Genomic DNA, 56,179 nt, shown 5'->3' with positions numbered 1-56,179 from the left:
GCAACACGCCGATTATCGACGGCAGCCTGTTCCAGGGGCTGCGCGCGCTGGCGGCCAACATTGCCATTGAAATGCCGGAGGCGGTTTCCGGCAGCAGCCATTACCGCGTGCTGTTCCTGACTGCGCTGGTGCTGTTTGTCTTCACCTTCGTGTTCAACACGCTGGCGGAGGCGGTGCGCCTGCGGTTGCGTAAGCGTTACACGCCGAATCAGGAGGCGCCATGAAGAGCTGGGTGAAGAGTGGGTCGCCGTGGGTGTGGCTGACCGCCGGTTCGGTGGCCGTCAGCCTGTTGGCGCTGATCGGCATTCTGCTACTGCTGGCCGGGCAGGGGATGCGCTATTTCTGGCCGAGCCCGGTTTATCAGTTCGAACTGAATCAGAACGGCGCTGGGCCGGTGACGGTGATCGGTGAGTTGTACCAGCAACAAAGCATTTCCCGGCGCCAACTGGCCGAGGCGGGCGTCACGCCGCCGGGCGAGGCGCAGAACGTCGAACGTTATCTGATTAAGGTCGGCAACCGCGAACGCGAGGGGCAGGATTTCCGCACCTTGCTGGCCAGCGATATCCGCAGCCAAAGCACGCCGCGCAGCCTGCTGGTGCTGGAACGCGACAGCCACGGCACCGCTTACGGCTATCTGGCGGGGCTGCTGGAAGACGGGCAACCACTGACCGGCCGCAATCTGGGGCAGGCGTTGCAGCAGCGCCTGCCGCAAATCGCCGCGCTCTCGCGCCAGGCGCACGACATTCAATTCCGCGACATGGCGCGCATCAATCAGCAGTTTGACGCGCTGCGGCTGCGGGAAAAGCGCCTGCAGCGCGACGATAAGCTGGACGCCCGCGCACAGGACGCCATCAAGGCCGAACGGCTGGAGCTGCAGCGGCAGTATCAGCTGTTGTCCGAACGTCTGGCGGGGCTGAACCGCGATCGCCAGCGCGACGCGTTGCTGCTGCGCGACATGCACGGGCAGACGTTGACCATTCCGCTCAGCCAGGTGCGCGATGCCTGGTACCCGAACGCCATGAGCACCACCGAGAAGCTGACGCACTGGGGCGAGCAGGTGAAGAAGTTTCTCACCGACAGCCCGCGTGAGGCGAATACCGAAGGCGGGGTGTTCCCGGCCATTTTCGGTACGGTGTTGATGGTGATCCTGATGTCGATCGTGGTGATGCCGTTTGGCGTGATCGCGGCGCTGTATCTGCACGAATATGCCGGCAACAATCTGCTGACGCGGGTGATCCGCATCGCGGTGGTCAATCTGGCCGGCGTGCCCTCGATCGTCTACGGCGTCTTCGGCCTCGGCTTCTTCGTTTATATGATCGGCGGCACGCTCGATCAGCTGTTCTATCCTGAATCTTTACCCAACCCGACCTTCGGCACGCCCGGCGTGCTGTGGGCGGCGCTGACGCTGGCGCTGCTGACGTTGCCGGTGGTGATCGTCGCCACCGAGGAAGGGCTGTCGCGCATTCCCGCCTCGCTGCGGCAGGGCTCGATGGCGCTGGGCGCCAGCCGGGCCGAGACGCTGTGGCGCATCGTGCTGCCGATGGCGGCGCCGGCGATGATGACCGGCCTGATCCTGGCGGTGGCGCGCGCCGCCGGGGAGACCGCGCCGCTGATGCTGGTGGGGGTCGTGAAATCGGTGCCGGTGCTACCGGTGGACGAGATTTTCCCGTATCTGCACCTGGAGCGGAAGTTCATGCATTTGAGCTTCCAGATCTACGATATGGCATTCCAGAGCCCGAGCGTGGAGGCGGCGCGGCCGCTGGTGTTCGCCACCGCCTTCTTGCTGGTGACGATCGTGGTGAGTTTGAATCTGGCGGCGATGGGCATCCGCCATTCGTTGAGGGAGCGGTACCGAGCATGGTCGCAGTAACAATGACGCTATTTTTGGGGAGTGCGTAATGGGTTTGATGACGCCAGGCAGTTTGCCCCGGCTGGATGTCCAGCATCTCGACGATGAACAGACCGCACTGGCGGTCAACGGCCTGAACCTGTTTTATGGTGACAAACAGGTGCTGCACGATATTTCGCTGCGTATCCCGAAACATCGGGTGACGGCCCTGATCGGCCCTTCGGGCTGCGGCAAATCGACGCTGCTGCGCTGTTTCAATCGCATGAACGATCTGGTGGACAACTGCCGCATTGAGGGCGATCTGCAGCTGAACGGCGCGGCGATCTCCGGCGCGCAGATCGACGTGGCGGCGCTGCGGCGGCGGGTGGGCATGGTGTTCCAACGGCCGAACCCGTTCCCGAAATCGATCTATGAAAACGTGGTGTACGGCCTGCGGCTGCAGGGCGTGCGCGACCGGCGCTTGCTGGATGAAGCGGTGGAGCGTTCACTGCGCGCCGCCGCGTTGTGGCATGAGGTAAAAGACCGGCTGCGCGAAAATGCGTTCCGCTTGTCCAGCGGCCAGCAGCAGCGCCTGGTGATCGCGCGCGCCATCGCCATCGAGCCGGAAGTATTGCTGCTCGACGAGCCGACCTCGGCGCTCGATCCGATCTCCACGCTGACCATCGAAGAGCTGATTTCCGCGCTGAAACAGCGCTATAGCGTGGTGCTGGTGACGCACAACATGCAGCAAGCGGCGCGCGTCTCCGACTACACCGCCTTTATTCATCAGGGGCGGCTGGTGGAATACAACGACACCGACGCCATTTTCACGTCGCCGCGCCAGCGCCGCACCGAGGATTATATTACCGGGCGGTATGGGTGAGGCCGTTTGGGCTATGAACAAACGAAAGGCTGCACAACCGTGCAGCCTTTTGTCTATCAGGGGCGTCAGTAATTTTTACGAATGCGGATCGCTTCTTCTACCCACTCAGCCAAATTGTCTTTTATATGGTTATAGACATTGGTGCTGGTCGAATAAGGCGGATCATAGGCTTTGGCGATTGTGGAAAGCTTTGCGTCACCCAGCTTGATGTGATCCAACGGGTTTTTACCTTTCGTGGTTTGGTCGCCGGCGCTGTCTTTCAAATTATGTATATACACCACCAGCACGCCCATGCCTTTTTTCCAAGCCTCGCATATTTCGAAATTAATCCATTTGCGATCAGCGGTATCTTTACCGGCGAGAATCACGGCGCAGCTGCGATTGTCCAACTGGCCCTTGATCCAAGCGGCGATGGCGGCGTCACCGCCTTTTTTCACTTCCTCCCAATCGTTATCCGTGGCTGGCCGGTTACCTTCCAGCGAGCCCATTTCGCGTACCTGAGAAGCGCGCCAGTTGTCCGGCTCATAATGGAAACTGTAAAAACATTTTCTGGTCATCGGGGGTTATCCTTAGTAATGATATCGATAAGCGCCAACAGGCTTTTTTTCTTCTCCGCCAGGCTGCCCGGTTCGTTAAGCTGATCCAGCAGATTCATGGCGGCGGGGTTGCGGTAGTAGAGGGTTTCTTTCATCTCCTCCTTGATTTTTCGGTAGATCTCGGCAGATGCGCTGCCGGTACAACCGATAGGAATGCAGACGCAGCCTTGTTCCGTGGCGATCTGGAACTCTTTCAATAAACCGTCGGCCAGCACGTATTCGCCTTCGGCGTTGCGTTTGTTGCCGAACAAAAAGATTGCGATGCCGCTGAGCGAAATCATGTTCTGACGGTATTCGTGCCAAAGTGCCGGTAGGGTAATGCCGCCGCTGGCGAATTGGGGGAAAGGACGCAGCACCAGCTGGCTTTCGCTGATTTTTCCTTGGCTGTCGTAAATGGCTTCCAATGCGCCGTTGATCACCGCTGTGCCTACGCCCCAGCCGAAACCGTTGACGATGCGATACTGTTTGTGGATAAGCAGGCGCGCCAGGCGATGTATGAACTGGATGGACTCTTCACGGGTATAGGGCTGGTAGTTGTCGGCGCTGCCGGAGATAAACACCGTGCTTTTCTTGAACTGCGTTTCGATGGCATACAGCAGGTCAGTGATTTGCCGATAGTCATCCACCAACAGCGTTTGAATGCCGTAACGGCGCAGATCGTTAATCATCAAGCCTTGTTTGCGGCTGTTGTAATCGCAAGAAGCCTGATCCTCGCTGCCGCTGTCGCCGAGCTGGACGCGCCGCATGATGCAGTAGTGGTTTCTCTGCCCTTCGCCGTACTGTGCGTAAAGGCGGCTCAATACATATTGCAGGTTGGGGTCTTCAAAGCTGAAGCCGATAAACAGGAAGGTTTTGGCAGTCAGCTCCGCCATCAGCATGTTGATAAAAGGAAGGTGTGTACGGGAGTAAGTTTCGTATTGTTCGCGAGTGATAATCGCCTGGTTGGGATTTCTATAGTCACCATGCATTTTATATAAAACAACATCACGTTTATGAATGTTATTGGTCAGGCTTTCCGGCGTGGTTTTGACGTCGCAGACGCGATTATAACGGGCATAGGTTTTTTCAATCAGGTCGTCGTAATTAGTGGTCCAAAGTGACGCTATCGGTAATCTGGCGATAATCCGGTGGTTTTCTGTTTCTTCCGCCTGTTCAGCGAATTCTGTAATTATTTTCTGATTTATCTTATGTCTGTTGCCTTTTTCATTGAGGTGATATTGCGCCAGAGAAATAAGATCGCTCTCTTTTTCGATATCCAGCTCCAGTTCATAAGCGATATCGCCGATAAGCTCTTTCCAGCTAACGAAACCGGCGGGGATGGACAGTCCGGCGCCGGCAAACAGCGCAGCGCTGCCGGCTTTGATATCATTAACGTAATCTCGAATAAACAGTTCTATATCACGGTTAAACATGAGGCTATTCCCGATATTGTTTTTCTTTATTGGTTAGTTAATAACTATGTTTTTTATGAATTAATTATGCGAATAGAACGACCAAGATAAAATGGCGAGTTAACTTTGTAAACTCTGCTTGTTTGTTATTGTCGATATTGAATATGTTATTTTAATATTGAATTTATTTGCTTTTATTATTTGTTTTTTTAATTTTAATATTAATTAAATGCACTCTGGGTAATAAGACGCGGTAGTCGTGGCATATCTGCATTTTTTGTCACATTGTGACTTCGATTAAATAGAAGTGATTCTCATTATCGTTGATTTGCGGCGTAAATTGTATATACTTCGCTAAGGTATGTAAGTTAACGTAAATGGATGTGTTTAAATGTGTGCATGGAAGCTGAGGATTTGGCCTGTGCTCTTGGCGTTTTGCAGTTCTGCGTGGTGCGCGGAAATCACCAGCCCTGCTGACCGCGACAGCATTACCCAACAGCAGAAAACGTTGCTGGAGCAGGCGCAGCAGCAACGCGAGGCGCTGCAACATAACGTTGAACTGCCGGCGTTACCGCTGCCTGAGCCGGCCGCCGCAGGGGCGGTTTGCCAACCGGTGCGGCAGATCGTTTTTCAGGGCGCCGAACATCTTTCCTGGTCGGTAAAAGAAAGCCTGGTCCGCCCGTATCAGGGGCGCTGCCTGACGCTGGAGCACATCAACCGTCTGGTGCGCGAAACCACCAATGCTTATCTGCAACGCGGCTATGTCACTTCGCAGGCCTGGCTGCAGGAGCAGGATATCTCCCGTGGCGTGTTGGTCGTCAGCGCCAGCGAAGGGCGAATCGAGTCCATCACGCAGAATGGCGAGCAGACGCCGGCGCTGAAGATGGCATTTCCCGGCCTGGTCGGCGACGTATTGAATCTGCGCGATATCGAGCAGGGCATGGAGCAGCTCAACCGGCTGGCTTCGCAGCAGGTGACCATCGATATTCAACCTGGCGAGCAACCCGGCTTTTCCAACGTGGTTTTGCTGCGTGGCGCCACGCGCGCGCCGGTCTCTTTCTCTTTCGGCGCCGATAACAGCGGCCAGAAAAGCACCGGCACCGGGCAGATGAATGCCGGCGTGGTGCTGGACAACCCGCTGCGCCTGGCCGACCAGTGGTCGCTCTCCGCAGCGCGCAATAACGATTTCAGCCCGCATCATCGCAGCCGCAGCCTGAACGGCAGCGTCACCTTACCCTATGGCTATTGGCTGTTCAGCTACCAGTACGCCTGGAACGATTTTTTCCAGCAGGTGCCGTTCAACGGCGCCGCTTACCGCTATCAGGGCAACAACCAGACCCAGCGTTTGGGCGCCAACCGCACGTTGCTGCGGGATGGCAAACGTAAGCTGGCCGTCGATATCGGGCTGGCGCGGCGCACCACGGAAAACAAGCTGGCGGGGGAACGGTTGGGCGTCAGCAGCCCGACGCTCAGCATCGCCAGCCTGGGCCTTAATTACAGTGCGGTCACGGGCGGCGGCTATATGACGCTGAACCCGACGGTAAGCCGCGGGCTGCGCATGCTGGGGGCTACCGTCGACGATCCTGAGCGCAACGGGGCGCCGCGCAGCGAGTTCCGCAAGCTTGGCCTCAGCGCCAGCTATTTCTATCCGCTCGCGCCTTCTCTCTACTACCTGACCTCGGCCTACGCACAAACCAGCGCCGACAACCTGTATGCCGGCGAGCGCATTTCCATCGGCGGGCAATACTCGGTGCGCGGCTTCAAGGAGCAGTACCTGACCGGTAATCGCGGTGCGTACTGGCGCAATGAACTCAACTGGCAATGGCGGACGTTGCCGGGGCTGGGGGCGCTCTCTTTGACCGGTGCGTTAGACGCCGGCTGGCTGCAGGGGCGCGCCGGGCAGATAGACGGCGGTAGCGTCGTCGGTGCGGCGCTGGGCGCCACGCTAAGCGGCCGCTGGTTCAATCAGGCGGTCACCGTCGGTAAACCGTTGACGCACCCAGACAGCCTGCAACCGGATCGTTGGGTGGCCTACTGGCAAGCCACCGTCACGTTATAACGCCAGCACACAGCAGGAGCGCCTCGGCGTTCAAAACAACATCCTTTCGAAGGAATGAATATGGATAAGCTCAACCCTCCGTTGGCGCGGGGCGCCAGCTATTTGCTGATCTACCTGACGGCTTTCCAGCCGTTGCACCCGGCGTTTGCCGCCGGCATTACCGCCGCCAACGGCAATACGCAGGTGGTTATCAAGCCGGGCGACGTGCCGGTGGTGAATATTGCCACGCCGAACGGTGCAGGCATTTCGCACAACACCTATAAAGATTTCAACGTTGGGCCACAGGGCGCCGTGTTGAATAACGCCACGCACGGCGGCAAAACGCAGCTGGGCGTGGAAATCTACAGCGCGCAGGGCAACACCTACCTGAAGGGAAAACCGGCGGAGTTGATCATTAATGAGGTGATCGGCGGCAGTCGTTCTGAGCTACAGGGCAAGCTTGAGGTGTTCGGCAACAAGGCCAATGTGATGATCGCCAACCCGAATGGCATCACCTGCGACGGCTGCGGCTTTATCAACGCGCCGGGCGTGACGTTAACCACCGGTAAACCGCAGTTCGACAAGCAGGGCGCGCTGGAAGCGCTGGAGGTGAAAAAAGGCGGCGTCACCATCGGCGGTAAAGGGCTGGACGGCAGCGGCGCCGACTATGTCGATATCATCAGCCGTGCCACCGAGCTGAACGGCAAAATCAACGCGCAAAATCTGTCGCTGACCCAGGGCGCCAACCGCATCAGCTTCAAGGACGGCAGTATCAAACCGATCGCCGGTGAAGGCGCAAAACCTGTGCTGGCGGTGGATACCAAAGCGCTGGGCGGCATGTACGCCAACAAAATCCGCCTGGTGGCCAACGAGGATGGGGTGGGGGTGAACCTGAAAGACCTCACCAGCAAACAGCGGGATATTACGCTGAGCGTTAACGGTAACCTGGTGCTTAACGGCACCACGCACAGCAAGGGTGACCTCAATGTTAGCGCCAAGGGATTGCACATTACGCGGGGTGCTGTCGTGCAGGCGGACGGCAACGCCACGCTGGCAGCAACGACGCTGGTGAATGACGGGCAAACCAGCACCAGTGGCGATATGCGTATCTTTGGCGACCATATCCGCAACGCCGGGGAAAATGCCAAGCTGCACGCCAATAAAAATATGTGGATCCAAAAGGATGCGCAGGGCAACAAGGCTAAATCCGTCGAGAACCGTTCGGCGAAAATCCTGACCAACAACGGCGATTTGGTGATACGCACGGAGAGTTTGAACAATGTGAGGCAAGAGGTTCAAGCCGTTTGGAAAAGTACTCCCGGTAACTCCAAAGCGTTCAATAAATCCTTGGTGGGAAGTTATTACGACTCGCGGCAAGGTGTTGACGCTATTGTGCTGTTGGAACCTGAACTGAAGGACTTTGGCATCGGCAGTTGGTTTGGCGAAATTAACCTGTCGAAAGGCGACAAGGTTAATGTGGGGAAAGACGAGTATCTCCTGGTGAAATCACAGGCGCCGGGAGTGATAAATTCAGGCAACAACGCTTATATCAACGCGACAACGCTATGGAACGATCAGTCGAATATCAGCGCGGCCAAAGATCTGATCCTGACGGGGAATGATTTTACCGTAAAGAGCATTCAACTCGGTCAGAAAGATCGGTACTGGCGCCTGGGAACGAACACGTTTGGCGTTGGGGAGTTTGCCCGTGACGAAGATGCGCCTCCCGGAGATTGGGATCTGCTGTATGTTACGGAAAAAGCCCCTTATACCAAGCAGCAGGAGCTTGTTGTCTGGCAAGCAAAGGGGCAGCAACAATCATCGATTATCGCTGGCAATAATCTCACTGCGGATTTTAAAAATAAGATAGAAATCAGTACGCCGACGCCTCATGAAAATCAGCTGAATGAAGTGGTCACCTCCGGCAGACCTGAGTCGCTTAAGGCGCGGAATGTTCTGCTGCATGCCAAAAACATCGTCGGTACTGATGCGATTCGTGCCGACGGCAATATCACCGCGATTGCCGAAGATCGGATTGTTCTTGGGCAAGGCATTTTGGCCGCCGGAAAAGAGCTGTCTCTGACGGCAGTCAACGCTATCGACGCGTGGCAAAGTGAGCTGAAAGGGCAGGACGTCACGTTAAACGCCAAAAACGGTGAGATAAAAATACATTCCAGCGAGAAACCTCATTACTTCCGCCCTGACGGTTCTCGCTGGTTGGGCAGCCTTGAGGCTTCACGCGATTTGTCTCTCACGGCTGGCAGCACCATTACGTTGCTGAATACGCTGTTGGCGCCACAAAGCCGAAATATCGCCATGACGGCTAACGGCAGCATTGCAATCGTCAAAAACAGCGCGTTGTTGGAGGGGCCGCTATTGGGGGGGCCGGTTTCTCCGGCTAAGCGGCAAGAATATTTCAACCAGCTGTTGGCCAGTGGCCAAATGAGGGCAACGGGTTCGGTGCTGCTCAATAGCGGTGGCTATCTGGCGCTACGCGGCGCCAAGATTAATGCGGACAAGGACGTTACGCTGTTAGCCGCCCATAACGCCGATCTTAACTACCGTGAACTTGACGGCCGATTCAATACGCTTTTCCCTGTGTCCCGCACGCCTGAACTGGGTAGCCGGGTACACGCCGGCGGCAATTTACTGATTAACTCAGCCCGCGACATCGGCACCCAGGGCGGCGCGCTGTCCGCCAACGGCAACATCACGCTGTTGGCCGGGCAGAACCTATGGTTGTCGAACCTGGCCTATTCCGCCATTGATGCCGCCAACGACAACAACAAAGACGAGCGCCATGTGGTCACCGCCCTCAGCGCCGGGAAAAACCTGACCGCATCGGCGAACAACCAACTGCTGACTTACGGTGCCAGGCTGACTTCCGGCGCCAACATGACGCTGACCTCCGGCGGCGATATGCGCTTCGAGGCGGTGCAAAACCACACGTATCGCGAGGGCGGCAACGAGTTCACCGAAACCCGTGCCCAGCAAGGTACTGAGCTGAATGTCGGCGGCCTGATGACGGTGATTTCCGGCGGCAGCATTCTGTTCCAGGCGACCAAGCTGGTGGTTAAAGGATTAGGGGCGAACTGGAAATCACCGGTGGCGGTGACGGATTGGGGAAGTCGGATTGCGGCGGCGGAGCAGGCGGTGAATGCAGCGCAGCAACGTATCAACGATGCGGACAGTCGCAAAAGCCAGGCTCAAGGCCAACTTGCCATACTGCAAAATGCTTACAACGCGGCTGTAGCCGAAAGAGCTGAAGCCCAACGGCGATGGGATAACCCACCCAAGTTCCCATGTTGCGGATATACCGACGAACAGCACAATATTGAGTCGGAGATAGCGGCAAGATTGGTGAACGCAAAGCACGCAGTGCAACAGGCCAAGATTGCACTGGACTCGGCCAACAACACTATTAACCAGGCTGGCTCGCAGACAGTGCAGGCAACGCGCGAACGGGATGAGTCGCAGCAACGTCTCGTCGCCCTGCGCCAGGAAGCCCAAAGCAAAGGCATTGACGAAGCCAAACAAAAGGCCCAGGTCGACGCCCACAACCAGGCTGAAGCCATGCGCGCCGGCAATATGGATATCGCCGCCAAGGGTGGCTATCTCTACGCTCAGGCGATGGAGGAGTCCAGCCACTACGAGAAAACCGAGAAAAAACGCAAATGGTGGGGCAAGAAAACCGAGGTTAAGCAGACCCGCCATGACGTAACCAACAAGGTTACCGAGTTTACCGCCGCCGGCAATATCACGCTGATGAGCCGCGACGACAGCACCTATGAAGCCAGCAAAATCGCCGCCGGGCAAAACGCGCGCCTGACCAGCACGCATGGCCAGGTTAACTTCCGCGCGGTGAAAAACACCTCTTTCGAACAGACCGTCAGCAATTCGAAAGGCTTCTTTATCAAGCAGGCCAATAAAGGGTACGAAGACAATAAGTGGGTGCTGCCGAGCATTCATACCGGTGGTGCCTTGACCGTGGAAGCCGCCAAGGGCGTCAGCGCCGACGTGAAGGTGAAAAACGGGCAGGCGCTGCAAAGCGCCATCGACGCCCTGGGCAATACGCCGGGCACCACCTGGGTCAAAGATCTGAACAAGCGCAACGACGTGCAGTGGAGCAAGGTCAAAGACGCTTACGACAGCTGGGATTACAAGAGCCAGCACCTGAACCCGGCGGTGGCGGCGGTGATCGCCATTGCGGCCGCGGCGGTGACCGCAGGCAGTTCACTGGCGGCCACGGCGGCCTCCAGCGTTTCCGGCGCCGTGGGCGGCGGGGTGGTAACCAGCGGCGCGGTCACGGCCGGGATGTCTTCTCTGGCCTCCCAGGCGGCGGTCGCGCTGGTTGAGAATCAAGGCAACCTGTCGAAAACCCTGCAGGCGCTGGGCAGCAATGAAAACGTCAGGGCGACCGCCACGGCGATGGCGATCGGCGGCGCGCTCAACGGCTTCGACAGCGCGATGGGCTGGAGCAAGGATGCGGCGGGCAAACCGCTCAATCCAAATAACGTCAAACTGCCGCAGCTGAGCAACGGCGACTGGAGCAAAGTGGCGCAGCGGGTGGCCGGGCAATCGGTCATCAGCTCCAGCCTGAATACCGCCATCAATGGCGGCAGCTTCAAAGACAACCTGACCAATGCGCTGCTGGCGAACATCGGCAGCCAGGTGCAGGCCGAGGGCGCCAACCTGATTGGGGATAACGGTCAGGTTCTTGATATACCGGGCCGGGCCGTAAGCCATGCCGTTCTGGCGGGCATCAGCGCGGAAATCGGCAAGGGGAATGCCAAAGGCGCGGCGGCAGGGGCGCTGGCGGCGGAGCTGGCCGGGGTGATCATCAATGATAATCTGGTCAGAAGTGAAGGCTGGCAAGAGCGTCAGGCTCAAATCAGCCGCGTAGCGGGCGCCTTTGCAGGGGCCATCGTAACCGCCAAAGCCGCAGGTGCCACCAGCGGTGCAAATGCGGGTGAGTTTGTCGAGCGTTTCAATCGACAGCTGCACCAGGAAGAACTCAACGCCATTAAAGCGTTGGCTAAGGGCGACAAGGAAAAAGAAGCGCGTCTGATGGCCGCATCCTGCCGAAAAGTCGCCTGCACCACGCAGGAAGCGCTAAACTCAGATGAGCGCAAGCAGTTTGAAGCCCTGATGAATAAGTATCCGTCAACGCGGGATGAAGACGGCCTTATTGCCAACTACTGGGTACAAAAAGAGCGCCAGCGTTTCGGCAACTATCCGGCGTTTGCCGGTTATGACAGCGAAAAGTTATTCACGTATGATTTGGGCGACCAGATAACCGACGGCCAGCTGTTTGCTCGCAACCAGCAGATAGAACAAATCAGCAAGTTGACCGGTTGGTCGCCGGACTGGGTGAATGCCTCGGTGATGGCGGTTTCTATCGCCAGTACGTTTGCCGGTATGGGTAAAGCGAACGTCGGCAACCAGTATCTGTCATCCAAACTGGTAGGGCCAACCAGTGCCTGGAAAGGGTATCTGGTCAATGAGAAGACGGTTCAGCAGGCAGCAACGTTCAGGCAGCAGGTATTGGATGCCAGGGCACCGTTCTCACAAAAGATCAGGAAAGGTGGGAATGCCGCCGTAGCGCAAATTGATATCCCCGGTATGCCAAAGACACTTGCGGCGCACAGTGGGATCGATAAAGCAGAGAATAGTTTTATAGGAAAAGGTAGCGGCAATTTTAAATTTAAAACCATCAATAGCGGGGATGGTAAACCAATACCAAGAAATACAGACTCGGAATACAAAATTCTGGACAACCTGGCTGATAAGTTGGGTGGCAATGTGTCTATCAAAGGTAAAGTCACTATTTTCACTGAACGTGCTGCCTGTGAGAGCTGCTTGGGTGTTGTGGACCAATTTCAGAAAAAATACCCAGGGATTAAAGTGGATGTCCTTGATAATAACGATGTAATGCTAATTCCTAGGAGGTTGAAATAATGGATGATGAGCGTATGACTTACGGTGAAATAAGAGAAATGGTACTGGGGTGTTTCTATGATTGCTGTAGAAACATTCTTGACATTAACCAAAAAACGGGTGAAAAATCATCTTATGATGGTTTAGAAATTGGGTATGCAGCCTATCAATATGAAAATACTCCTTTTTCGCCAATAGAAAAGTTAATGTTCAAGGTTTTTCTCCTAATTTTAATGGCCGGAAGAGAACCGGGAGAGGTGGAAAATAACATTCGGAGTGTTATTAAACAGATTATAAATGAATATCCTCTGGGTGTTTTGACTGAAGATATCTCTGAAAAAGAAAAAAGCGATTTGCTTTATGATATGGAGTTGCTTGGATTGCTTGATAAGCCCGAGTAACCTTCCAGCTCCTAACAGTTTGAGACTAAGCACGTTTTTCTCATGCGGGGGGCTAGCCAAGGTAAAAAGTACCACTATAGATCAAGATTGACGGAAATCTAACGCCCATACGAACGGCTCTTCGGAGCCGTTTTCTCTTGATGTTGTATTCCATATAAACGCCGATAGGACGCGGCGGGCAAACCGCTCAATCCACGCAACGTCAAACTGCCGCAGCTGAGCAACGGGGACTGGAGCAAGGTGGCGCAGCGGGTGGCCGGGCAATCGGTCATCAACTCCAGCCTGAATACCGCCATCAATGGCGGCAGCTTCAAGGACAACCTGACCAATGCGCTGCTGGCGAACATCGGCAGCCAGGTGCAGGCCGAGGGCGCCAACCTGATTGGGGATAACGGTCAGGTTCTTGATATACCGGGCCGGGCCGTAAGCCATGCCGTTCTGGCGGGCATCAGCGCGGAAATCGGCAAGGGGAATGCCAAAGGCGCGGCGGCAGGGGCGCTGGCGGCGGAGCTGGCCGGGGTGATCATCAATGATAATCTGGTCAGAAGTGAAGGCTGGCAAGAGCGTCAGGCTCAAATCAGCCGCGTAGCGGGCGCCTTTGCAGGGGCCATCGTAACCGCCAAAGCCGCAGGTGCCACCAGCGGTGCAAATGCGGGTGAGTTTGTCGAGCGTTTCAATCGACAGCTGCACCAGGAAGAACTCAACGCCATTAAAGCGTTGGCTAAGGGCGACAAGGAAAAAGAAGCGCGTCTGATGGCCGCATCCTGCCGAAAAGTCGCCTGCACCACGCAGGAAGCGCTAAACTCAGATGAGCGCAAGCAGTTTGAAGCCCTGATGAATCAGTACCCGTCAACGCGGGATGAAGACGGCCTCATTGCCAACTACTGGGTACAAAAAGAGCGTCAGCGCTTCGGCAACTATCCGGCGTTTGCCGGCTATGACAGCGAAAAGTTATTCACGTATGATTTGGGAGATCAGATAACCGACGGCCAGCTGTTTGCACGCAACCAGCAGATAGAACAAATCAGCAAGTTGACCGGTTGGTCGCCGGACTGGGTGAATGCCTCGGTGATGGCGGTCTCTATCGCCAGTACGTTTGCCGGTATGGGTAAAGCAAACGTCGGCAACCAATACCTGTCATCCAAACTGGTAGGGCCAACCAGCGCCTGGAAAGGGTATCTGGTCAATGAGAAGACCGTTCAGCAGGCTGCTACATTCAAAAACCAGGTTACAGAACTGAGGGCCGGTTTGACATCAGCCCCGAAACGCAGTGGTAACGTTGCAGTGGCCAGTATTGATATATCTGGAATGCCAAAGACACTTGCAAGCCATAATCTCATAGACGTTGCAGGTAAGGGTTTTGTTGGGATGGGAAAAGAAAATTTTAAATATGAGACTATTCTTACTGATGATGGTAGACATGTAGCAAGAAATATAGACTCCGAATATAAAATATTGGATAACTTAGCCGATAGATTGGGTAAAAACTATTCCGCCAATGGCTCTGTTACTATTTTCACCGAAAAGCCTGCCTGCGAAAGCTGTTTAGGCGTTGTTAAGCAGTTCGAAAGTAGATATCCAGGGGTGAAAATTGACGTTTTGGACAATAATGGTGTGCGTTTGATTCCAGGAAGAGGTAAATAACAATGAATGTGATGAGTTATGATGAAATAAGGAGTAGCTTTGCCTATTCAAGTTACGCTTATTGCAGAAATATACTTAACCTACTGAAACGTGATGGTAATCATTCTGTTTGTGCTACATCTGATCAGGCGTTTGCGTATGAGTCATTAGAAGGTTCGTTTGAAGAACCAATAGAATGCCTCATGCTTGAGCTAGTGACGCTCATCTTTATGGCTGGTAGATGTAGTGATCAAACAGTAAAGTTCCACACAGATATCATATTAAAAATATTATCGGAAAATGATTTATTCGAAATGCTTAAGGATGTAACTGAAGATGAAAAAAACGAAATTTTAAACGATCTTCGATTGCTTGGCTTGATCGATAAGCCTGAATAAAAGGATGCTCGTGTGGATTGATGTGTTTTGTCTATCGTCTGGATCCATGACAGCGGCTATGAAGATTGGATCTAACCCACACACAGAAACGGCTCTTCGGAGCCGTTTTCTCTTGATGTTGTATCCCATATAAACGCCGATAGGTCGCGGCGGGCAAACCGCTTAACCCGAACAACGTCAAACTGCCGCAGCTGAGCAACGGCGGCTGGAGCAAGGTGGCGCAGCGGGTGGCCGGGCAATCGGTCATCAGCTCCAGCCTGAATACCGCCATCAATGGCGGCAGCTTCAAAGACAACTTGACCAATGCGCTGCTGGCGAACATCGGCAGCCAGGTTCAGGCCGAGGGCGCCAACCTGATTGGGGATAACGGTCAGGTTCTCGATAAAAACAGTTGATGGACATCAATATGCACGTATAGGTGATCGTCTTTACTCTCAACATGCCGTTGACCGAATGTAAGCAACAAGCTTAGGCTCTTCGGCAGGAACCATTGGACCTGGAAAAACCGTTTCGTCCAATATAGTTGAGTATGTAATTAAAATAGGTGTTACTGAAACAAGCATATCTAATGATATTCAAAGGACAATTTATCGGGCTGGTGACATTGGTGTGGTTACTGAAAACCATGGTAACATAATAATCACAATCCTTCGCAGGAGTGAAAAATGAGTGGGTGGATTTATCCCGATGTAATTAAAAAGCTTAGTTTTTCCTGTGTGGCCTTTTTAGAAGGAAAACTACCTGTGGCTGAAATTCAATCAGAAATAAATAACGCAGGTGACAGTATTGTAGCGATAGAGGAAAAATGGTTACGACAGATGCTACTTGATGCGGAAAGCGACATTGAGCTTTTAATCTTCACTATTGACAATGAAAAATTGACAGCAGCTGTCAAACCTATCGTGCAGAATATTATCAAGGCAATAAGTTAGGACATGGATTAACCCCCTATTTCCGCAACATGCTATGCATCATAAAATAGGCACCTGATACCGTTTATGAAGGCTGTTGACCCACGTATGGAAACGGCTCTTCGGAGCCGTTTTCTGTTTTTAACGTCCCCGCCCCGAAACCCGCAACACTACCCCCACCAGCAGCAACGCAGCTCCCGAGGCATAGAGCGGGAACCAACGCGTCCACCAGAGTGAGGAAAACAGCGGGGTGCTATTGGGATCTGCGGAGGCGTAGCCGCTATAGGTATTCAGGCCGGCGGCGATGGCGAGCATCGCCAGGCCGATAAAAAGCAGCAGGTTTGAGACGGTTGTCATGGCATTTTTCCTTTGTAGAGGCAGAGGGTAATTCTTACTATTAATTATTGTTCGATTAATTATCTCGGGAAATATTATTTATTTTCGTATTCATCAGGCTATTTCCTGACGATAAAATAATATGCCTTAATACTAGCCGCTTATTTCCCAATAAAAAACCCGCCTGGGCGGGTTTTCTCTTTTTTCTCGCAAATTGTCACTTCACCAGCGGCTTATCATTGGGCGTTTTGAACTTCGCCAAGTATTGCGGCTGGAAGATGCACATGCGCAGCACGGTGCGGTATTCGCCGTTGACGAAGAACTCGTCGATCAGTTCGCCTTCCACGTTGAAGCCCAGCTTGCTGTAGATGTGGATCGCCTTCGGGTTCTCCTTATCGACGATCAGGTACAGCTTGTACAGGTTCAGCACCGAGAAACCGTAGTCCATCGCCAGACGGGCGGCGGTGCTGGCGTAGCCTTTGCCCTGGTGGGCAGGATCGATGATGATCTGGAACTCAGCGCGGCGGTGGATGTGATCGATCTCCACCAGCTCTACCAGGCCGACCTTGGCGCCTTCGTGCTCGATGATAAAGCGGCGCTCGCTCTGATCGTGGATGTGTTTGTCGTAGAGATCGGAAAGCTCGACAAAGGCTTCGTAGGGTTCTTCAAACCAATAGCGCATGACGCTGGCGTTGTTGTCCATCTGGTGGACGAACGACAGATCGTCCCGTTCCAATGGGCGTAACCTGACGCTGGCAGTGCTGGACATGTGGGCTCCTCTGTGCCGTGAAATTGTGCAAAGTATAACTTCACAGAATGGATGAAGGCGAAAAAAAACGGCGCCGCGTGGGCGCCGTTTAGGCAAGGTTCAGGCTGCGCGCATCAGTCGGCGGCGTGACCCTGCTCAGGCAGGCGTTCGCCGTCCAGCCAGGCGGCGCCATCGCGCATCGCCAGGCGACCGTCGACGAACCAGCTCACCACCAGCGGATAGATCGTGTGTTCCTGGGTTTGCACCCGTTCAACCACGTCATCCTCTCCGTCGTCAGCGAAAATCGGCACCTTGGCCTGTAAAATCACCGGGCCGCCGTCGAGCTGTTCGGTCACGAAGTGCACCGAGGTGCCGTGTTCGCTGTCGCCGTTGTCGATGGCCTGACGGTGGGTATGCAGACCCGGGTATTTCGGCAGCAGGGAAGGGTGGATGTTCAGCATGCGGCCGGCATAACGCTGCACGAACTGCGGGCTGAGGATGCGCATGTAGCCGGCCAGCACCACCAGATCGGGCTGGTGCTGGTCGATGGCGTCCGCCAACGCGGCGTCGAACGCCGTGCGATCGGCGTAGGCCTTGGCATCCAGCGCCTGGGCGGCGATGCCCGCCGCTTCGGCGCGTTGCAGGCCATAAGCCTGCGCCTTGTTGCTGAACACCGCCACGATTTCGGCGGCGATGCGGCCTTGCTGGCAGGCGTCAATCAGCGCCTGGAGATTGCTCCCCTGGCCGGAGACCAACACCACGATCTTTTTCATCAGTTGATGACCACTTGTTGTTCGTCGGAAGAGGCGGTCAGTTTACCGATTTTCCACGCTTTTTCACCTGCCGCGGTCAGCAGCGCGATGGCCGCTTCCACTTCGGCTTCCGGCAGGGCGATGACCATGCCTACGCCGCAGTTGAAGGTGCGGTACATTTCATGACGGCTGACGTTGCCGGCCTGCTGCAGCCAGGTGAACACTGCCGGCCACTGCCAGCTGGTTTCGTCGATCACCGCCTGCATGCCTTCCGGCAGCACGCGCGGAATGTTTTCCCAAAAGCCGCCGCCGGTGAGGTGAGCGATGGCGTGTACGTCCGCCTTCTCGATCAGCTCCAGCACGGACTTCACGTAAATTTTGGTCGGCGCCAGCAGGTGGTCGGCCAGCGGCTTGCCTTCCAGCTGAGTGGCGGTCGGATCGGTGTTGCTCACTTCCAGGATTTTGCGCACCAGCGAGTAGCCGTTGGAGTGTGGGCCGGAAGCGCCCAGGGCAATCAGCGCGTCGCCGGACTGCACTTTGCTGCCGTCGATGATCTCGGATTTTTCGACCACGCCGACGCAGAAACCGGCCACGTCGTAGTCTTCGCCGTGGTACATGCCCGGCATTTCAGCGGTTTCGCCGCCCACCAGCGCACAGCCAGACTGTTTGCAGCCCTCGGCGATGCCGGTGATCACGCTGGCCGCGGTGTCCACGTCCAGCTTGCCGGTCGCGTAGTAGTCGAGGAAGAACAGTGGCTCGGCGCCCTGAACCACCAGATCGTTGACGCACATCGCCACCAGATCGATGCCGATGGTGTCGTGGCGTTTCAGATCCATCGCCAGACGCAGCTTGGTGCCCACGCCGTCGGTACCGGAAACCAGCACCGGCTCGCGGTATTTCTGCGGCAACGCACACAGGGCGCCAAACCCGCCCAGACCGCCCATCACTTCCGGGCGACGGGTCTGTTTAACTACACCTTTGATGCGATCTACCAATGCGTTGCCTGCATCGATATCGACACCTGCGTCTTTATAGCTGAGAGAGGTTTTGTCGGTCACTGCGCGATTCCCCACGACGATTTGCGGTTTGAAAACTGTGCTTCCGATGTTGATTCCGGAATAAGGCGCGGCAATTCTAACAGCGCAGGCAAACGTTTGCGAGCGGCTTGTGAACCGGCTCCGCTTTTTCGTCATCTATACTGATATTCAAACTTTTGTTGATCCCGATCGGGCTATTGTGGGTGGCGCGGCGAAAAAAAGGAGGTATAATCCCGCGATTTTTTTGGCCGCAACCACCTTAATAGGAGAAAAATGATGAAGATCGTTGAGGTGAAACACCCGCTGGTAAAACACAAGCTTGGCCTGATGCGTGAAAATGACATCAGCACCAAACGCTTCCGTGAGCTGGCCTCAGAAGTGGGTAGTTTACTGACCTATGAAGCGACCGCCGATCTGGAGACGGAAAAAGTCACCATCGAAGGCTGGTGCGGGCCAGTTGAAGTGGATCAGATCAAAGGGAAAAAGATTACCGTAGTGCCAATCCTGCGCGCAGGTCTGGGCATGATGGAAGGGGTGCTGGAGCACGTGCCGAGCGCGCGCATTAGCGTGGTGGGCGTATACCGCGACGAAGAAACCCTGGAGCCGGTGCCGTACTTCCAGAAGCTGGTTTCCAACATCGAAGAGCGCATGGCGTTGGTCGTCGACCCGATGCTGGCCACCGGCGGTTCGATGATCGCCACTATCGATCTGCTGAAGAAAGCCGGCTGCCACAGCATCAAGGTGCTGGTCCTGGTCGCAGCGCCGGAAGGCATCGCCGCGCTGGAGAAAGCGCATCCGGACGTTGAGCTGTACACCGCCTCCATCGATCAGTGTCTGAACGACAAGGGCTACATCGTGCCTGGCCTGGGCGATGCGGGCGACAAGATATTTGGTACTAAGTAAACATTTGAGCCGACTTAACGAGTCGGCTTTTTTTTGACTAAAACCTATAAAACCAATAAACCGAGGAAAAGCACACATGACCCGTCGCGCCATCGGCGTCAGCGAGCGCCCGCCGCTGCTCCAGACCATTCCGCTCAGCTTCCAGCACCTGTTCGCCATGTTCGGCGCCACCGTGCTGGTGCCTATCCTGTTCAAGATCAACCCGGCGACCGTGCTGTTGTTCAACGGCATCGGCACGCTGCTGTATCTGTTCATCTGTAAAGGCAAGATCCCGGCCTACCTCGGCTCCAGCTTCGCGTTTATCTCGCCGGTGCTGCTGCTGTTGCCGCTCGGTTACGAAGTGGCGTTGGGCGGTTTCATCATGTGCGGCGTGCTGTTCTGCCTGGTGGCGCTGATCGTGAAAAAGGCCGGCACCGGCTGGCTGGACGTGATGTTCCCGCCGGCGGCGATGGGGGCGATCGTCGCCGTCATCGGGCTGGAGCTGGCGGGCGTAGCGGCCAACATGGCGGGGCTGCTGCCGGCGGAAGGCACCAGCGCCGACTCGACCACCATCACCATTTCGCTGGTGACGCTGGCGGTCACGGTGCTCGGTTCAGTGCTGTTCCGCGGCTTCCTGGCGATTATCCCGATCCTGATCGGCGTGCTGGTGGGCTATGCGCTGTCGTTCTTCATGGGCGTGGTGGATTTGACCCCGATCCGCGAGGCGCACTGGTTCGCGCTGCCGACCTTCTACACCCCGCGCTTTGAGTGGTTCGCCATCTTCACCATTCTGCCGGCGGCGCTGGTGGTGATCGCCGAGCACGTCGGCCACCTGGTGGTGACCGCCAACATCGTGAAAAAAGACCTGATCCGCGATCCGGGCCTGCACCGCTCGATGTTCGCAAACGGCATCTCGACGGTGTTCTCCGGCTTCTTCGGCTCCACGCCGAACACCACCTATGGCGAGAACATCGGCGTGATGGCCATCACCAAGGTCTACAGCACCTGGGTGATCGGCGGCGCGGCGGTGCTGGCGATCCTGTTGTCCTGCATCGGTAAGCTGGCGGCGGCGATCCAGGCGGTGCCGGTGCCGGTGATGGGCGGCGTTTCCCTGCTGCTGTACGGTGTGATCGGCGCTTCGGGCATTCGCGTGCTGATCGAGTCCAAAGTGGATTACAACAAAGCGCAAAACCTGATTTTAACCTCGGTGATCCTGATCATCGGCGTGAGCGGCGCCAAGGTGCACATCGGCGCGGCGGAGCTGAAAGGCATGGCGCTGGCGACCATCGTGGGGATCGGCCTGAGCCTGCTGTTCAAGGTCATCAGCTTGTTCCGCAAGGAAGAAGAGGTGCTTGACGCGCCGGACGAATCGGCGGAGCAGAAGTAACGAAAAGGGCAGCCCAGGGGCTGCCCTTTTGACTTATGGCATTCGCCTTAGCTGCGAATTTTGCGGTACACGAACAGCACCACGATGGCGCCGATAACCGCCACCACGAAGCTGCCGAAGTTGAAGCCGTCAACCTTGCCGTAGCCGAAGAAGGTGCTGATATAGCCGCCGACCACGGCGCCGATGATCCCCAGCACGACGGTCAGAATAAAGCCGCCGCCGTCTTTGCCGGGCATGATCCACTTAGCCAAAATACCGGCGATCAGGCCGAAGATAATCCAGGAAATAATCCCCATTTACTGCTCCTTTCTTTGGTGGCTGAGAATAGCTTACTGCTGGGTGGCCGGCTGAGTATTGCCGTTCACCGCCGCATCGGTCTCTTGTTTCAACTCTTGCGCTTTGTTTTCGGCGCTGTTCTTGATGGCTTCGGTCTTCGCCTTGGCCTGCTCGGTCAGATCGTTGGCGCCGTTGATGGCGTCGTTTTTGATGGCCTTGGCCTGATCCACCAACTGCTGGCTCTGTTTACCTGCGTCGTCTTTGATCGCGGCGGCTTTGGCCTTGGCGTCGTTGGTGATGGCGTCCGCCTGCTTGGCGGCGTCTTCTTTAATCGCCGAAGCTTTGTCTTTCAGCTGATCCGCCTGAGTGGCGGCCTCTTTTTTGATTTCATCCGCCGTCGCTTTCGCTTTGTCCGTCAGATCGTCCGCTTTTTTCTGGGCGGCGTCTTTCATCTGCTCGGCGCTGTCTTTGGCTTTATCCAGGTTGGCGTCAACCTTGGACGAGTCATCACAGCCGGCAACCAACAACCCGATAAAGGAGGCCAACAGCACTTTATTCCATACTTTCATCGTCTATATCCTTGCAGAAACCTTGTTGATGGTGATTGCATTTAGCCTACCTATACTAGGTCAGATTTTACTTAAATTACAAATTTAACCTGCGCAGGCATGGAGTTAGGGAATGATATCGGATAATTCTTGCCTCGACGGGTGCCGCAGCCGATCAAGCGGCGCTTAGGCATTGTTCACTATTGCGGCATAAGATCCTGCCGGTTCAACAGCGCCCGTTTTCTGTGTTAAACTGCCCACGTTTTTCTGCCAGTTTTGGTTGAGGTGCTTCTCTGAATACGCCGGCACAGCTTTCACTGCCACTTTATCTTCCCGATGATGAAACTTTCGCCAGTTTTTATCCGGGCGAGAACCCATCCCTATTAGCCGCGATCCAATCCGCCGTCCGTCAGGAACATGGCAGCTATATCTATTTCTGGTCGCGTGAAGGCGGCGGGCGCAGCCATCTGCTGCATGCGGCCTGCGCCGAGCTTTCGCAGAAAGGCGAAGCGGTGGGCTATGTGCCGCTCGACAAGCGCGCTTACTTCGTGCCTGAAGTGTTGGACGGCATGGAGCAGCTGGCGCTGGTCTGCATCGACAATATCGAATGCATCGCCGGCGACGAAGAGTGGGAGATGGCGATCTTCAACCTCTACAACCGCATCCTGGAAACCGGCCGCACCCGGTTGTTCATCACCGGGGATCGCCCGCCGCGTCAGCTGAACCTGCGTTTGCCGGATCTGGCTTCGCGCCTGGACTGGGGGCAGATCTACAAGCTGCAGCCGCTGTCGGACGAAGAGAAACTGCTGGCGCTGCAGCTGCGCGGCAAACTGCGCGGCTTCGAGCTGCCGGAAGACGTGGGCCGCTTCCTGTTGAAACGGCTGGATCGCGAGATGCGCACGCTGTTTATGACTCTCGATCAGCTCGATCGCGCCTCGATCACCGCCCAGCGCAAGCTGACCATCCCGTTCGTTAAAGAGATCCTGGGGCTGTAATAGCCTGAGTAAAAGAAAGGGCGCGACAGTCCGCGCCCGAATTCGAATCTATAAAATCTCCAGCACCTGCTCCGGCGGCCGGCCGATGCGCGCCTTGCTGCCTTTCACCACGATCGGGCGTTCGATCAGTTTCGGGTTCGCCGTCATCGCCGCCAGCAGCTGCTCTTCGCTCAAGCTGTCGTCCGCCAGCTTCAATTCCTTGTACAGATCTTCTTTCTTGCGCATCAGATCGCGCGCCGATGTGAAGCCCAGTTCTTTCAACAGTTTTTTCAGCTCATCGGCCGACGGGGGCGTTTCAAGATACAGCACCACCTTGGGCTCGACACCGTGCTGCTCCAGCAGCGCCAGGGTTTCACGGCTCTTGGAGCAGCGCGGGTTGTGGTAAATCGTGACGTTTTTCATGGCGTTCATTCCTTGTTGAATCAGCTGCGCTGGTATTGGCGGAAGCGCTGTTGCAGTTGGCGCAGCTGGTCGATGCGCGCATCGTAGCGCGCCTGTTTCAGGCTGCCGAGTTTTTGCAGCGAACTGGCATTGCTGAGCAGGCCGATAGCCTGATCGAGCCGGCCGTTCAGCGCCAGGCTTTCGGCACGGGCCGACAGCTCTTCATCGCGCAGCCCTTGTGCGGCGCTGGCCTGCGCCAGCAGATCCCAGCCGTTCGGATCGTCCGGATGGGCAAAGGTGTAGCGGTTCAGGATCTTCGACGCCTGCGCCGGCTGGTTGCCTTCGACATAGGCGTTGGCCAGGTTGAGCTGCAGCACCGGATTGTTGCTTTGGGCGGCGTTGGCCGCCTGCAGGCGGGCGATGGCCTGCGGCGCGCGTTTCTGGCCGAGATCGATGTCGGTCATCAGGTCGATCAGCCAGACGTTTTTCGCATCCTGCGCCAGCATCGGTTGAATGATATTGCGCGCGTCGTCGTATTTTTTCGCTTCATAGAACAGGATGGCGCGGCCGTATTTGGCGGCCGCCTGTTCGCGCACGTTGCCCTTGCTGAGCGAGCCGAGCAGTTCTTCGTTCAGGCCATAGCCTTCCGAACTGTACATGCCCAGTGCGCGCACTTTGGCCATCAGGTAATCCTGCGAGGACTGCACGATGTGTTTCGGCATCTGGTTGGCGCGGTTGCGTGCGTCGGAGAGGCGGCTGTCCGGCAACGGGTGCGTTAGCAGCATTTCCGGCGGTTTGGAGGCGTAGCGCGACTGATCCGAGAGTTTCTGCAGGAAGTCGGGCATCGCTTCCGGATCGAAACCGGCGCGCTGCAGCACCTGAATGCCGATGCGATCGGCTTCCTGTTCGTTCGATTGGGTAAAGCTGATCATGCCTTGCTGGGTGCCGGCCATGGTGCCGCTCAGCGCCGCCATGCCCATGGTCGGGTTGGCCATCGCCAGCAGGATGGAACCAAGCGCGCCCACCCAGGTCAACGGGGCGTTGCGCTGCTGATCTTCCATGGCGCGCGCCAGGTGGCGCTGGGTGACGTGCGAGATTTCGTGCGCTAGCACCGAAGCCAGCTGGCTTTCGTTGTCGCTGACGCGGAACAGGGCGGAATGCAGCACCACGTTGCCGCCGAAGAAGGCGAAGGCGTTGATTTCGTCGTTGCGCACCAGATAGAAATGGAACGGCGTGCGCACCGAATAGGCGCTGGCCACCAGCCGGTTGCCCAACTGATTGATGTATTGGATTAGCAGCGGATCGTTGATCAGCGGGGCGCTGGCGCGCAGTTGGCGCACGTAAAAATCGCCCATCGCCAGTTCTTGTCCGATGCTCAGGGTGCCGCCGGCGGAGGTGCCCATATCCGGCAACTGGTCCTGGCTTTCCGCCTGTGCTGGCGCCAGGGCGGTGGCGTTCAGCGTGCCGAGCAGCAGCACCGCTAACGCGGTTTTGGTCAACCGGTTGGTCATAGTCAGGCGTTTCCCTTAAATAATCATTTCTAAGACGTCAGCAGCAGACAAGAGTTCTTTATTCCCACGGCGCAATCCGCGTGAAAGTGCGGCGGCTCACAAACCGCGGCGGCGGTGCCCATCACATCATAGTCAGCCGTTGGCAACAAGGAAACGTTAGCCGGGCGCGAATCGGGCAAAAAAGTTTTATTTTTCATTTCGAAGGGCGTTTTCTGCGTCGCCGGTGGCCTGCATTGTCAATAAAACGCGGACAAAGTTGATCCGTGTTTTATTGACAAGATAAACGCAGACTCATATAGTCTGCGTTATTGAAGGTTCATTGACGGTTGAAAACGGACATATGGCGTACATCACAACCAGCGTTGAATATGGCATCCACTGCCTGCTGTGGCTGGTCGGCGATAACCAGCGGGCGCTCAGCAGCCGCGAACTCGCCGAGCTGCAAGGGATCTCACCCAGCTTTCTGGCCAAGATTTTCCCCAAGCTGGAAAAGGCGGGGATCGTCGCCGCCAGCGAAGGGGTGCGCGGCGGCTACCGGCTGGCCCGCCCGGCGGACGAGATCAGCTTTCTGGCGATCATCGACGCTATCGAGGGGCACAAGCCGCTGTTCGATTGCCAGGAGGTGCGCGGGCGCTGCGCGGTGTTCGATGACTCCCCGCCGGATTGGGCGGTCTCCGGCAAATGCGCTATCCATGCGGTGATGCTGCAGGCGGAGAAGGCGATGCGCGATGCGCTGGCGGCGCAGACTCTCGGCGCCGTCGCCGCCCGTTTTGGCCGCAAAGCGCCGCAAGGCTTCTTCGGCGAGGTCAACCTCTGGCTCGACGAGCGCATGACGGAACGCACCGCGCGCAGCGGCAAAACGGCGCGCGCCAAGACCTAACCACCGCCTTTCCTTAAAACGAAACACACTTTTTCCCGCCTCTTCGGAAGGGGCGGGCGGGCCTTCTGCACCCTGTTACGGGAGCGGGACGGCATCGTTCATCCGAAAAAACTGCGGGCAGCCTTGTCGCCCGGTTAACCCTGTATGAAGGAGTCATCCCATGACGCAGAAAATAGTGATTGCCGGTTCCGGTTTTGCCGGTTTTTGGGCCGCCGTGTCCGCCATGCGCGCCATTACCCTTGCCGGTAAGCATGACGATATCGAGGTGCTCATGGTTTCACCGACGCCAACCGTCACCATCCGGCCACGCCTGTACGAAGCCGTGTTGGAAAACATGAACCCGGACATTTCCGCGCAGCTCGCCGCCGTCGGTGTGCGCCACCTGGCCGGGATGGTAGAGCGTATCGATGCCGCTGCCAAAACGCTCACGGTGGCGCAGGCGACGGGGGAACCCCTTGAATTGGTGTACGACCGCTTGGTGTGGGCCACCGGCAGTCGGCTGTCCGTGCCTGCGGTGCCGGGCTTTGCCGAATACGGTTTCAACGTCGATACGTTGGAAAGCGCGCAGCGTCTGGATGCCCATATTAAAGCGCTGGTGGCCAAACCGTCGACGCCGGCGCGCAACACCGCCTTGGTGGTGGGGGCGGGGCTGACCGGCCTGGAGAGCGCGGCGGAGATGCCGCAACGGCTGCGCGATGCGCTGGGCAAAGACGAGAACGTGCGCGTGGTGATCGTCGATACCGCGCCGGAAGTGGGTGCCGGGATGGGGGCGGAGCCGGGGGCGGTGATACGCCAGGCATTGGCGGAGTGTGGCGTGGAAGCGCGGGCCGGCCTGCGCGTCTCGGCTATCGACGCTGAGGGAGTGATGCTGTCGAACGGTGAGCGCATCGCCGCCAACACGGTGATCCTGGCGGCGGGCGTGCGGGCGCACCCGCTGACCGAACAGATCCCCGGCGAGCGCGACGGCAGCGGCCGGGTGATCGGCGACGCCTTCCTGCGCGCGCCGGCGGCGGCGGGCATTTTCGTGACCGGCGATACGGTGAAGGCGGCGACCGACGATCTCGGTAACCACAACCTGATGACCTGCCAGCATGCGCTGAGCCTTGGGCGCGTGGCCGGCCACAATGCGGCGGCGGAACTGACGGGCTTGCCGATGCACCCTTACAGCCAGCCGAAGTATGTAACCTGTCTGGATCTGGGCCCCTGGGGCGCGCTGTATACCGAAGGCTGGGAGCGCCAGGTGCGCTTTACCCGTGAGGAAGGCAAAAAGATTAAGCAGGAGATCAACACGCAGTGGATTTACCCACCGGCGGCGGATCGCGAGGCGCTGTTTGCCGTCGCCAATCCGGATTTCGTGATTGTGCCTTAAAGAAAAGAGAAAACGGGAGCGGCAACGCTCCCGTCGTCATTGGCCCAGCGGCAGGAACGAGCGCTCCGGCACCACGGTTTTCATCACCAGCGTGGAGCTCAGGCGCTGCACGCCCGGCAGAGCGGAGAGCTTCTCGTCGTAAAGCTGCTGGAAGGCGGGCAGATCGCGGGCGATCACGTGCAGCAGATAGTCGGGATCGCCAAACAGCCGCTGTGCCTGCACCACCTGCGGAATGTCCACCATGGCGTTTTCGAAGGTTTCAACGGCGCGGCGATCGCCTTCGCGCATGGTGACGAACACCAGGGCGGAAAAGTTATAGCCCAGGCTGCCGGGGTCGAGCTGGGCGCGGTAACCCCTGATCACCCCGGACTCCTCTAATGCGCGCACCCGGCGGTGGCAGGGGGATACGCTTAATCCGATCCGCTCGGCCAGCTCGGTCACCGACAAACGGCCGTCAACCTGCAGTTCAGCAAGAATCTTGCGATCAATCTTATCCATTTGGAAAAATTTCCCCACTTATGCCGGTTTCAGGCAAGTAATTGAAAGCACATTTTAACGCCTTGAGGATATTCTTGCCATCTGTTGAACGGTTTTGACGGCCAGCACGGCAGGCGGAGGCCGTTCTTCTTCCAAGAGGAAAACGCAATGGTTCTTTGTTCGGAATGGCGCGGCGCGTTTGAGCGGGCGCCGGCATGACGCTCGCTCTGTTCGCCGCTTTTTGGGCGGTGTCGATTTTATTGGTGATCACGCCGGGTATGGATTGGGCCTATGTGATCTCGGCGGGCATTCGCGGCCGGGTGGTGGTGCCCGCCGTCGCCGGCTTGCTGTTCGGCCATCTGCTGATGATTGCGATTGTGGTGGCGGGCGTCGGCGCGCTGCTGGTCGGCAACCCGCTGGCGCTGACGGCGCTCACCCTGTTGGGGGCGGCTTATCTGTTGTGGATCGGTTTCAACATGCTGCTGCACCCGCCAGTGCCCGGCGCCGGTGAAGATCAGCGTTCCGATTCCTGGCTGCGCTGGGCCGGCAAGGGCGTGTGCGTCAGCGGCTTGAACCCCAAGGTGTTTCTGCTGTTTCTGGCGCTGCTGCCGCAGTTTACCGACGCCCGAGCCGAATGGTCGGTGCCGATGCAGATGCTGGCGTTGGGCGTCGTGCATTTGATCAGCTGCGGCCTGGTGTATCTGCTGGTGGGATTCGGTTCGCAGTCGGTGCTGCGCACGCGCCCGCAGGCTGCGAAGGTGGTGGGGCGCATCTCCGGCGCGGCGATGATCGTCATCGCCCTCGGGCTGCTGGCCGAGCAGGCGCTGAAATAGCGGCTCGAAAGGCCCGCTGGCGCGGGCCAGGCGGTATCAGGCTCTGACGGCGAGCAGCACCGATGAGGCTTTGATCAGGGCAATGGCGCGCGAACCGTTCTTCAGCGCCATCTCCTGCAGGCTTTCATTGGTGATCACCGACGTCAGCACAAAACCGGCATCCGCTTTGAGGTGTACGGTGCTGTTGACTGCGCCGTGCTCAACCGCAGTCACTTCCCCGGCAAACTGGTTGCGGGCGGAAAAACGCAAACCGCAATCCTCTGTCGCCAGGATCACCCACGGCGCTTTAATCAGCGCGACGGCCTCTTTGCCGACGCTTAACCCCAGCGACTGTTGGCTTTGTACCGTGACGATGGCCACCAGTTTTTCACCGCCCTGCAATGCGATCTCCACTTCGTCATTGACGGCGCCTTTGGCGACGGCGGACACGGTACCGGTGAATTGGTTACGGGCTGAAACGGGCATAGACTCTCCTTGAAAGGGGCAAACGGTAAAATTTTTCGCCAGCATGCACCCTAACCGCCGCGATTGCCAATACCGCGGGGAAAGAGTGTGAGCAGAGCGAGCTTACTTAAAAATTAACGCCGATAGATGTCCGGCCGGGCGATCTGCCAAACAAAATCGGGTCGGTTGATGGCGCTATACCCCACTTTTTCATAGAGCCAGGGGGCGGTGCTGGTGACCAGCATGACTCGCCGCAGCGTCGCCATCAACGGATGGGCCTGGCAACATTCCGCCAGCCACAAACCCAGTCCGCTTTTTTGATGCGTCTCCAACACGTACACGTCGCACAGATAGCCGAAAGTGGCGTAATCGGTGACCAGCCGGGCGAAACCGATTTGTCTGGTGCCGTGATACAAACCGAAGCACAGGCTGTGGGTGAGGGACTGGCGAACGGTCTCCTTATCAATGCCCTCCGCCCACGACGAACGGGTCAGAAATGCATGGATGGCATCGAGATCCAGCAGGGCGGGCTCGGTGCTGACGAGATAGTCCGCACGCCGCCACTCCCGTGGGGCAGGGGTTGTCATGAGGGGGCTTCTCCTGTTGTCTGCTTGTTTGCTGTTAAGTGTCTGTACGCAGGGTGAGGCAGTCTCTCGACGGTGTAAGGCGAGAGAATCATGCCCGCACCGCGATCGATAGCTGACGTATTGGCTTTGATAATACGAGATACCGCCATGACTTTTAGAGAGCGAAGGAAAATAATTACGCTTGATTGCGTAAATAATAATGAGTATGTTTCTCATTCTCTTTGTTGTTCGCGGGCGCATGAAGGAGTTATTAGCCTGCATTAGCGTGATAGTTGATTCACAGGGAAACACTGAGACGCGCGGTGGCGCTCATTTCTCGTTATGAGAAAGCTCAAAACTAAACTGCAGAGCCCCCGTTAACGCCGTTTTAAATGGTCAAGGATTTCCCCGATGAAAATGAAAATCTCTGTGCTCGCCCTGCTGACGGGTATGGCGCTAAGCGGCTGCGCGCCGCACCAAACCACTTCCTCTTCCCCTGCCGTGCAACCTCTCGCGCCAGCGGCGCAATCCGACAGCGTCGTCAAACGCCAACTGGCTTATGGTTTGTATGAAATGGCGCTGACGCCAGGGGGAGATGCGCTGTACGTCGCCAGCGCCGAAAGTTTTAAAGATGTGCAGGGCGGCGTGGTCTATAAGTTGGACGCCAATACTCTGAAAACCCTTGGCACAACGCATACCGATCTGAAAAATTTCGCCATGCAGGCCTCTGCGGATGGGAAAACCCTTTACGTCAGCAATTCGCTGGATGGCGGTATCAGCGCAATCGGCGCCGCCGATGGTAAGGTGAAAGGGCGTTTGCTGTTCAGCGAGCGCAATGAGAAAGGGTTACCGTATGGTGCGCGCCAAATTCTGGCTCACAACAACACGCTGTATGTGGGGGCGGTCGCCGATCCGGCGCAAATTTGGGTGGTTGACGCCGAATCGCTCAAGCTGAAAACGCGCATTAAAAATACCGGCAAATGGATGACCGGCCTGCATTACTCCGAACAGACCCAACGCGTGTATGCCGCCAATGGCAGCGGCGAGATCCTGGTGATCAACCCGCGTTCCAATCGCATCGAAAAACGCTGGAAACCGTTGGGAGACCAACCCGCACTGCTGCTCAATATGGCGGAGGACGAGGCTACCGGCCGTTTGTTCGTCACTGACAACTCCAAGGCGAAGACCACGCTGGTCTTGGATATTCACACCGGGAAGTTATTGAAGCGGCTTGATGTGGGCGACTCTTTGGCTGTCGTTTTCAATTCACGGCGCAACGAAATTTATATCTCGCAGCGTGAATCCGGCAATGTACTGAGCCTGGATGCGACGACCTATGCGGTGAAACAGCGCTGGGCGCTGCCGCCGAATCCAAACAGCTTGCTGTTGTCGGCAGACGGTCAGACATTGTTCGTTACTGTCAAACAACCGTTTAACAAAGATCATTCCACTCAGGGGCCGGACAGCGTGGTTCGCATCGCATTGAATAAATAAGCCCTATCGGCCCGGCAAAGGGCCATTTAACTTTTATCCTCATTCATGAGTGAATTATGCACAACACCAGTACAACGAATTCCCCTTTACGTAAAACGCTGTTGGCGCTGGCCATCGGCGCGATGAGCCAGGGAGCGCTGGCCGCAGACGGCGACGCCAAGAAAAACCGGGAGGACACCCTGGTCGTCCGGGCCGAAAAACACGCCGATTTCAACTCCGGCGGCAATGATTTGGTTCCCGCCTACCTGGATGGACAGGTTGCCCACGGCGGCCGCCTGGGGATGTTGGGAGAACAGAAAGCAATGGATGTTCCGTTCAACGTCATAGGATATACCGCGAAGCTGGTACAGGATCAGCAGGCGAAGACCATCGCCGACGTGGTCAGCAACGACGCGGGTGTGCAGGCGGTGCAGGGATACGGTAACTTCGCCGAAACCTATCGCATCCGCGGTTTCTCACTGGACGGTGACGACATGACGATGGGCGGGCTGCCGGGCGTGGTACCGCGTCAGGTGATGGATACCCAGATGCTGGAGCGGGTAGAGATCTTCAAAGGGGCGAACGCCTTGCTGAACGGCCTGGCTTCCAGCGGCGTTGGCGGCATGATCAATCTTGAACCGAAGCGGGCGGAAGAAACGCCGACCACTCAGATCGGCCTCGACTACACCTCCGATTCTCAGGTGGGCGGCAAGCTGGATCTGGGCCGCCGTTTCGGTGACGACAACCAGTTTGGCGCTCGCGTCAACCTGGTACACCGAGAGGGGGAAACGGCGGTTGAGGATGATAAGCGGCGCACTACGCTGGCATCGGTCGGGCTGGACTATCGCGGCGATCGTTTCCGTTCATCGTTGGACTTCGGTTATCAGAAAAAGACCTTCCATGGCGGAACGATGGGGGTCAACATCAGCGGCATCGATGTGGTACCCGCGGTGCCTGACACCCGTAAAAATTACAGTCAGAAGTGGGGCTACAGTGATATCGAGAACGAATTTGGCATGGCGAAAGCGGAATATGATTTAACCCGCGACTGGAAGGCCTATGCCGGATTGGGCGCGCAGCACGGCCATGAAACCGGCGTTTACAGCGCACCGAAGCTCATCAACGCCAACGGCGACGCCACGGTTGGGCGCCTGGACACCAATCGCATCATCGACGCTTTCAGCGGCATGGCGGGGCTTGAGGGCAAGTTCACGACCTGGGCGGTTTCGCACCGGGTCAACGTCGGCTATTCCGCGCAGATTAAACGCGACAAAACCGCGTGGCGCATGTCTGCCAACAATCCGACGACCAATATCTACGATAACCATGATGTCGCAATACCGGACAACGCCTATTTCGGCGGCAACTACAGCGATCCGCTGACCACGGCGCGCAACCGGACGCAGGGCTGGTTGTTCAGCGATACGCTGGGCTTTTTCGGCGACCGGGTGTTGTTAACGGCGGCCGCGCGTCATCAGAAAGTGGTGGTGCGTAATTACAGCAATGCCACCGGCCTGGAGGATACCGCCTCCCGTTATACGCAAAGCCGCTGGATGCCGACGTTCGGGCTGGTCTATAAGCCGTGGGAAACGGTGTCGCTTTATGCCAACCATACCGAGGCGTTGCAGCCTGGCGGCATTGCGCCGAAAGAGGCGGCTAACTTCGGGCAGAGTACCGGTATCGCCCGTTCCAAGCAAAATGAAGTGGGCGTGAAAGTTGATTTCGAACGCGTGGGTGGCTCGTTGGCGCTGTTTGAAATCAAAAAGCCGGCCACCATGATCGACAGCAACAACTACTACACCTTGAACGGCGAACAACGCAACCGCGGCGTGGAGTTGAATGTGTTCGGCGAACCGGCATTCGGCCTGCGCCTCAACGGCAGTGCTACCTGGCTTTCGCCCGAGTTGACCAAAACCCAGGGCGGTCGTAACGATGGCAAAGACGCGATCGGCGTAGCGCATTTCTACGCGGTGCTGGGAGCGGAGTACGACATCAAGCCGGTCGATGGCCTGACTGCAACGGCGAAAGTGCGGCATACCGGTTCGCAATATGCCGACTCCGCCAATACCAAAAAGCTCGATAGTTTCACGACCCTGGATCTCGGCCTTCGCTATCGCATGCGTTTGAATGAGGATCAAAATACGCTGGTATGGCGTGTGGGGTTGGACAACGTCACGAATGAGAAGTATTGGTCCGGCGTAGAAAGCAATGGCACTTACGTCTTCCAGGGACAGGCGAGGACGCTGAAAGCGTCGGTAACTTACGACTTCTAATCGAAACGGAAACGACGGCGGCCCACATGCGATGGGGCGCCGGCTCCTTCACCACCGGGGGGTGTTTTTCAGCATGACCGATGGGTGAGGACGCTGATCAAATCCAGCGCGTCGTCCGCCGCCGCGATTTCGCTTTCGCTGAGCGCCTGTCGTTCGATGAAACACTCGATAGCTTCCAACAGGGAGAAGACGCTGATTTCATCCCCTATCTTCACGACTTCGCAAACGCCACGCCCGATCGCCAGACAGATGGCTTCATCAAATTCACACGGTTTGCTGTTCATCTTTCCCCCTACGGCGTTTGGGATGATATCGGCCATGCTACCGGTTTTTTCCCGACGGCTGTCTGATGAAAATCCCATTTTTTCGTTGATGCTGACTGGCGCACGACCGCGGGCATTGGCGAAATTCTGATTTCCTCACCGTGGTCAAATTTCCCTTGTGACCACCGTGCCGGCGCGGTATTGTCGCCAAATGACGACAATACCGCCTCATTGTCCGCATAAAAAATTCATGACGTTATCATCCCTTCATCCCGCTGCCGTGCGGGATTTTTTTATGAGGTTTATCTCAAAGTGCGGATAACCTCGACGCGATCGCTTGCCATGCTCTGAGAATAATCCTAGCTTGAAATAGTCATTTAGGGTTAGCAATCCCTCATGACCTCCTTGTAACACTTGATGCACCAGAACGTTTTCTCCCCCGCTGCGGCGGGGGTTTTTAATGACGTGCATCAGAAAAGGCCGCAACGCAAGAACCGACAGAGTTCGTGACGATAACCAGTTTAAGTATCAGGGGACGGGACTATGAAAAATGATCTGGCGGCGGCGATCGCGATTGGCTGTGTGTTGTTGTTCGCATTGGCAGTCGGTTCGCCCCTTTCTATCGGTACCTCGCTGTAATCTTCCGCGGCCCCGTTCGGGGCCGCTCACCGAACCTGTCGCCGCGTCTGCGGATTTTTGCGCCGATCGCCTGCCCGCGCGATAAAATCAGCCAAATCGCTGTTGATGTATGGTGAACTTTGAGTACTCTGAGTGCTTTGCACACCTCGCGTGCGCCCGTTCTATCTATGCTTTAATCAGGCCCATCACAGGAATCGCCATGCCCGCCCGCCAAATCTCGAGGAGCCCGCTCTGATGCTGGAGATGTTATTACAGTGGTACCGCCGCCGCTTCACCGATCCGCAGGCTATCGCGCTGCTGGTGATCCTGGTCGCCGGGTTCCTCATTCTCTATTTTCTGCACGGCATTCTGACCCCGTTGCTGGTCGCCATCGTGCTGGCGTACCTGCTGGAGTGGCCGACCGCGCGCCTGCAGCGCATCGGCTGTTCGCGCACCTGGGCGGCGAGCATCATGCTGTTGGTGTTCGCGGGCGTTGCCATGCTGCTGGTGTTTGTCGTCGCGCCGACCGCTTGGCAGCAGGGCATCAATCTGATGAGCGATCTGCCGGGCATGCTCAACCAGTTCTATAACTTCGCCGCGACGCTGCCGAAGCGTTATCCAGCGCTGGTGGATGCCGGCATCATCGACATGATGGCGGAAAACCTGCGCAGCCGGCTGTCCGGCATGGGCGAATCGGTGGTGAAATTCTCGCTGGCGTCGCTGGTCGGCCTGCTGACGTTGGCTATCTACCTGATCCTGGTGCCGATGATGATGTTCTTCCTGCTGAAGGACAAAGATCAACTGTTGAACGCGGTGCGCCGCGTGCTGCCGCGCAATCGCGGCCTGGCGGGGCAGGTCTGGAACGAAATGAATCAGCAGATCACCAACTATATCCGCGGCAAGGTGCTGGAGATGGTGATTGTCGGTGTGGCGACCTACCTGGTGTTCGCCGTGCTGGACATGCGCTACTCGCTGCTGCTGGCGGTGCTGGTGGGCTTTTCGGTGCTGATCCCCTACATCGGCGCGGTGCTGGTCACCATACCGGTGGTGGTGGTGGCGCTGTTCCAGTGGGGCGTCGGCGCCGATTTCTGGACGCTGATCGTCGCCTATCTGGTGGTACAGGGGTTGGACGGCAACCTGTTGGTGCCCATTTTGTTCTCCGAAGCGGTCAACCTGCATCCGCTAGTGATTATCCTGGCGGTGATCGTGTTCGGCGGGATGTGGGGCTTTTGGGGCGTGTTTTTCGCCATACCGCTGGCGACGCTGGTGAAGGCGGTGATTCACGCCTGGCCCGATGAACTGCGGGTCGAGGTGGAAGACAAGGCCGGCTGACAGGGGAGAAACGAAGCGCAGCAGGCCGCTGCGCTTCGTGAGAATTACTGCTGCAGGTAGCTCAGAACGATGTCGTGGTGATTGGTGGTTTTGAAATCATCAAACACTTTTTCAATCTTGCCGTTGGCGTCGATCAGGAAGCTGATGCGGTGAATACCGTCGTAGGTCTTGCCCATGAAGGTTTTCTCGCCCCACACGCCAAACTGTTGCGATACCTGATGATCTTCATCAGACAACAGCGTGAAGTTGAGCAGCTCCTTTTCGGCGAAGCGCGACAGTTTTTCCGGTTTGTCGGTGCTGATGCCCAGCACTTCGACGCCGACCTTTTTCAATTCGTCCATGTTGTCCCGCAGGCCGCAGGCTTGCACGGTGCAGCCCGGCGTCATCGCCTTCGGATAGAAATAGACCAATACTCGCTGTCCCTGGAAGTCGGCCAAATTAATTTCCTCACCGTCCTGGTCAGGCAAACTAAATTTCGGCGCTGTGTCACCGGCTTTCAATGGGCTCATCACTACTCTCCATCTTTCTCATCATGCTGTGGATAGTTCACCACGCTAATACTGCCTTGCGCGTTCAATTCTGTACATAGGCGATGGAAGGCTTGCTCAATATTTGAGGCATCCCGATCGCCGGAGCTGTGGGCGGTGATTTGGATATACAGCTGCGGTGGCAGGTCGCCGTCCGCCGGCTGCGTGCGCGAGACCAGCTCGGCGATATTCATCTGGCTGGAGTCGAACAAATCGGTAAAGCGTTCGATGATATGTGGCGAGTCCTTGACTTCCACCTGCACCCATACCGTGGCCGGCATCGGCGGCCTTTCGTGCGAGTTTGTGCGCTTCATCACGATCAGCAGATCCAGCTCCGCGCCTTTTTGCGGCAGGGTGGATTCGATCAGGGTGATGGCGTTCCAGCTGCCGGACAGCAGCATGATGAACGTGAACTCCTCCCCCAGCATGGCCAGACGGCTATCTTCGATATTGCATCCGCAACTGCTGACGTGGCGGGTGATGGTATTGACGATTCCGGGGCGGTCGGCGCCGAGCGCGGTAATCACGAGATAGTGTTCGTCTGACTGAGGCAAAATAGCGCTTCCTGTCGTGCTTAATGGGGTTACCATGGTAAACATAAAAAAAACCGCCTGCCAAGCGCTTACAACGCGGTTGTGCGCTTGCTTTTGGATAGGCAGCAAAAGTACCATGAGTGACTTGTTTGTGGAGGGGACGGCCAATGTTTACGGGAAGTATTGTTGCACTGGTTACGCCGATGGACGACAAAGGTGCTGTCGATCGCGCGAGCCTGAAAAAATTGATCGATTATCATGTAGCCAGTGGCACCGCGGCGATCGTTTCCGTAGGGACCACCGGCGAGTCCGCAACGCTTGCCCATGACGAGCACGTTGACGTGGTGCTGCAGACGCTGGAGCTGGCCGACGGCCGCATCCCGGTGATCGCCGGCACTGGCGCCAACGCTACCGCCGAAGCCATCGCGCTCACCACCCGCTTCGCCAACACCGGCGTGGTGGGGTGTCTGACGGTGACGCCGTACTACAATAAGCCGACGCAGGAAGGGCTGTATCAGCACTTCAAGGCGATCGCCGAGAGCACCGAGCTGCCGCAGATCCTGTACAACGTGCCTTCGCGCACCGGTTGCGACATGCTGCCGCCGACCATCGCTCGGCTGGCGAAAATCAAGAATATTGTTGCTGTAAAAGAAGCGACGGGGAACTTAAGTCGCGTTAGTCAGATCCAAGTGCTGGTTGACGATGAAGATTTCATTTTGCTGAGCGGCGACGACGCCAGCGGACTGGACTTCATGCAACTGGGCGGCAAAGGGGTGATTTCCGTGACGGCCAACGTGGCCGCGCGCGAGATGGCGGAACTTTGCGCGCTGGCGGCGCAGGGCAAGTTTGCCGAAGCGCGCCGCTTAAATCAGCGCTTGATGCCGTTGCATCAGGATCTATTTGTAGAAGCAAACCCAATTCCGGTGAAGTGGGCCTGTAAGGCGTTGGGATTGATGGCAACCGATACGCTGCGTCTGCCGATGACGCCGTTGAGTGAAACCGCCCGCCCGGTGGTGGAGCGCGCGCTGAAAAGCGTCGGTTTGCTGTAACTCTAAGGGAAATTTGATGGCTTATTCATTGCAAAAGTCGACGGTAGCAAAAGTAGTGGGCATCTCTTTGGTGATGATGCTGGCAGCCTGCAGCAGCGATCAGCGCTACAAGCGCCAGGTCAGCGGCGACGAGGCCTACCTCGACGCGGCTCCGCTCAAGGCGCTGAACGCGCCGTCCGGCATGATCCTGCCGGTGCAGAGCGGCAACTATGACGTTCCCGCCACGAAGCTGCAAGGCAACGTCGGCAAGCAACTGGACATTCGTCCGCCGGTGCAGCCGTTGGCGCTGCTGAGCGGTTCACGTGCGCAATACGCCGGCGACAGCGGCACGCTGCTGCTGGAAAACAGCCCGCAGAACCAGAACCTGTGGTCGCGCGTCGTCAGCCTGCTGCAGGCGAAGAACATCGCGATCGCTTCCCGCCAGGACGCCGGTCAGACCCTGACCACCGACTGGGTGAAGTGGAACCGTCTGGACGAAGACAACCAGTACGAAGGCCGTTATCAGATCAGCGTGCAGCAGCAGGGCTACCAGCAGGCGCTGGTGGTGAAAAGCGTTGGCCTGCAGCAGCAGGGCAAGAGCGAGCAGGTGACCGACCAATCTGAGATTCAGCGCTACAACGGCATGATGATCAACACCCTGATCGAAGGCCTGGACAAGCAGGACAACCTGGCGAGCAGCCAGACCGCCAGCCGCTTCGGCGCACTGGACGTGCAGAGCGGCGCCGATGACACCGGCCTGCCGATGCTGGTCGTGCGTGGCCCGTACACCGTTGTGTGGGATCGCCTGCCGCCGGCGCTCGAAAAACTGGGGATGAAAGTGGGTGACCGCAGCCGTCCGCAGGGCACCGTCGCCGTGACCTACAAGTCCTTGAGCAGCAGCGATTGGGATGCGTTGGGCGTTAAGGATCCTGAACTGGCGGAAGGGGATTACAAGCTGCAGGTCGGCGATCTCAACAACCGCACCAGCCTGCAATTCATCGATCCGAAAGGCAAACCGCTCACCCAGTCGAAAAACGATGCACTGGTGGCGGCATTCCAGTCTGCCTTCAGTAAAACCAGCGTTAACTAATCAAAAAGGGGCCTCGGCCCCTTTTTGTTTTGTCTATACGGTATCGTTTGCGTCGCAGGTTTGGCACAATAGTGTCCGGCACGCCAAAGAATTCATTAGGTCAATTCTATACCCCCTAATTTCGGGCCGCGCTCGGGAGACAACGGGGATACATCACTGGAGTAAGTAAGATGCAAAAGCTAGCTGAGCTGTATCGCGGAAAGGCAAAAACCGTTTACACCACCGAGAATCCCGATCTGTTGGTGTTGGAGTTCCGCAACGATACGTCAGCACTGGATGGTCAGCGCATTGAGCAGTTCGATCGCAAAGGCATGGTGAACAACAAGTTCAACCATTTCATCATGAGCAAACTGGAAGAAGCCGGCATCCCGACCCAGATGGAGCGTCTGCTGTCCGACAACGAAGTGCTGGTGAAGAAGCTGGACATGGTGCCGGTGGAATGCGTGATCCGCAACCGCGCCGCCGGTTCGCTGGTGAAGCGTCTGGGCATCGAAGAAGGTCTGGTGCTGAACCCGCCGCTGTTCGATCTGTTCCTGAAAAACGACGCCATGCACGATCCGATGGTGAACGAATCCTACTGCGAAACCTTCGGCTGGGTGAGCAAGGAACATCTGGCGCGCATGCGTGAGCTGAGCTACCGCGCCAACGAGGTCTTGACCCAGCTGTTCGACGACGCCGGCCTGATCCTGGTCGACTTCAAGCTGGAGTTCGGCCTGTTCAACGGCGAAGTGGTGCTGGGCGATGAGTTTTCGCCGGACGGCAGCCGCCTGTGGGACAAAAACACCCTGGACAAGATGGACAAAGACCGTTTCCGTCAAAGCCTGGGCGGCCTGATCGAAGCCTACGAAGAAGTGGCGCGCCGCATCGGCGTGAAGCTCGACTAAGCGTTGGCACCGCCATTCGGGGCGATCCGGCCGGATCGTCCCGCTATTCTGCGTTTTTCCAGAAAATTTCTACATTTCCTCCGCGGCAGACCATTTATAATGATGGATGCGAGATGACTAAAACCTATCCCACTCAGGCTTGAAGCTGCCTTTGCGCTTACGATCGCGGTGCAACTTCAACGAGCAGGGGAAATATCTGGAGTGTATTTATGCGTTGGCAAGGGCGTCGGGAAAGTGACAATGTTGAGGATCGTCGCGGGCAATCTTCAGGTTTGGGCGGTGGTGGCGGCGGCTTCCGTGTGCCGCGCGGCAAGGGCGGCATTGTCATTCTGGTGGTGGTGCTGGTGGCCGGCTATTACGGTATCGATCTGTCGCCGCTATTGAACGGCGGTAACGTCGCACCGCAGGGTCAACAGCAGAGCGCCAACATCAGCCCGAAAGACGATGAATTGGCCAAATTTACCTCGGTGGTGCTGGCCTCAACCGAGGATAACTGGAAAGAGATTTTCCAGCGCATGGGCAAAACCTATCAACCGCCGAAGCTGGTGATGTATCGCGGCGTGACGCGCACCAGCTGCGGCACCGGTCAGGCGGCTATGGGGCCGTTCTACTGCCCGGGTGACAGAACGGTGTATATCGATTTGTCTTTCTACCAGGATATGAAAACCAAGCTGGGTGCCGGCGGTGATTTCGCCCAGGCCTATGTGGTGGCGCACGAAGTCGGCCACCACGTGCAGAACCTGTTGGGCATCGAGCCGAAGGTCCGCCAGATGCAGCAGGGCGCCAGCCAGGCGGAAGTAAACCGCCTGTCGGTGAAAATGGAGCTGCAGGCGGACTGCTTTGCCGGCGTGTGGGGCAAATACGCTGAGAAGCAGCAGATGCTGGAAGAGGGCGACCTGCAGGCGGCGCTGAACGCTGCACAGGCGATTGGCGACGATCGGTTGCAGCAGCAGAGCCAGGGCCGCGTTGTGCCGGACAGCTTCACTCACGGCACCTCGCAGCAGCGCTATACCTGGTTTAAACAGGGCTTCGACAGCGGCGATCCCAATACCTGCAACACCTTTGCATCCCGTTAACGCCTCAAGTGCCGGAGCCTGACTCCGGCATTTTTTTCGGATTGAGACACAGCGTTATGTTACAGGCAGCGCAACAACTTATGCGGCGGCAGGGCATCCGACGCCTGCTGGTGCTCAGCGGTGAACCTGACTGGTGCCGCGAACAGGCGCAGCGGCTGGCGGCTACGTTGCCAGGCGACTGGCCGTGGGTCGGGGAAAATCCGCCGCCCGGCGAGGTGGCTTTAGCAAGCGGCGCGATGCGCCAATTGCTGGGGCAGGAGCGGCTGCACGCGGTGTTCGACGCCGGTCACTCGCTGGACGTAGAGGCGCTGGCGGCGTTGAGTGGCGCCTTGCGCGCCGGCAGCTGGCTGCTGCTGTTGACGCCCCCCTGGCGACAATGGCCTCAGCAGCCGGACGGCGACAGCCTGCGCTGGAGCGATTGTCCGCAGCCGATCACCACGCCGCATTTCATTCATCATCTGCAGCAGCATCTGGCCGATGACAGCGAAGTGACGATCTGGCGGCAGGGAGAGCCCCTGACGCTGGCCGCGCTGCCGGCGCGTGAAGGGTGGCAGCCGCCGGATGGCCGCCCGACCGAGGAACAACAGGCGATCTTGACGGCGCTGCTGCAGGCCGAGTCCGGCGTGTGGGTGCTGACCGCCGCCCGTGGCCGCGGCAAATCGACGTTGGCGGGTATGCTGGTGGCGCAGTCGCCGCTGACCTGCTGGATCACCGGGCCGAGCCGCGCCGCCACTGAGGTGGCCGGGGAATGGGCGCAGGGGCGCGCGCAGTTTTGGGCGCCCGATGCCTTGCTGGCGCAGTGTCGTGAGGGTGACGTCAGCGCCGTGGGGTGGCTGCTGGTGGATGAGGCGGCGGCGATCCCCGCGCCACTGTTGCAGCAGTTGATCGGTTATTTTCCTCGCGTGCTGTTGACCACCACGGTGCAGGGCTATGAAGGCACCGGCCGCGGTTTTCTGCTGAAGTTTTGCGCCGGGCTGCCGTCCTATCAGGCGCTGAGCCTGCAACAGCCGATGCGTTGGGCACAGGGGGACGCGTTGGAACGGATAACGGACAATGCGCTGTTGTTCAACGAGCTGCCCGCCTGGCCGGCGGACGGCCAGGCGATCGATTACAGCCAGGCGGAGCAGCGTGAACTGTGCGCCGCTCCGCAGCGGCTGGCGCGTTTCTATGCTCTGCTGAGCAGCGCGCATTACCGCACCTCGCCGCTGGATTTGCGCAGGTTGATGGATGCGCCAGGCATGCATTTCGGGCTGGCGCAGGCCGAACAGGAAGTGGTGGGCGCCGTGTGGCTGGTGGACGAAGGCGGGTTGAGCGCCGAGTTGGCGCACGACGTGTGGGCCGGCCGCCGCCGACCGCGCGGCAACTTGGTGGCGCAGTCGCTGGCGGCGCATGGCGGCCAGTGGTGGGCGCCGACGCTGCATTCACGGCGCATTACCCGCATCGCGACGCTGCCGGCGTTGCGGCGGCAGGGTATCGCGCGTCAGCTGGTCGAGCGGCAACGCCGCCAGGCGCAGGGTCTGGACTTCCTGTCGGTCAGCTTCGGCTATACCGAGCCGCTGTGGCGCTTTTGGCAATCCTGCGGTTTCGAGCTGGTGCGCATCGGCAGCAAGCCGGAGGCCAGCAGCGGCTGCTATACCGCGATGGCTATCTTGCCCCTGAGCGAGCAAGGAGAGGCGCTGCGGCACGCGGCGCACAAGCATCTGGCGCGCGACTGGCCCTGGCTGCGGCAGCGTATTGAACTCGCGCTGGCGATCCCAGGCGACGACGGCGACACGCCGCTTGGCGAAGAGGACTGGCGCGAGCTGGCCGGATTCGCTTTCGCCCATCGGCCGCTGGAGGCCAGCCTGGGGGCATTGCAGCGTTTGCTGTTGGCCAGCAATTTGCCGCTGCCCGCGCTGCGCGGCCATCTGCAACGGCGACAATCCCCGGCGGCGTGCGCGGAGCAGGCGGGCGTAAGTGGCCAGAAAGCCTTGCTGCGGCACTGGCGGCACGAAACGGCGCAGGCGCTGGAACAGTTGAATGCGCAGCACTGCCGTTACTGGCGCGACTGGGCGCAGTCGTTGCAATAAATTGAATAACTCGCTCAATAAAACCCGATTTTCCCGATTTCTCAACGGCGTATAGTCACTGTCAGCGGTGCGGCGGCGACTGTCGCCGCACCAGGTTTGGTTACTATTAAGGAGTCATCGATGAAACATGAGCATTTCGTTGTCCAAACCCCGGCGACCCCGGCGGCGCAGCTGATCTTGCTGTTTCACGGTGTCGGCGACAACCCGGTGGCGATGGGGGAGATCGGCAGCTACTTCGCCAAAGACTTTCCTCAGGCACAGGTGGTGAGCATCGGTGGCCCCGAAGCGTTCGGCAACGGTGCAGGGCGCCAGTGGTTTTCGGTGCAGGACGTGACCGAAGAGAACCGCGCGGCCCGCATCGCAGACGTGATGCCGCAGTTTGTGGCGGTGGTGCGCCATTGGCAGCAGTTGAGCGGCGTAGGCTATGCCGGCACGGCGCTGGTGGGGTTCTCGCAGGGGGCGATCATGGCGCTGGAAGCGTTAAAAGCGGAAACCCGACTGGCCGGGCGCGTGGTCGCGTTCAGCGGGCGTTTCGCCCAGTTGCCTGAGCAGGCTTTCGGCGACAGCGTGGTGCATTTGATCCACGGTGAAGAGGACGCGGTGATCGCGGTGCAACACGCTCACGCGGCGGCGGAGGCGTTGCGGACCAACGGCGCCGATTTCACGCTGGACGTGGAGGAAAACGTCGGGCACGCAATCAACCAGGGCATGATGAACGCCGCGTTGGAAAGGCTGCATTATTATGTGCCGCAGCGCTACTGGGACGAAGCCTTGTCCGGCAAGCGCGGCGAGCTGATCGCCTTTCGCTAAAAATTCAGGGCGCCGATGAGCGCCCTGATGTCATTTCTTTTTCGGCCAGTCGTCTTCGTCATCCCACTGGGCATTGTTGTCGCGGTGCGGCGGTATCTCCGGCTTGTTGGCCAAATAGCTTTTAACGTCGACGCGGCGCAGTTCCTTGATGCCGCTGACGACCATCCCCACCAGAACCAGCAGGATAATCCACCAGTAATCAGCTAACCATTGCATAGCTACTCCTTTCCTTCACTGCGTATAAAACGCGAAAAAATCGAGGGCAGATGGCGTTCGAGCCATTCGGCACCGGCGACCTCCTTATCATGCCAGGCCGCCAGCAACAGCGCCGGGGTCAGCAAATATTCGGCCTCTTGTGCCAGCGGCCGGTAGCTCAGATGCCACGGCTCCACCGCCACGCCGCCGCAGTCTTCGGTAAAGGGGCGGTAGAAACCGAATTCGGCCATATGCGCCGTCAGCCACTGGTTGAGCGGCGCAAAGTAACCGCCGTCCTCATATTCCCACGGCTCCAGCTGCAGCTTTTGCCCTTCCGGCAACAGCGACGGATCGTACACGTCCAGATCGCTGCCCCAGTGATGGCGGCTGGCGCCCGGCAGGGCCGACCAGCGCAGGATCGCCTCACAGCGCTCGGCGGCCGATAGCGTCGCGACGTCGATCGGGCGGCTGTCCTTATCTAATACTGGCCGCTGGCCGCAGAATTTGCCATTCCAAATCGCCAACTGGCGGTCGAAATCGCGGAAGGTGCTGGCGGGCTGGAGATCGAATCCCGCCTCATGCGCCGCCTGCTGCATCGCCAGGAAGGCGTTGACCGCCTGCGGCTGCAGGCGGTGGTTCCCGCTCAGCGGCGCGAGGTGTTCGGTTGAGCGGCCGGTGAGCATCTCTGCGTTGATCATGCGACCAATTGCTCCATGATGCGTTGATACATGCGGCTCAGCAGCTGCAGATCCGCGGCGTTGACACATTCGTTGACCTTGTGGATGGTGGCGTTGACCGGCCCCAGTTCCACCACCTGCGCGCCCATCTGCGCGATGAAGCGGCCGTCGGAGGTGCCGCCGGTGGTCAGCAACTGCGGCGTCAATTCAGAATAGTGCTCGACCGCGTTGACCACCGCATCCACCAGCGCGCCGCGCGAGGTGAGGAACGGTTGACCGGACAGCCGCCATTCGATGCTGTAATTCAACTGATGGCGTTCCAGCAGCTCTTCCACGCGCTGCTTGATCATCGCGTCGGTCAGTTCGGTGCTGAAACGGAAGTTGAACTGCACGTAGAGATCGCCCGGGATCACGTTGTTGCTGCCGGTGCCGGCCTGCACGTTGGCGATCTGCATACTGGTCGGCGGGAAGAACTCGTTGCCGCGATCCCATTCGATCGCCACCAGTTCATTCAGTGCCGGCATGGCGCGGTGCACCGGATTGTCCGCCAGATGCGGATAGGCAACGTGCCCCTGTACGCCGTGGATATGCAGGTTGGCGGTGATGGAGCCACGACGGCCATTTTTCACCACGTCGCCGACGCGCTCGGTGCTGGACGGCTCGCCGACCAGGCAGTAATCCAGCCGCTCGTTGCGCGCCATCAGCGCTTCGACCACTTTAACCGTGCCGTGAGTGGCGCTGGCTTCTTCATCCGAAGTGATCAGGAATGCCAGACGGCCCCGGTGATTCGGGTTGGCGGCGACAAAGCGTTCCGCGGCCACCACCATCGCGGCCAATGAGCCTTTCATGTCCGCCGCGCCGCGGCCATAGAGCATGCCGTCACGGATTGCCGGTTCAAACGGCGGGTTGTCCCAGCGTTTTTCATCACCGGTCGGCACCACGTCGGTGTGCCCGGCAAACGCCAGGGTTTGCCCTTCACCGCGCCAGGCCCAGAAGTTTTGGGTATCTTCGAAGTCCATTGCTTCGACGGTGAAGCCGATCGCCTGCAGGCGATCGATCATCAGCTGCTGGCAGCCTTCGTCATTCGGGCTGAGGGAAGGGCGTTTGATCAACTGCTGGGCCAGTTCGATAACCGGGCAAGTCATACGGCAACCTCGGTGATAAATTGTTGGTAAGCGTCGGCGTTAAAACCGAGCAGGGCGTGGCCGTTGCCGTCGTCCAGCAGCGGACGTTTAATGATTGCCGGCTGCGCCAACATCAGTGCGATGGCGGCGTCGGCATTATCACAGGCATTGCGCTGCGCTTCATCCAGCTTGCGCCAGGTGGTGCCGCGGGTATTGAGCAGCGGCTCCCAACCCAGCTGCGCGACGAAACCGCGCAGTTGCTGTTCGGTCAGGCCGTCGGCGCGGTAGTCGTGAAAATGATAGGCTATGCCCTGATCTTCCAGCCAGCGGCGGGCTTTTTTGATGGTGTCGCAGTTTTTGATGCCGTACATCGTCAGCGTTGTCTGTTGCGGTTTATTTGCCATGGCGTAAAGCTACCTGTCTCGTCGAGTCGATACTGAGCGGCGGGCGCGGTCTTAGGCCTTCTCGCCGCCCGGCGATAGCAGAGATAATGCCAGTAAAGCGGCGGCGAGATCCAGACAACGATGCGCGCGAGAGACGATTGGGCGCCAGGGAGAGAGAGGTTGGCAAAGCGATGAAACGGCGACCTTCGCCAGCGGTGCTTTTAAAAGACGCCGGCGAATGCATTCAGCCGCCAATGCGGAGCTGGGGGGCGGTCACTACTCTTTATTGGTTCTTATGTTTAAACGATCGGTCAAACACCGTACGCGGGTAATATGCAACAGCGGTTTTATCCTGCTGGCGCCGAGCTTTTTCATTATTCGCGACTTGTAATGATTGGCGGTTTTATTTCTGATATTCATGGCATTGCTGATATCGGCCAGCGATTTTCCCGTCGACCACTCCGAAAGGAAAAGGGACTCGCGCTGGGAGAGTTGCGGCGGTTCGGTATAGTGACTGTAACGCTTATATAAGTCACCGATCAGGTGGCTGAAGCGGCTCAATGATATAAGGTTTGATAATATAATGGTTTTATTGTCGACAATCACCACCTCATGCAGGCAGTCGGTGATAATGATTATTTTGTAGGTATTGGGGTTGGCATATTCATCGCGGTAACGTGCTTCAAAATTGGCGATAGTGACATCGATAAAGCAGACCCTTTTACGGCTAAAGCCGGCCGGCGCGCGTTTTTCCGCCCATGTTTGGTTAATGAGTTGTCGAATGCCGACGGTGGTATAGGCACACTCGCTGAAAATATCAATTTCCATTTTATTATAGTCCTTTACTTTCTATTTCCCGGTGAGGATTGATATCTTAAAACATAAAAAAAGAAATAATCTAAATAATTTCATGTTGAACTTATCTTGCACCGCAAACGAATGAGCGTTATCTGGGCGCGAGCTTTGAAGGGAAGGTTATATACTAGCATGATTTATAAAGAGTAAATCTTTTTTTCAACCGAATTTTTAAGCAAGGTAAGGCTAATAGAATAGACATCTTCTATTAATACCTCGGTAATTGAAAGGAATTAACATAGATATTGACTATCAAAATTATCAAAACGATCGTTTTTGACGATCATTAAATGACGGAAGATTGCGTTTAACGAGTTAAAAACTAAGATTTTTCTTGGTTTTATCACGATGAGAAGCTTTACTTGGAGCGACAGTAAAGTCGGCGCTGAAGTCATGCGAAAATTAACGTGGAAATTGAGACAAAGATAATTCTAAACAAAGAAAATGCGATGTTTTAAGCTGTGAGCAGAGTGCGAACGTGGATGATTGATACGGAGAGCTGGCGTGAAAGAATGTCATATCGAAATTTCCGATCGGGTAACGCAGGAAATAACGTCCTGTATCGCGGAGGGGTTGGACCGTTTTAATGATCAACATATCGGCTACGGCGATCGTCTGCCGTTGGCCGTGGTGGTAAAAGATCCCGATAGTGGGGAGGTTCTCGGGGGGATTACCGGGCGCTCATCATTAGGGCTGCTGTTTCTCGATCTCTTTTATCTGCCGGAAGCGTTGCGCGGGGCGGGGCTGGGCAGCGAATTGTTGCGCCGTTTCGAGCAGGAAGGCCGCCGGCGCGGTTGCCTTTCCGCCGTGTTGTACACCATCAGTTTTCAGGCGCCGGACTTTTATCAACGACATGGCTGGCAGCGTATGGGGGAGGTGCCGTGCCTGCCGCCGGGGACCTGCCGTATCTTTATGAGCAAAACCTTGTAATGCGCGATTAACGTACGTAGCCTCCCTGTTGCAAACGCCGCAGGGCGGCGCCCTCAGCGAACACCATGCCGGTGGTCAAATCGTGAAAGCCGTACTTTTTATAGAAGGCCAGTTTTTCCGGCACCGAATAGATGAAAATCTTGCCGAGCGGCGCCAGATCTTGCATCACCCGGTCCATCAACCTGCGCCCCAACCCCTGTCCCTGAAAGCGCGGATCGATCGCCACGTCGGCCAGGTAGGCAACCGAGGTCAAATCGCTGATGGCATGCGCGGTGGCGATCAGCTCATCGCCGATAAACCCCCAATAGCAAAACTGGCTGTGTTGGTAAACGCGTTGCAGCGTATGCGGATCGCGTTCGCCCAGCCCGGCGGCCTGCAGCAATTCACACAGCCGCTGCCAGTCTATGGCGCGGCGGCTCATATCGGTGATGATTTCCATGGTTTTCCTCTAATCAATATGATTGAGATCGGCGGCATAGTGCCGAATGGCGCGCTGATAGCCGCGGATGCCGGGGTCTGACGAGGTGTCCGCCAGCAACAATAACAGATCGGCCACGGCGCGTTTATTTTCACCCAGGTTGTACAGCGTCATGGCGCGAAACAGCATTAGTTCGTTGGCCTGCGGGAATTCGGTCAGGCCATCGTCGAAAGCGCGCAGCGAAGCCGGGTATTTCCCCAGGGCGCGGTAAGTGCTGCCGAGGCCCAGCCAGGCTTCACGGCGCTGGGCGGGCGGCAAATCGCGAGCCAATGCCGCGAGGTAGCAGGGAATGGCCTGTTGCTCCAGGCCCTGAACGTCATACAGGCAGGCCAGCTGAAAGTGTAACATCGCCGCTTCCGGCTCGGCCGCCAGTTGCCGTAACGCCAGCGCAGTCGCTTCCTGATAGCGGCCCTGCGTTTTCAACTGCGAGAGAGACAAAGAAGTGGACATGATCGGCGCTCCCTTGGCGTATTTTTATACCTTTTACACGCTACCGTGGAGAAATTGATATCACAAGGGAATAGCTGTACTGCACATTGATCAGATAAATACGAAAATGTGCGCTAAGCCCGATTTCCGGGCCCGGCATCGTTCCCGTTTCCCTTCACATGGTCAAAAAACAAGCGTAGAATCCGCTTCGTCAAATAATTGAGGTTGTAAAGTATTATGGTTGATCGTGAATTAGGAAACTGGAAAGACTTCATTGATGAGATGTTGGGCAACTGACACAGCGTTGAAGCAGATGGCAAGGTTGAGTCATTGGAACGTCACTGAAACACCTTGGGAACGAGATTATCGTTCGAAAAAAAGCAGCATCGGTTACCCGACGCTGCTTTTTTTATGCGCTGCCTGTTACTCCTCAGTGGTCGGCGTGGTTGCCGGATGTGCTTTACCCGGGAAACGGCGCCGCACCAGCACGAAGAACAGCGGCACGAAGAAAATCGCCAGCAGGGTGGCGGAGATCATGCCGCCCATCACCCCGGTGCCGACCGCATGCTGGCTACCGGAACCGGCGCCGCTGCTGGTGGCCATCGGCAGCACGCCGAAGATGAACGCCAGCGAGGTCATCAGGATCGGCCGCAGACGCATGCGGGACGCGTCGAGCGTCGCCGACATCAGATCCTGGCCTTTATGGTTCAGCTCATTAGCGAACTCGACGATAAGAATGGCGTTTTTCGCCGACAGCCCAATGATGGTCAACAGGCCAACCTGGAAATAGACGTCGTTCTCCAGACCGCGCAGCCAGGTGGCGGCGACCGCGCCGATCACCCCCAGTGGCACCACCAGCATCACAGAGAACGGTATCGACCAGCTCTCGTACAGCGCCGCCAGGCACAGGAACACTACCAGCAGCGAGATGGCGTACAGCGCCGGCGCCTGTGAGCCGGACAGCCGTTCCTGATAGGACATCGCCGTCCATTCCAGCCCGAAGCCGGTCGGCAGTTGGCTGACCAGTTTTTCCATTTCCGCCATCGCGGTGCCGGTGCTGACGCCGTTGGCCGCTTCGCCGACGATCTCCAGCGCCGAGCTGCCGTTATAGCGCTCCAGCCGCGGCGAACCGTACTCCCAGTGCGAGCTGGCGAAGGCCGAGAACGGCACCATGCCGCCCGCGCTGTTGCGTACATACCATTTGTTAATGTCAGCCGGCAGCATGCGGAACGGCGCTGCGGCCTGCACGTAGACTTTTTTCACCCGGCCGCGGTCGACGAAGTCGTTGACGTAGGTCGAGCCCCAGGCGGTGGAGAGGGTATTGTTGATGTCGTCGATAGACACGCCCAGTGCCTGAGCCTTGCGTTGATCGATATCGATTTGCAACTGCGGGCTGTCGTCCAGTCCGTTGTGGCGCACGCGCGACAGCAGCGGGTTTTGCCCGGCCAGCTGTAGCAGCTGATCGCGCGCCGCCATCAGCTTGGCGTGGCCGAGGCCGGCGTGGTCTTCCAACTCCATATCGAAGCCGGAAGAGTTGCCGAGGCCGGTGATAGCCGGCGGGCTGCTGGCGATCACCCGCGCTTCGTTAATCTTGTTGAACGCCAGGGTGGCGCGATCGATGATGTCGAACGAGCTGTTGGCGCCCGAGGTGCGCAGATCCCAGTCTTTTAGCCGAATGAACAGACGCGCCACGTTTTGGCCGTTCCCCCCCGGCCCGGAGCCGATGATGGCGAACACCGACAACACATCCTGTTTCTCTTCGGTGAGGAAGTACCGCTCAACCTTTTCCACCACTTTGGACGTTTGTTGCAGGGTCGAACCTGCCGGCAGCTGCACCTGTACGGTGAAGATGCCACGGTCTTCCTGCGGCAGGAAGGAGGTCGGCAGCTTGATGAACAGCAACGCCATGCCGCCGAGCAACAGCAGATAAATCACCATGTAGCGGCCGCTGGCGTGCAGGATGCGCCCCACGCCGCGCTCATAGCGTTCGGTGTTGCGGTTGAACATGCGGTTGAACCAGCCGAAGAAGCCGCGCTTACCGTGGTGGTGGCCCTTGGCGATCGGTTTGAGCAGCGTGGCGCACAGGGCAGGGGTCAGGATCATCGCCACCAGCACCGACAGCACCATGGCGGAGACGATGGTGATGGAGAACTGTCGATAGATGGCGCCAGTGGTGCCGCCGAAGAACGCCATCGGCACGAACACCGCCGACAGCACCAGGGCGATGCCAACCAGCGCGCTCTGGATTTGCCCCATGGATTTGCGCGTGGCTTCACGCGGCGGCAGGCCTTCTTCGCTCATCACGCGTTCGACGTTTTCCACCACCACGATGGCGTCGTCCACCAGCAGGCCGATCGCCAACACCATGGCGAACATGGTGAGGGTGTTGATGCTGAAGCCGCAGGCGGACAGGATGGCGAAGGTGCCCATTAGCACCACCGGCACGGCGATGGTGGGGATCAGCGTGGCGCGGAAATTCTGCAGGAACAGGTACATCACCAGGAACACCAGCAGGATGGCTTCCAGCAGCGTTTTCACCACGTCCTTGATCGAGGCTTTGACGAACGGGGTGGTTTCATAGGCCACTTTGGCCTCCAGCCCGCGCGGGAAGTACTGCGACAGTTCGGCGATCTTGTCCTTCACCAACTGGTCGGTCTGCAGTTCGTTGGCGCCGGAGGCCAGCTTGATGTTCATGCCCGCGGCCTGCATCCCGTTGTAGCGGCTGAGGTAGTTGTAGTTCTCGCCGCCCAGTTCGACGGTGGCGACGTTGCCCAGCGTCACCAGCGATCCGTCCTGATTGACCCGCAGGGTGATCTGGCGGAATTGTTCTGGCGTCTGGAGCTGCGACTGGGCGTTGATGGTGGCGTTCAACGCCTGTTTATCGACCGATGGCGTGCCGCCCAACTGGCCGACCGCCACCTGGGCGTTCTGCGATTGAATGGCCTTGACCACGTCCTGGGTCGTGAGCTGGTAACTGTTGAGCTTGTTGGGATCGAGCCAGATACGCATGGCGTATTGCGAGCCGTACACGTCCATGCTGCCGACGCCGTTGATGCGGCTGAGCGGATCCTGCAGGTTGGAGACGATGTAATCGGCGATGTCCTGCTTGTCCATGCTGTTGTCGGTGGAGACGAACGCCACCATCATCAGCGTGGTGTCGCCGGATTTCGACACCGTGACCCCCTGATTCTGCACCGCCTGCGGCAAACGTTTGATCGCCGCCTGCAGCTGGTTTTGCACCTGCTGCATCGCTTCGTTGGGATCGGTGCCGGCTTCGAACGTCAGCGTGACGGTTGCCTGGCCGGTATTGGTGCTCTGCGACGACATATACATCATGTTGTCGAGGCCGGTCATATTCTGTTCAATGATCTGCGTGACGGTGTTTTCCAGCGTTTGCGCCGAAGCACCTGGGTAAGTTGCGCTAATGCGCACGTTCGGCGGCGCCAGATTCGGGTATTGTTCTACCGGTAAAGAAAAAATCGCCAATGCCCCGGTGAGGCAAAGAATAATTGCCAGCACCCAGGCGAAAATCGGGCGATCAATAAAAAAATTGGCCATGCAGCGCGAACCTCGTTATGACTTGTTCTATCTTTAAAACGCATCGGAAATATGCATTTCAGCGGCAGGGAAGGATTCCGGCGCTATTGCACTTTACTCGGGATAGTCGAGGAAAGCGTGGAGAAAAAAAGGAGATAGTGTAAATAACGGTAGCGGAAAACGGCGTGGATGCACCGACGCCGATAATTGTACGCTATTAAGACATTTTTATTACTATCAAAGGCCTTGCGCATGTCTTCGCCGCAGGCAACCGAAAGTAAAAACTGGACTCACCTTACAGCAGGAGCTTGGCATGGGAATTAACCCGGTATTTGCCCGTCGGCTTTATTTATGCTGGCTGATCAGCCACAGTGAGCGGCCCAATGTGCCGCGGTTGATGGCGCTGACCGGTTGGCCGCGCCGCACGTTGCAGGATGTGCTGAAGGCGCTGCCCGGCATGGGCGTCGAGCTGCAGTTCGTGCAGCAGGGCGTGCGCAACAACGACGGTTTCTATCAGTTGGAAAGCTGGGGGCCGTTCAACAAGAGCTGGGTGCATCAGCACCATCAGGCGCTGCTCAGCGCCATCGAGTAAGCGGCCCCGGCGTATTGGCCGGGGCGGGGCGATCAGTGGCTTTTGTACTCCAGGTACATCACCGTCGCCGCCACGCGAGAACGCACGTCCAGCTTGCGCAGTATATTGCGGATGTGCACCTTCACGGTTTCTTCAGAGATATGCAGCTGCGCCGCCACCTGTTTGTTGGACAGGCCGCGCGCCACCTCTTGCAAGACGTCCAGTTCGCGTTCGGTCAAGGCGGCGAAGGGATCGCGTTGCTCGCCGCGCGCCAGCAAATAGTCGGCCATGGCGTCGCTGATCACGTTCTGCCCTTCGGCGGCGGCGCTGATGTGTTCCAGCAGCTGTTCCGGTTCACTGTCTTTCAGCAGATAGCCGTCGGCGCCGGCGTCGATCAGCGCATACAGATCGCTGCGCGCGTCGGAGACCGCCAGCACGATGATGCGCGCGTCCACGCCTTCGTCGCGCAGGGCCCGCAGCGTATCCAGCCCGGACATGCCCTTCATGTTCAGATCCAACAAGATCACGTCCGGCGCGTGCTGCAGTGCCAGCGCAACCGCCTCGCTGCCGTTGCCGGCTTCCGCTACCACGCCAAATCGCGCATCCAGTCCCAGCAGCTGTTTGATGCCGCGCCGCATCAACGGATGATCGTCAACGATCATGACTTGGTATTGCTTCATCACCATGAAATATGCTCCCTGTAGCAAGTAAAGCCACTCAAACGCGCCCGGAGGCGTGCTTCACAGTGGGACTGTCTCTTCAAAAATAGCGGCATTCTGCACCGCAAACCTCTCTGGGCGGCCTTCTGCCCGGCGGCAACCGTAACGCCGAGTGAACAGCCGCAAGGTCAGGGCGAGAATGTCAGGCAGACCGCCGTGCCGCCGCCGCTTCTGCGCCGGATGCGCAGCGTTCCTCCCAGTCGCGCCGCGCGTTCGCTCATGATGGTCAAGCCGTAATGCCCTTCCGGTTCTTCCAGACTGGCGATGCCGCAACCGTCGTCGGTAATGCTGAATACGTTGTCGCCTGCGGCATTGACCTCGCAACACACCGCGATCTCGTTCGCTCCGGCGTGCTTGACGGCATTGAGTACCGCTTCGCGCACGATCTGCAGCGCGTGCACCTGCTGTTGGGCGTTGAGCGCCTGCGAGGGCAGCCGACAGTGTAACTGAATCCGCGCGGGGGTTAGCGCCTTTAATGGCTGCAACAGTTGCTCCAGCGCGGCATTCAGATCCGCCTCCTGAATGTTGAGGCGGAAGGTGGCCAGTAATTCTCTCAGCTGGCGATAGGCATCGGCCAGCGTGCGATCGAAATCATCGATAATCGTCTGCGCCGCCGGATCGTCGGCGGCGCGCCGGAGCAGCGTCATCTGGATGCGCAGGAACGACAGCGTCTGCGCCAGCGAATCGTGCAGCTCGCGGGCGATGGTCCCACGCTCTTCCATCAGCAACAGATATTGGTGCTGCTTTTGCGCGCGGTTGAAGTAGACGCCGCGGCCCAACATATTGGCCAGGCTCTGCATCAGGTGAGGATGCGGCGGCTGCGCCTCGGGCTGCCAACGCAATTCGCCCAGCAGTTTATCGCCTTGAGTGATCGACAGCGCGCTCCAGGCTTGCGCCGGCGCCGGCTCTCCTTCGTTCAGTTGCCACTGGCCATGGTCGTCCGCCACGTTCAACCGGATGCAGCGCAGTCGTTCACTTTGGCGCACGATGCGCAGCACATTTTCAAACGCCTGCTGATCGATCTGGCGCACGCTCAGCGCCTGCGAGCAGCGATACAGCACCTCCAGCGTTTCGTTGGCCTGCTGCAGGCGCTGGGTCTTTTCCTGCACTTTCAGCTCCAGCGACTGATAGAGCCGGGCCAGCTCGTCCGACATGGCGCTGAAGGTTTGCGACAGCACGCCGAGTTCGTTCGGCAGCGCCACGTCCAGCTGCGGGTGGCGAAAGTCGCGCTGTTGCACGCGCTGGCTGGCGTCGACCAGATGCTGCAGCGGCGTGACCACCTGGCGGCGCATAAAACGGATGCAGAACAGCACCAGACCGATGATGGCGGCGTAGCCCAGTACGCTGATGGCGGCCACCAGGGTGAGTTTCAACTCTGAATAACGCTGTAGAGCGGAAACGAAATGATCGACGCGGTTGACGTAGCCGGCAACCTCTGCCCGGTAGGCGGCCGCCTGCCCGTCGCGGATCTGCTGCTCCATCGTTTGCCATGTTCGTTGCAACGCCAGATAGTGGTTGCGTACCTCGGCCGGGACGTAAAAACGCGCCAGCTTTTGCAGCGCGGGTGCCTGCAAAGATTGCCGGTATTGCTGCAGGTGCAGCTCCAGCTCCGGGTTCTGCCGGTCGAGGTCAAAGGCCAAGCGGTAGCTTTGCATGCGCAGCGAACCGGCGATGTTGATCGCCTCGGCATCGCTCTGGCTGCCGGCGACGGTCGTCAACGCCAACCCGGTGGCGAGCACCGACAGGATCACGATGCCGAACAGCGCTCTGGCCAGGCTGCCGGTCACGGAACGTTTAACAAGCAATCACGGAATCCTTTTCTCTCAGGTGAGGCGCTTCGCCAGTTTCATTCGAAAGCAAAACTATAACTTTTGCAACTAAATTGCACCGCGATTTGTATCAAGTTGTCAACAAAACGGGAACAATTGTCGTTGTGTAATCAAATGAATAGCGAAATGCCCACCGATTTTCAGCCGCAGCCCGGTTTCCACTGATGATTTGCCTTTGTGGATGCGATTCGTCCTGACTCGTCTGTCAGAGTCTGCGTCTGCCCACGATGTATTTTAAATCCTGGTTTACCCGGAGAGGCGATGTGATTTTTGTTGCAAATCGTCTGCCGCGGCGCGGCCTAATCGCGGTATGATCTGCACGTTGTCACGCAAGGGAAAAGGGTTATGTCGTCGAAAATTGAGAATGTGAAGAAAGAGCTGCTGTCGGACAACTGGTATGTGCTGCACAAGTACACGTTCGATCTGAAACGCAAAAACGGCGGTTCGGTGCAACAGGTGCGCGAGGTCTACGATCGTGGCAACGGCGCTACCATTTTGCTGTACAACCGCGCCAAGGGCACGGTGGTGCTGACCAATCAGTTCCGCATGCCGACCTACGTCAACGGCAACGAGAGCGGCATGCTGCTCGAGGCCTGCGCCGGCCTGCTGGACGCCGACTCTCCGGAGCAATGCGCGCGCCGCGAAGCGGTGGAGGAGACCGGTTTTCAGGTCAGCGAGGTGAAGAAAATCTTCGAAGCGTACATGTCGCCGGGCGGCGTGACCGAAATCGTGCACTTCTTTATCGCCGAATACCATGATGATGAGCGGCGCGCGGCCGGCGGCGGCATTGAAGATGAAGATATTGAGGTGATCGAACTGCCGTTTCGCGACGCGGTGGCGATGATCGCCGACGGCCGGATTAAAGACGGCAAGACCATCATGCTGCTGCAGTATTTGCAGATTCATCGGGTGATGGAATAAAAAAAGCCGGTCACGATGACCGGCTTTTTTATCGGCTTGCGCCCGGCCGCTTACTTCAGCAGCGCCTGCGCCTTGGCCACCACGTTGTCCACGGTGAAGCCGAACTCGGCGAACAGCTGCTCCGCCG

The 56,179-nt window shown here is 57.8% G+C and carries 53 protein-coding genes and 3 pseudogenes (1 of these 56 cut by a window edge); 29 read left to right on the top strand and 27 right to left on the bottom strand.

What is annotated here, in order from left to right; genetic code table 11:
- The 3 genes in view from ACJ8J5_RS18880 to pstB are tightly spaced (at most 28 nt apart) and all read left to right on the top strand, a layout consistent with a single transcriptional unit that may run on beyond the window.
- Positions 1-224, top strand: the end of a protein-coding gene (locus ACJ8J5_RS18880) for an ABC transporter permease subunit (protein WP_334274005.1). 1,948 nt of this gene lie to the left of the window's left edge; only the last 224 of its 2,172 coding nucleotides appear in the window; its start codon lies off the left edge, out of view; the stop codon is at positions 222-224.
- The gene (gene pstA / locus ACJ8J5_RS18875) at positions 221-1,870 is read left to right on the top strand and encodes a phosphate ABC transporter permease PstA (protein ID WP_049209520.1); all 1,650 of its coding nucleotides are present in this window, start codon (positions 221-223) and stop codon (positions 1,868-1,870) included. The genes ACJ8J5_RS18880 and pstA overlap by 4 nt, the downstream gene beginning before the upstream one ends.
- Positions 1,871-1,898: 28 nt before the next feature.
- Positions 1,899-2,711 (top strand): phosphate ABC transporter ATP-binding protein PstB, encoded by an 813-nt coding sequence (gene pstB, locus ACJ8J5_RS18870; RefSeq protein ID WP_019452422.1) that lies wholly within the window; start codon positions 1,899-1,901, stop codon positions 2,709-2,711.
- 65 nt (positions 2,712-2,776) lie between these two features.
- Here pstB and ACJ8J5_RS18865 read toward each other — a convergent pair whose 3' ends face one another.
- Positions 2,777-3,268, bottom strand: coding sequence for a TIR domain-containing protein (locus tag ACJ8J5_RS18865; RefSeq protein WP_049296092.1), 492 nt, complete (start codon positions 3,266-3,268; stop codon positions 2,777-2,779).
- Entirely contained in the window at positions 3,265-4,719 is a 1,455-nt protein-coding gene (locus ACJ8J5_RS18860) for an SIR2 family protein (RefSeq protein WP_049204834.1), read from the bottom strand. The genes ACJ8J5_RS18865 and ACJ8J5_RS18860 overlap by 4 nt, the downstream gene beginning before the upstream one ends.
- A 370-nt stretch (positions 4,720-5,089) precedes the next feature.
- On the opposite strand from ACJ8J5_RS18860, the gene ACJ8J5_RS18855 reads away from it, so the two are divergent.
- From ACJ8J5_RS18855 to ACJ8J5_RS18825, 7 genes and pseudogenes are all read left to right on the top strand, one after another.
- Positions 5,090-6,757: a ShlB/FhaC/HecB family hemolysin secretion/activation protein gene (locus ACJ8J5_RS18855; RefSeq protein WP_414104903.1), complete on the top strand. Its 1,668-nt coding sequence runs from the start codon at positions 5,090-5,092 to the stop codon at positions 6,755-6,757.
- 60 nt (positions 6,758-6,817) lie between these two features.
- Positions 6,818-12,694 carry a DUF637 domain-containing protein gene (locus ACJ8J5_RS18850; protein WP_414104902.1) on the top strand — a complete coding sequence of 1,959 codons (5,877 nt, stop codon included), beginning with the start codon at positions 6,818-6,820 and terminating at the stop codon, positions 12,692-12,694.
- Complete coding sequence (locus ACJ8J5_RS18845) at positions 12,694-13,074, top strand: hypothetical protein (protein WP_049288535.1); 381 nt, start codon at positions 12,694-12,696, stop codon at positions 13,072-13,074. The genes ACJ8J5_RS18850 and ACJ8J5_RS18845 overlap by 1 nt, the downstream gene beginning before the upstream one ends.
- A 168-nt stretch (positions 13,075-13,242) precedes the next feature.
- Positions 13,243-14,718, top strand: a pseudogene (locus ACJ8J5_RS18840) (DUF637 domain-containing protein); the annotation flags it as partial.
- A gap of 11 nt (positions 14,719-14,729) precedes the next feature.
- The gene (imm2, locus tag ACJ8J5_RS18835; RefSeq protein ID WP_164098041.1) at positions 14,730-15,095 is read left to right on the top strand and encodes an Imm2 family immunity protein; all 366 of its coding nucleotides are present in this window, start codon (positions 14,730-14,732) and stop codon (positions 15,093-15,095) included.
- A 146-nt stretch (positions 15,096-15,241) separates the two neighbouring features.
- Positions 15,242-15,475 (top strand): annotated as a pseudogene (locus ACJ8J5_RS18830) (DUF637 domain-containing protein); the annotation flags it as partial.
- A 285-nt stretch (positions 15,476-15,760) separates the two neighbouring features.
- Entirely contained in the window at positions 15,761-16,027 is a 267-nt protein-coding gene (locus tag ACJ8J5_RS18825; RefSeq protein ID WP_060434423.1) for a hypothetical protein, read from the top strand.
- Positions 16,028-16,147: 120 nt separating this feature from the next.
- On the opposite strand, the gene ACJ8J5_RS18820 is transcribed toward ACJ8J5_RS18825, so the two are convergent.
- The 4 genes from ACJ8J5_RS18820 to purM form a co-directional block, all read right to left on the bottom strand.
- Positions 16,148-16,363, bottom strand: a complete 216-nt coding sequence (locus ACJ8J5_RS18820) for a hypothetical protein (RefSeq protein WP_043140451.1) — start codon at positions 16,361-16,363, stop codon at positions 16,148-16,150.
- A gap of 196 nt (positions 16,364-16,559) precedes the next feature.
- Positions 16,560-17,111 (bottom strand): spermidine N1-acetyltransferase, encoded by a 552-nt coding sequence (gene speG / locus ACJ8J5_RS18815; protein WP_004941631.1) that lies wholly within the window; start codon positions 17,109-17,111, stop codon positions 16,560-16,562.
- Positions 17,112-17,224: 113 nt separating this feature from the next.
- Complete coding sequence (purN, locus tag ACJ8J5_RS18810; protein ID WP_025303844.1) at positions 17,225-17,863, bottom strand: phosphoribosylglycinamide formyltransferase; 639 nt, start codon at positions 17,861-17,863, stop codon at positions 17,225-17,227.
- Positions 17,863-18,900 carry a phosphoribosylformylglycinamidine cyclo-ligase gene (gene purM, locus ACJ8J5_RS18805; protein WP_167324509.1) on the bottom strand — a complete coding sequence of 346 codons (1,038 nt, stop codon included), beginning with the start codon at positions 18,898-18,900 and terminating at the stop codon, positions 17,863-17,865. The genes purN and purM overlap by 1 nt, the downstream gene beginning before the upstream one ends.
- Positions 18,901-19,155: 255 nt before the next feature.
- Between purM and upp the strand changes: the two genes are divergently transcribed.
- Together upp and uraA are read left to right on the top strand one after the other, a co-directional pair.
- Entirely contained in the window at positions 19,156-19,782 is a 627-nt protein-coding gene (upp, locus tag ACJ8J5_RS18800; protein ID WP_004941642.1) for a uracil phosphoribosyltransferase, read from the top strand.
- Between the two features lie 76 nt (positions 19,783-19,858).
- Positions 19,859-21,148: a uracil permease gene (uraA, locus tag ACJ8J5_RS18795; protein ID WP_016926727.1), complete on the top strand. Its 1,290-nt coding sequence runs from the start codon at positions 19,859-19,861 to the stop codon at positions 21,146-21,148.
- A 47-nt stretch (positions 21,149-21,195) separates the two neighbouring features.
- Here uraA and ACJ8J5_RS18790 read toward each other — a convergent pair whose 3' ends face one another.
- Both ACJ8J5_RS18790 and ACJ8J5_RS18785 read right to left on the bottom strand, forming a co-directional pair.
- Positions 21,196-21,444 carry a GlsB/YeaQ/YmgE family stress response membrane protein gene (locus ACJ8J5_RS18790; protein ID WP_016926728.1) on the bottom strand — a complete coding sequence of 83 codons (249 nt, stop codon included), beginning with the start codon at positions 21,442-21,444 and terminating at the stop codon, positions 21,196-21,198.
- Between the two features lie 33 nt (positions 21,445-21,477).
- Complete coding sequence (locus ACJ8J5_RS18785) at positions 21,478-21,993, bottom strand: hypothetical protein (RefSeq protein WP_016926729.1); 516 nt, start codon at positions 21,991-21,993, stop codon at positions 21,478-21,480.
- Between the two features lie 272 nt (positions 21,994-22,265).
- Here ACJ8J5_RS18785 and hda point away from each other — a divergent pair, with 272 nt between their 5' ends.
- The gene (gene hda / locus ACJ8J5_RS18780) at positions 22,266-22,967 is read left to right on the top strand and encodes a DnaA inactivator Hda (RefSeq protein ID WP_025159568.1); all 702 of its coding nucleotides are present in this window, start codon (positions 22,266-22,268) and stop codon (positions 22,965-22,967) included.
- A gap of 48 nt (positions 22,968-23,015) precedes the next feature.
- Here the strand turns inward: hda and arsC are convergent, their stop codons facing one another.
- Positions 23,016-23,369 (bottom strand): arsenate reductase (glutaredoxin), encoded by a 354-nt coding sequence (gene arsC / locus ACJ8J5_RS18775; protein ID WP_060434430.1) that lies wholly within the window; start codon positions 23,367-23,369, stop codon positions 23,016-23,018.
- 20 nt (positions 23,370-23,389) lie between these two features.
- Positions 23,390-24,859 (bottom strand): beta-barrel assembly-enhancing protease, encoded by a 1,470-nt coding sequence (locus ACJ8J5_RS18770; RefSeq protein ID WP_025303839.1) that lies wholly within the window; start codon positions 24,857-24,859, stop codon positions 23,390-23,392.
- 340 nt (positions 24,860-25,199) lie between these two features.
- Here ACJ8J5_RS18770 and ACJ8J5_RS18765 point away from each other — a divergent pair, with 340 nt between their 5' ends.
- The gene (locus tag ACJ8J5_RS18765; protein WP_025303838.1) at positions 25,200-25,739 is read left to right on the top strand and encodes an RrF2 family transcriptional regulator; all 540 of its coding nucleotides are present in this window, start codon (positions 25,200-25,202) and stop codon (positions 25,737-25,739) included.
- Positions 25,740-25,899: 160 nt separating this feature from the next.
- The gene (locus tag ACJ8J5_RS18760; RefSeq protein WP_414104901.1) at positions 25,900-27,108 is read left to right on the top strand and encodes an NAD(P)/FAD-dependent oxidoreductase; all 1,209 of its coding nucleotides are present in this window, start codon (positions 25,900-25,902) and stop codon (positions 27,106-27,108) included.
- Positions 27,109-27,144: 36 nt separating this feature from the next.
- On the opposite strand, the gene ACJ8J5_RS18755 is transcribed toward ACJ8J5_RS18760, so the two are convergent.
- On the bottom strand, positions 27,145-27,606 hold the full coding sequence (locus ACJ8J5_RS18755) for an Lrp/AsnC family transcriptional regulator (protein WP_060434434.1): 462 nt from the start codon (positions 27,604-27,606) through the stop codon (positions 27,145-27,147).
- A 194-nt stretch (positions 27,607-27,800) separates the two neighbouring features.
- Here ACJ8J5_RS18755 and ACJ8J5_RS18750 point away from each other — a divergent pair, with 194 nt between their 5' ends.
- On the top strand, positions 27,801-28,418 hold the full coding sequence (locus ACJ8J5_RS18750; RefSeq protein ID WP_004941674.1) for a LysE family translocator: 618 nt from the start codon (positions 27,801-27,803) through the stop codon (positions 28,416-28,418).
- 36 nt (positions 28,419-28,454) lie between these two features.
- On the opposite strand, the gene ACJ8J5_RS18745 is transcribed toward ACJ8J5_RS18750, so the two are convergent.
- Positions 28,455-28,883: a TOBE domain-containing protein gene (locus tag ACJ8J5_RS18745; RefSeq protein ID WP_173888276.1), complete on the bottom strand. Its 429-nt coding sequence runs from the start codon at positions 28,881-28,883 to the stop codon at positions 28,455-28,457.
- Between the two features lie 113 nt (positions 28,884-28,996).
- Entirely contained in the window at positions 28,997-29,449 is a 453-nt protein-coding gene (locus ACJ8J5_RS18740; RefSeq protein WP_060434440.1) for a GNAT family N-acetyltransferase, read from the bottom strand.
- Positions 29,450-29,839: 390 nt separating this feature from the next.
- Here ACJ8J5_RS18740 and ACJ8J5_RS18735 point away from each other — a divergent pair, with 390 nt between their 5' ends.
- Both ACJ8J5_RS18735 and ACJ8J5_RS18730 read left to right on the top strand, forming a co-directional pair.
- Entirely contained in the window at positions 29,840-30,922 is a 1,083-nt protein-coding gene (locus ACJ8J5_RS18735) for a YncE family protein (RefSeq protein WP_342122567.1), read from the top strand.
- Between the two features lie 56 nt (positions 30,923-30,978).
- Positions 30,979-33,174, top strand: coding sequence for a TonB-dependent receptor (locus ACJ8J5_RS18730; protein WP_060434445.1), 2,196 nt, complete (start codon positions 30,979-30,981; stop codon positions 33,172-33,174).
- A 68-nt stretch (positions 33,175-33,242) separates the two neighbouring features.
- On the opposite strand, the gene ACJ8J5_RS18725 is transcribed toward ACJ8J5_RS18730, so the two are convergent.
- Complete coding sequence (locus ACJ8J5_RS18725) at positions 33,243-33,458, bottom strand: hypothetical protein (RefSeq protein ID WP_033644007.1); 216 nt, start codon at positions 33,456-33,458, stop codon at positions 33,243-33,245.
- An 852-nt stretch (positions 33,459-34,310) separates the two neighbouring features.
- Between ACJ8J5_RS18725 and ACJ8J5_RS18720 the strand changes: the two genes are divergently transcribed.
- Positions 34,311-35,387 carry an AI-2E family transporter gene (locus tag ACJ8J5_RS18720; RefSeq protein ID WP_025303831.1) on the top strand — a complete coding sequence of 359 codons (1,077 nt, stop codon included), beginning with the start codon at positions 34,311-34,313 and terminating at the stop codon, positions 35,385-35,387.
- Positions 35,388-35,431: 44 nt separating this feature from the next.
- Here ACJ8J5_RS18720 and bcp read toward each other — a convergent pair whose 3' ends face one another.
- Together bcp and ACJ8J5_RS18710 are read right to left on the bottom strand one after the other, a co-directional pair.
- Entirely contained in the window at positions 35,432-35,896 is a 465-nt protein-coding gene (gene bcp / locus ACJ8J5_RS18715) for a thioredoxin-dependent thiol peroxidase (RefSeq protein WP_025303830.1), read from the bottom strand.
- Between the two features lie 2 nt (positions 35,897-35,898).
- Positions 35,899-36,504, bottom strand: coding sequence for a glycine cleavage system transcriptional repressor (locus ACJ8J5_RS18710; RefSeq protein WP_369783268.1), 606 nt, complete (start codon positions 36,502-36,504; stop codon positions 35,899-35,901).
- A 110-nt stretch (positions 36,505-36,614) separates the two neighbouring features.
- On the opposite strand from ACJ8J5_RS18710, the gene dapA reads away from it, so the two are divergent.
- The 6 genes from dapA (at position 36,615) to ypfH (ending at position 43,404) form a co-directional block, all read left to right on the top strand.
- Entirely contained in the window at positions 36,615-37,496 is an 882-nt protein-coding gene (gene dapA, locus ACJ8J5_RS18705) for a 4-hydroxy-tetrahydrodipicolinate synthase (protein WP_033644005.1), read from the top strand.
- 16 nt (positions 37,497-37,512) lie between these two features.
- A complete protein-coding gene (gene bamC / locus ACJ8J5_RS18700; RefSeq protein ID WP_025303828.1) occupies positions 37,513-38,565 on the top strand; it encodes an outer membrane protein assembly factor BamC in 1,053 nt (350 codons plus the stop codon).
- A 170-nt stretch (positions 38,566-38,735) separates the two neighbouring features.
- Positions 38,736-39,449, top strand: a complete 714-nt coding sequence (gene purC, locus ACJ8J5_RS18695) for a phosphoribosylaminoimidazolesuccinocarboxamide synthase (protein WP_019453889.1) — start codon at positions 38,736-38,738, stop codon at positions 39,447-39,449.
- A gap of 209 nt (positions 39,450-39,658) precedes the next feature.
- Positions 39,659-40,525 (top strand): KPN_02809 family neutral zinc metallopeptidase, encoded by an 867-nt coding sequence (gene ypfJ / locus ACJ8J5_RS18690; RefSeq protein WP_043140420.1) that lies wholly within the window; start codon positions 39,659-39,661, stop codon positions 40,523-40,525.
- 56 nt (positions 40,526-40,581) lie between these two features.
- Complete coding sequence (locus ACJ8J5_RS18685; protein WP_414104900.1) at positions 40,582-42,594, top strand: tRNA(Met) cytidine acetyltransferase TmcA; 2,013 nt, start codon at positions 40,582-40,584, stop codon at positions 42,592-42,594.
- A 120-nt stretch (positions 42,595-42,714) separates the two neighbouring features.
- Positions 42,715-43,404 carry an esterase gene (ypfH, locus tag ACJ8J5_RS18680; RefSeq protein ID WP_049296083.1) on the top strand — a complete coding sequence of 230 codons (690 nt, stop codon included), beginning with the start codon at positions 42,715-42,717 and terminating at the stop codon, positions 43,402-43,404.
- A 30-nt stretch (positions 43,405-43,434) separates the two neighbouring features.
- Here ypfH and ACJ8J5_RS18675 read toward each other — a convergent pair whose 3' ends face one another.
- From ACJ8J5_RS18675 to ACJ8J5_RS18655, 5 genes are all read right to left on the bottom strand, one after another.
- Positions 43,435-43,620 (bottom strand): YpfN family protein, encoded by a 186-nt coding sequence (locus tag ACJ8J5_RS18675; RefSeq protein ID WP_004941720.1) that lies wholly within the window; start codon positions 43,618-43,620, stop codon positions 43,435-43,437.
- A 2-nt stretch (positions 43,621-43,622) separates the two neighbouring features.
- The gene (locus ACJ8J5_RS18670; RefSeq protein ID WP_147824107.1) at positions 43,623-44,297 is read right to left on the bottom strand and encodes a M15 family metallopeptidase; all 675 of its coding nucleotides are present in this window, start codon (positions 44,295-44,297) and stop codon (positions 43,623-43,625) included.
- The gene (gene dapE / locus ACJ8J5_RS18665) at positions 44,294-45,421 is read right to left on the bottom strand and encodes a succinyl-diaminopimelate desuccinylase (RefSeq protein ID WP_025303823.1); all 1,128 of its coding nucleotides are present in this window, start codon (positions 45,419-45,421) and stop codon (positions 44,294-44,296) included. The genes ACJ8J5_RS18670 and dapE overlap by 4 nt, the downstream gene beginning before the upstream one ends.
- Positions 45,418-45,804: an ArsC family reductase gene (locus ACJ8J5_RS18660; protein WP_043140410.1), complete on the bottom strand. Its 387-nt coding sequence runs from the start codon at positions 45,802-45,804 to the stop codon at positions 45,418-45,420. Before ACJ8J5_RS18660 ends, dapE begins: the two co-directional genes overlap by 4 nt.
- A 255-nt stretch (positions 45,805-46,059) precedes the next feature.
- The gene (locus ACJ8J5_RS18655) at positions 46,060-46,611 is read right to left on the bottom strand and encodes a LuxR C-terminal-related transcriptional regulator (protein ID WP_049204816.1); all 552 of its coding nucleotides are present in this window, start codon (positions 46,609-46,611) and stop codon (positions 46,060-46,062) included.
- 531 nt (positions 46,612-47,142) lie between these two features.
- Here ACJ8J5_RS18655 and ACJ8J5_RS18650 point away from each other — a divergent pair.
- Positions 47,143-47,568 carry a GNAT family N-acetyltransferase gene (locus ACJ8J5_RS18650; protein ID WP_060434453.1) on the top strand — a complete coding sequence of 142 codons (426 nt, stop codon included), beginning with the start codon at positions 47,143-47,145 and terminating at the stop codon, positions 47,566-47,568.
- 7 nt (positions 47,569-47,575) lie between these two features.
- Here the strand turns inward: ACJ8J5_RS18650 and ACJ8J5_RS18645 are convergent, their stop codons facing one another.
- Positions 47,576-48,007 (bottom strand): GNAT family N-acetyltransferase, encoded by a 432-nt coding sequence (locus ACJ8J5_RS18645; RefSeq protein WP_025303819.1) that lies wholly within the window; start codon positions 48,005-48,007, stop codon positions 47,576-47,578.
- Between the two features lie 9 nt (positions 48,008-48,016).
- Positions 48,017-48,496 (bottom strand): tetratricopeptide repeat protein, encoded by a 480-nt coding sequence (locus ACJ8J5_RS18640; RefSeq protein ID WP_049204814.1) that lies wholly within the window; start codon positions 48,494-48,496, stop codon positions 48,017-48,019.
- 216 nt (positions 48,497-48,712) lie between these two features.
- On the opposite strand from ACJ8J5_RS18640, the gene ypfM reads away from it, so the two are divergent.
- Positions 48,713-48,772 carry a protein YpfM gene (gene ypfM, locus ACJ8J5_RS18635; protein ID WP_100396732.1) on the top strand — a complete coding sequence of 20 codons (60 nt, stop codon included), beginning with the start codon at positions 48,713-48,715 and terminating at the stop codon, positions 48,770-48,772.
- Positions 48,773-48,898: 126 nt separating this feature from the next.
- Here the strand turns inward: ypfM and acrD are convergent, their stop codons facing one another.
- Complete coding sequence (gene acrD, locus ACJ8J5_RS18630; protein ID WP_197836316.1) at positions 48,899-52,033, bottom strand: multidrug efflux RND transporter permease AcrD; 3,135 nt, start codon at positions 52,031-52,033, stop codon at positions 48,899-48,901.
- 292 nt (positions 52,034-52,325) lie between these two features.
- On the opposite strand from acrD, the gene ACJ8J5_RS18625 reads away from it, so the two are divergent.
- A complete protein-coding gene (locus ACJ8J5_RS18625; protein WP_004941750.1) occupies positions 52,326-52,604 on the top strand; it encodes a winged helix-turn-helix domain-containing protein in 279 nt (92 codons plus the stop codon).
- Between the two features lie 32 nt (positions 52,605-52,636).
- On the opposite strand, the gene ACJ8J5_RS18620 is transcribed toward ACJ8J5_RS18625, so the two are convergent.
- Both ACJ8J5_RS18620 and narQ read right to left on the bottom strand, forming a co-directional pair.
- Positions 52,637-53,269 carry a response regulator gene (locus tag ACJ8J5_RS18620; RefSeq protein WP_414104899.1) on the bottom strand — a complete coding sequence of 211 codons (633 nt, stop codon included), beginning with the start codon at positions 53,267-53,269 and terminating at the stop codon, positions 52,637-52,639.
- Positions 53,270-53,430: 161 nt separating this feature from the next.
- Positions 53,431-55,107, bottom strand: coding sequence for a nitrate/nitrite two-component system sensor histidine kinase NarQ (gene narQ, locus ACJ8J5_RS18615; RefSeq protein WP_334274011.1), 1,677 nt, complete (start codon positions 55,105-55,107; stop codon positions 53,431-53,433).
- Positions 55,108-55,476: 369 nt separating this feature from the next.
- Between narQ and nudK the strand changes: the two genes are divergently transcribed.
- Positions 55,477-56,052 (top strand): GDP-mannose pyrophosphatase NudK, encoded by a 576-nt coding sequence (gene nudK, locus ACJ8J5_RS18610; RefSeq protein WP_033643990.1) that lies wholly within the window; start codon positions 55,477-55,479, stop codon positions 56,050-56,052.
- Positions 56,053-56,102: 50 nt separating this feature from the next.
- On the opposite strand, the pseudogene ACJ8J5_RS18605 reads toward nudK, so the two are convergent.
- A pseudogene (locus ACJ8J5_RS18605) lies at positions 56,103-56,179 on the bottom strand (transketolase-like TK C-terminal-containing protein); the annotation flags it as partial.

It is taken from the genome of Serratia sp. CY43202 (assembly GCF_052168755.1).
Taxonomy (GTDB): Bacteria; Pseudomonadota; Gammaproteobacteria; order Enterobacterales; family Enterobacteriaceae; genus Serratia; species Serratia bockelmannii.
This window is presented reverse-complemented; position numbering and strand designations above follow the sequence as displayed.

Bases quoted from the DNA above. Each gene is read 5' to 3' on its own strand.
- pstA (WP_049209520.1), top strand. From the start codon at position 221: ATGAAGAGCTGGGTGAAGAGTGGGTCGCCGTGGGTGTGGCTGACCGCC.
- pstB (WP_019452422.1), top strand. From the start codon at position 1,899: ATGGGTTTGATGACGCCAGGCAGTTTGCCCCGGCTGGATGTCCAGCAT.
- ACJ8J5_RS18865 (WP_049296092.1), bottom strand. From the start codon at position 3,268: ATGACCAGAAAATGTTTTTACAGTTTCCATTATGAGCCGGACAACTGG.
- ACJ8J5_RS18860 (WP_049204834.1), bottom strand. From the start codon at position 4,719: ATGTTTAACCGTGATATAGAACTGTTTATTCGAGATTACGTTAATGAT.
- ACJ8J5_RS18855 (WP_414104903.1), top strand. From the start codon at position 5,090: ATGTGTGCATGGAAGCTGAGGATTTGGCCTGTGCTCTTGGCGTTTTGC.
- ACJ8J5_RS18850 (WP_414104902.1), top strand. From the start codon at position 6,818: ATGGATAAGCTCAACCCTCCGTTGGCGCGGGGCGCCAGCTATTTGCTG.
- ACJ8J5_RS18845 (WP_049288535.1), top strand. From the start codon at position 12,694: ATGGATGATGAGCGTATGACTTACGGTGAAATAAGAGAAATGGTACTG.
- imm2 (WP_164098041.1), top strand. From the start codon at position 14,730: ATGAGTTATGATGAAATAAGGAGTAGCTTTGCCTATTCAAGTTACGCT.
- ACJ8J5_RS18825 (WP_060434423.1), top strand. From the start codon at position 15,761: ATGAGTGGGTGGATTTATCCCGATGTAATTAAAAAGCTTAGTTTTTCC.
- ACJ8J5_RS18820 (WP_043140451.1), bottom strand. From the start codon at position 16,363: ATGACAACCGTCTCAAACCTGCTGCTTTTTATCGGCCTGGCGATGCTC.
- speG (WP_004941631.1), bottom strand. From the start codon at position 17,111: ATGTCCAGCACTGCCAGCGTCAGGTTACGCCCATTGGAACGGGACGAT.
- purN (WP_025303844.1), bottom strand. From the start codon at position 17,863: ATGAAAAAGATCGTGGTGTTGGTCTCCGGCCAGGGGAGCAATCTCCAG.
- upp (WP_004941642.1), top strand. From the start codon at position 19,156: ATGAAGATCGTTGAGGTGAAACACCCGCTGGTAAAACACAAGCTTGGC.
- uraA (WP_016926727.1), top strand. From the start codon at position 19,859: ATGACCCGTCGCGCCATCGGCGTCAGCGAGCGCCCGCCGCTGCTCCAG.
- ACJ8J5_RS18790 (WP_016926728.1), bottom strand. From the start codon at position 21,444: ATGGGGATTATTTCCTGGATTATCTTCGGCCTGATCGCCGGTATTTTG.
- ACJ8J5_RS18785 (WP_016926729.1), bottom strand. From the start codon at position 21,993: ATGAAAGTATGGAATAAAGTGCTGTTGGCCTCCTTTATCGGGTTGTTG.
- arsC (WP_060434430.1), bottom strand. From the start codon at position 23,369: ATGAAAAACGTCACGATTTACCACAACCCGCGCTGCTCCAAGAGCCGT.
- ACJ8J5_RS18770 (WP_025303839.1), bottom strand. From the start codon at position 24,859: ATGACCAACCGGTTGACCAAAACCGCGTTAGCGGTGCTGCTGCTCGGC.
- ACJ8J5_RS18765 (WP_025303838.1), top strand. From the start codon at position 25,200: ATGGCGTACATCACAACCAGCGTTGAATATGGCATCCACTGCCTGCTG.
- ACJ8J5_RS18760 (WP_414104901.1), top strand. From the start codon at position 25,900: ATGACGCAGAAAATAGTGATTGCCGGTTCCGGTTTTGCCGGTTTTTGG.
- ACJ8J5_RS18755 (WP_060434434.1), bottom strand. From the start codon at position 27,606: ATGGATAAGATTGATCGCAAGATTCTTGCTGAACTGCAGGTTGACGGC.
- ACJ8J5_RS18750 (WP_004941674.1), top strand. From the start codon at position 27,801: ATGACGCTCGCTCTGTTCGCCGCTTTTTGGGCGGTGTCGATTTTATTG.
- ACJ8J5_RS18745 (WP_173888276.1), bottom strand. From the start codon at position 28,883: ATGCCCGTTTCAGCCCGTAACCAATTCACCGGTACCGTGTCCGCCGTC.
- ACJ8J5_RS18740 (WP_060434440.1), bottom strand. From the start codon at position 29,449: ATGACAACCCCTGCCCCACGGGAGTGGCGGCGTGCGGACTATCTCGTC.
- ACJ8J5_RS18735 (WP_342122567.1), top strand. From the start codon at position 29,840: ATGAAAATGAAAATCTCTGTGCTCGCCCTGCTGACGGGTATGGCGCTA.
- ACJ8J5_RS18730 (WP_060434445.1), top strand. From the start codon at position 30,979: ATGCACAACACCAGTACAACGAATTCCCCTTTACGTAAAACGCTGTTG.
- ACJ8J5_RS18725 (WP_033644007.1), bottom strand. From the start codon at position 33,458: ATGAACAGCAAACCGTGTGAATTTGATGAAGCCATCTGTCTGGCGATC.
- ACJ8J5_RS18720 (WP_025303831.1), top strand. From the start codon at position 34,311: ATGCTGGAGATGTTATTACAGTGGTACCGCCGCCGCTTCACCGATCCG.
- bcp (WP_025303830.1), bottom strand. From the start codon at position 35,896: ATGAGCCCATTGAAAGCCGGTGACACAGCGCCGAAATTTAGTTTGCCT.
- ACJ8J5_RS18710 (WP_369783268.1), bottom strand. From the start codon at position 36,504: ATGGTAACCCCATTAAGCACGACAGGAAGCGCTATTTTGCCTCAGTCA.
- dapA (WP_033644005.1), top strand. From the start codon at position 36,615: ATGTTTACGGGAAGTATTGTTGCACTGGTTACGCCGATGGACGACAAA.
- bamC (WP_025303828.1), top strand. From the start codon at position 37,513: ATGGCTTATTCATTGCAAAAGTCGACGGTAGCAAAAGTAGTGGGCATC.
- purC (WP_019453889.1), top strand. From the start codon at position 38,736: ATGCAAAAGCTAGCTGAGCTGTATCGCGGAAAGGCAAAAACCGTTTAC.
- ypfJ (WP_043140420.1), top strand. From the start codon at position 39,659: ATGCGTTGGCAAGGGCGTCGGGAAAGTGACAATGTTGAGGATCGTCGC.
- ACJ8J5_RS18685 (WP_414104900.1), top strand. From the start codon at position 40,582: ATGTTACAGGCAGCGCAACAACTTATGCGGCGGCAGGGCATCCGACGC.
- ypfH (WP_049296083.1), top strand. From the start codon at position 42,715: ATGAAACATGAGCATTTCGTTGTCCAAACCCCGGCGACCCCGGCGGCG.
- ACJ8J5_RS18675 (WP_004941720.1), bottom strand. From the start codon at position 43,620: ATGCAATGGTTAGCTGATTACTGGTGGATTATCCTGCTGGTTCTGGTG.
- ACJ8J5_RS18670 (WP_147824107.1), bottom strand. From the start codon at position 44,297: ATGATCAACGCAGAGATGCTCACCGGCCGCTCAACCGAACACCTCGCG.
- dapE (WP_025303823.1), bottom strand. From the start codon at position 45,421: ATGACTTGCCCGGTTATCGAACTGGCCCAGCAGTTGATCAAACGCCCT.
- ACJ8J5_RS18660 (WP_043140410.1), bottom strand. From the start codon at position 45,804: ATGGCAAATAAACCGCAACAGACAACGCTGACGATGTACGGCATCAAA.
- ACJ8J5_RS18655 (WP_049204816.1), bottom strand. From the start codon at position 46,611: ATGGAAATTGATATTTTCAGCGAGTGTGCCTATACCACCGTCGGCATT.
- ACJ8J5_RS18645 (WP_025303819.1), bottom strand. From the start codon at position 48,007: ATGGAAATCATCACCGATATGAGCCGCCGCGCCATAGACTGGCAGCGG.
- ACJ8J5_RS18640 (WP_049204814.1), bottom strand. From the start codon at position 48,496: ATGTCCACTTCTTTGTCTCTCTCGCAGTTGAAAACGCAGGGCCGCTAT.
- acrD (WP_197836316.1), bottom strand. From the start codon at position 52,033: ATGGCCAATTTTTTTATTGATCGCCCGATTTTCGCCTGGGTGCTGGCA.
- ACJ8J5_RS18625 (WP_004941750.1), top strand. From the start codon at position 52,326: ATGGGAATTAACCCGGTATTTGCCCGTCGGCTTTATTTATGCTGGCTG.
- ACJ8J5_RS18620 (WP_414104899.1), bottom strand. From the start codon at position 53,269: ATGGTGATGAAGCAATACCAAGTCATGATCGTTGACGATCATCCGTTG.
- nudK (WP_033643990.1), top strand. From the start codon at position 55,477: ATGTCGTCGAAAATTGAGAATGTGAAGAAAGAGCTGCTGTCGGACAAC.